The 56,640-nt window shown below is 65.5% G+C and carries 50 protein-coding genes and 1 other RNA gene (2 of these 51 only partly in view); 26 read left to right on the forward strand and 25 right to left on the reverse strand.

The window, feature by feature from the left end:
• The 4 genes from rplI to U5768_RS24880 all read left to right on the forward strand — a co-directional run.
• Positions 1–5, forward strand: partial view of a 50S ribosomal protein L9 gene (gene rplI / locus U5768_RS24865; RefSeq protein WP_322033039.1) — the end only. 448 nt of this gene lie to the left of the window's left edge; the window shows 5 of its 453 coding nt (coding positions 449–453); its start codon lies beyond the left edge, outside the window; its stop codon occupies positions 3–5.
• A 171-nt stretch (positions 6–176) separates the two neighbouring features.
• On the forward strand, positions 177–1,559 hold the full coding sequence (locus U5768_RS24870; RefSeq protein ID WP_028209950.1) for a replicative DNA helicase: 1,383 nt from the start codon (positions 177–179) through the stop codon (positions 1,557–1,559).
• A gap of 182 nt (positions 1,560–1,741) precedes the next feature.
• On the forward strand, positions 1,742–2,368 hold the full coding sequence (locus U5768_RS24875; protein WP_321914307.1) for a DUF47 domain-containing protein: 627 nt from the start codon (positions 1,742–1,744) through the stop codon (positions 2,366–2,368).
• Positions 2,369–2,378: 10 nt separating this feature from the next.
• The gene (locus U5768_RS24880) at positions 2,379–3,389 is read left to right on the forward strand and encodes an inorganic phosphate transporter (RefSeq protein WP_322033040.1); all 1,011 of its coding nucleotides are present in this window, start codon (positions 2,379–2,381) and stop codon (positions 3,387–3,389) included.
• 63 nt (positions 3,390–3,452) lie between these two features.
• Here the strand turns inward: U5768_RS24880 and U5768_RS24885 are convergent, their stop codons facing one another.
• From U5768_RS24885 to U5768_RS24940, 12 genes are all read right to left on the reverse strand, one after another.
• Positions 3,453–4,259, reverse strand: coding sequence for an SDR family oxidoreductase (locus tag U5768_RS24885; RefSeq protein ID WP_322033041.1), 807 nt, complete (start codon positions 4,257–4,259; stop codon positions 3,453–3,455).
• A 145-nt stretch (positions 4,260–4,404) separates the two neighbouring features.
• Positions 4,405–5,529, reverse strand: a complete 1,125-nt coding sequence (locus U5768_RS24890; RefSeq protein WP_322033042.1) for a C40 family peptidase — start codon at positions 5,527–5,529, stop codon at positions 4,405–4,407.
• A 231-nt stretch (positions 5,530–5,760) separates the two neighbouring features.
• Positions 5,761–7,599: a PhoH family protein gene (locus U5768_RS24895; protein ID WP_322033043.1), complete on the reverse strand. Its 1,839-nt coding sequence runs from the start codon at positions 7,597–7,599 to the stop codon at positions 5,761–5,763.
• Between the two features lie 399 nt (positions 7,600–7,998).
• Entirely contained in the window at positions 7,999–8,460 is a 462-nt protein-coding gene (locus U5768_RS24900) for a peroxiredoxin (RefSeq protein WP_322033094.1), read from the reverse strand.
• 122 nt (positions 8,461–8,582) lie between these two features.
• Complete coding sequence (locus tag U5768_RS24905; RefSeq protein ID WP_322033044.1) at positions 8,583–9,479, reverse strand: polysaccharide deacetylase family protein; 897 nt, start codon at positions 9,477–9,479, stop codon at positions 8,583–8,585.
• A 19-nt stretch (positions 9,480–9,498) separates the two neighbouring features.
• Positions 9,499–10,548: a bifunctional UDP-4-keto-pentose/UDP-xylose synthase gene (locus U5768_RS24910; RefSeq protein ID WP_254314089.1), complete on the reverse strand. Its 1,050-nt coding sequence runs from the start codon at positions 10,546–10,548 to the stop codon at positions 9,499–9,501.
• Positions 10,545–11,513 carry a formyltransferase gene (locus U5768_RS24915; protein ID WP_322033045.1) on the reverse strand — a complete coding sequence of 323 codons (969 nt, stop codon included), beginning with the start codon at positions 11,511–11,513 and terminating at the stop codon, positions 10,545–10,547. The genes U5768_RS24910 and U5768_RS24915 overlap by 4 nt, the downstream gene beginning before the upstream one ends.
• Positions 11,510–12,601, reverse strand: coding sequence for a glycosyltransferase (locus U5768_RS24920; protein WP_322033046.1), 1,092 nt, complete (start codon positions 12,599–12,601; stop codon positions 11,510–11,512). The genes U5768_RS24915 and U5768_RS24920 overlap by 4 nt, the downstream gene beginning before the upstream one ends.
• Before the next feature lie 137 nt (positions 12,602–12,738).
• A complete protein-coding gene (locus U5768_RS24925; protein ID WP_322033047.1) occupies positions 12,739–13,902 on the reverse strand; it encodes a DegT/DnrJ/EryC1/StrS aminotransferase family protein in 1,164 nt (387 codons plus the stop codon).
• A 94-nt stretch (positions 13,903–13,996) separates the two neighbouring features.
• Entirely contained in the window at positions 13,997–14,368 is a 372-nt protein-coding gene (locus tag U5768_RS24930) for an SMR family transporter (RefSeq protein WP_322033048.1), read from the reverse strand.
• 111 nt (positions 14,369–14,479) lie between these two features.
• Positions 14,480–16,171, reverse strand: coding sequence for a glycosyltransferase family 39 protein (locus tag U5768_RS24935; RefSeq protein ID WP_322033049.1), 1,692 nt, complete (start codon positions 16,169–16,171; stop codon positions 14,480–14,482).
• Positions 16,172–16,297: 126 nt separating this feature from the next.
• Positions 16,298–16,672 (reverse strand): Mth938-like domain-containing protein, encoded by a 375-nt coding sequence (locus U5768_RS24940; protein ID WP_322033050.1) that lies wholly within the window; start codon positions 16,670–16,672, stop codon positions 16,298–16,300.
• Positions 16,673–17,226: 554 nt separating this feature from the next.
• On the opposite strand from U5768_RS24940, the gene U5768_RS24945 reads away from it, so the two are divergent.
• The 6 genes from U5768_RS24945 to U5768_RS24970 all read left to right on the forward strand — a co-directional run bounded on the left by U5768_RS24945 (position 17,227) and on the right by U5768_RS24970 (position 23,520).
• A complete protein-coding gene (locus U5768_RS24945; protein WP_322033051.1) occupies positions 17,227–18,465 on the forward strand; it encodes a pyridoxal phosphate-dependent aminotransferase in 1,239 nt (412 codons plus the stop codon).
• Positions 18,466–18,515: 50 nt separating this feature from the next.
• Complete coding sequence (locus U5768_RS24950; protein WP_322033052.1) at positions 18,516–19,847, forward strand: homoserine dehydrogenase; 1,332 nt, start codon at positions 18,516–18,518, stop codon at positions 19,845–19,847.
• Between the two features lie 10 nt (positions 19,848–19,857).
• Positions 19,858–21,309, forward strand: a complete 1,452-nt coding sequence (thrC, locus tag U5768_RS24955; protein ID WP_322033053.1) for a threonine synthase — start codon at positions 19,858–19,860, stop codon at positions 21,307–21,309.
• A gap of 201 nt (positions 21,310–21,510) precedes the next feature.
• Complete coding sequence (gene glp / locus U5768_RS24960; RefSeq protein WP_415913971.1) at positions 21,511–22,737, forward strand: gephyrin-like molybdotransferase Glp; 1,227 nt, start codon at positions 21,511–21,513, stop codon at positions 22,735–22,737.
• Positions 22,738–22,762: 25 nt separating this feature from the next.
• Positions 22,763–23,020: a molybdopterin converting factor subunit 1 gene (gene moaD / locus U5768_RS24965; protein WP_158950258.1), complete on the forward strand. Its 258-nt coding sequence runs from the start codon at positions 22,763–22,765 to the stop codon at positions 23,018–23,020.
• A gap of 17 nt (positions 23,021–23,037) precedes the next feature.
• Complete coding sequence (locus U5768_RS24970) at positions 23,038–23,520, forward strand: molybdenum cofactor biosynthesis protein MoaE (protein WP_322033055.1); 483 nt, start codon at positions 23,038–23,040, stop codon at positions 23,518–23,520.
• Positions 23,521–23,623: 103 nt separating this feature from the next.
• Here U5768_RS24970 and U5768_RS24975 read toward each other — a convergent pair whose 3' ends face one another.
• Complete coding sequence (locus tag U5768_RS24975; RefSeq protein ID WP_322033056.1) at positions 23,624–24,181, reverse strand: group III truncated hemoglobin; 558 nt, start codon at positions 24,179–24,181, stop codon at positions 23,624–23,626.
• 206 nt (positions 24,182–24,387) lie between these two features.
• On the opposite strand from U5768_RS24975, the gene U5768_RS24980 reads away from it, so the two are divergent.
• Positions 24,388–24,888 (forward strand): Rrf2 family transcriptional regulator, encoded by a 501-nt coding sequence (locus U5768_RS24980; RefSeq protein ID WP_322033057.1) that lies wholly within the window; start codon positions 24,388–24,390, stop codon positions 24,886–24,888.
• A gap of 235 nt (positions 24,889–25,123) precedes the next feature.
• Positions 25,124–27,721: an ATP-dependent chaperone ClpB gene (gene clpB, locus U5768_RS24985; RefSeq protein WP_322033058.1), complete on the forward strand. Its 2,598-nt coding sequence runs from the start codon at positions 25,124–25,126 to the stop codon at positions 27,719–27,721.
• 106 nt (positions 27,722–27,827) lie between these two features.
• Here clpB and U5768_RS24990 read toward each other — a convergent pair whose 3' ends face one another.
• The 3 genes from U5768_RS24990 to U5768_RS25000 form a co-directional block, all read right to left on the reverse strand.
• Positions 27,828–28,505 (reverse strand): YidB family protein, encoded by a 678-nt coding sequence (locus U5768_RS24990; protein WP_415913967.1) that lies wholly within the window; start codon positions 28,503–28,505, stop codon positions 27,828–27,830.
• Positions 28,393–28,974, reverse strand: coding sequence for a helix-hairpin-helix domain-containing protein (locus tag U5768_RS24995; protein WP_322033060.1), 582 nt, complete (start codon positions 28,972–28,974; stop codon positions 28,393–28,395). Before U5768_RS24995 ends, U5768_RS24990 begins: the two co-directional genes overlap by 113 nt.
• A gap of 236 nt (positions 28,975–29,210) precedes the next feature.
• Complete coding sequence (locus U5768_RS25000; protein WP_322033061.1) at positions 29,211–31,232, reverse strand: sigma-54-dependent Fis family transcriptional regulator; 2,022 nt, start codon at positions 31,230–31,232, stop codon at positions 29,211–29,213.
• A 467-nt stretch (positions 31,233–31,699) separates the two neighbouring features.
• Here U5768_RS25000 and U5768_RS25005 point away from each other — a divergent pair, with 467 nt between their 5' ends.
• From U5768_RS25005 to U5768_RS25025, 5 genes are all read left to right on the forward strand, one after another.
• Positions 31,700–32,767 carry an ATP-NAD kinase family protein gene (locus U5768_RS25005; protein ID WP_322033062.1) on the forward strand — a complete coding sequence of 356 codons (1,068 nt, stop codon included), beginning with the start codon at positions 31,700–31,702 and terminating at the stop codon, positions 32,765–32,767.
• Positions 32,768–32,817: 50 nt separating this feature from the next.
• The gene (locus U5768_RS25010; protein WP_322033063.1) at positions 32,818–33,594 is read left to right on the forward strand and encodes an SDR family NAD(P)-dependent oxidoreductase; all 777 of its coding nucleotides are present in this window, start codon (positions 32,818–32,820) and stop codon (positions 33,592–33,594) included.
• Positions 33,595–33,659: 65 nt separating this feature from the next.
• A complete protein-coding gene (locus U5768_RS25015) occupies positions 33,660–34,637 on the forward strand; it encodes a thiamine pyrophosphate-dependent dehydrogenase E1 component subunit alpha (protein WP_322033064.1) in 978 nt (325 codons plus the stop codon).
• A 46-nt stretch (positions 34,638–34,683) separates the two neighbouring features.
• Positions 34,684–35,688 (forward strand): alpha-ketoacid dehydrogenase subunit beta, encoded by a 1,005-nt coding sequence (locus tag U5768_RS25020; protein ID WP_322033065.1) that lies wholly within the window; start codon positions 34,684–34,686, stop codon positions 35,686–35,688.
• 1 nt (position 35,689) lies between these two features.
• Entirely contained in the window at positions 35,690–36,811 is a 1,122-nt protein-coding gene (locus U5768_RS25025; protein ID WP_322033066.1) for an acetoin dehydrogenase dihydrolipoyllysine-residue acetyltransferase subunit, read from the forward strand.
• A 54-nt stretch (positions 36,812–36,865) separates the two neighbouring features.
• On the opposite strand, the gene U5768_RS25030 is transcribed toward U5768_RS25025, so the two are convergent.
• The 8 genes from U5768_RS25030 to trxA form a co-directional block, all read right to left on the reverse strand.
• Positions 36,866–38,230: an MATE family efflux transporter gene (locus tag U5768_RS25030; RefSeq protein WP_322033067.1), complete on the reverse strand. Its 1,365-nt coding sequence runs from the start codon at positions 38,228–38,230 to the stop codon at positions 36,866–36,868.
• A 7-nt stretch (positions 38,231–38,237) separates the two neighbouring features.
• A complete protein-coding gene (locus U5768_RS25035; protein ID WP_322033068.1) occupies positions 38,238–39,992 on the reverse strand; it encodes a glycosyltransferase family 39 protein in 1,755 nt (584 codons plus the stop codon).
• A gap of 330 nt (positions 39,993–40,322) precedes the next feature.
• Positions 40,323–40,586, reverse strand: coding sequence for a type B 50S ribosomal protein L31 (locus U5768_RS25040; protein WP_042268668.1), 264 nt, complete (start codon positions 40,584–40,586; stop codon positions 40,323–40,325).
• A 126-nt stretch (positions 40,587–40,712) separates the two neighbouring features.
• Positions 40,713–41,567, reverse strand: a complete 855-nt coding sequence (locus U5768_RS25045) for a M90 family metallopeptidase (RefSeq protein WP_322033069.1) — start codon at positions 41,565–41,567, stop codon at positions 40,713–40,715.
• A 34-nt stretch (positions 41,568–41,601) separates the two neighbouring features.
• Positions 41,602–43,158: an MFS transporter gene (locus U5768_RS25050; protein ID WP_322033070.1), complete on the reverse strand. Its 1,557-nt coding sequence runs from the start codon at positions 43,156–43,158 to the stop codon at positions 41,602–41,604.
• Positions 43,155–43,676 (reverse strand): MerR family transcriptional regulator, encoded by a 522-nt coding sequence (locus U5768_RS25055; RefSeq protein WP_322033071.1) that lies wholly within the window; start codon positions 43,674–43,676, stop codon positions 43,155–43,157. Before U5768_RS25055 ends, U5768_RS25050 begins: the two co-directional genes overlap by 4 nt.
• A 158-nt stretch (positions 43,677–43,834) precedes the next feature.
• Entirely contained in the window at positions 43,835–45,097 is a 1,263-nt protein-coding gene (gene rho, locus U5768_RS25060; RefSeq protein ID WP_027818379.1) for a transcription termination factor Rho, read from the reverse strand.
• Positions 45,098–45,419: 322 nt separating this feature from the next.
• On the reverse strand, positions 45,420–45,746 hold the full coding sequence (gene trxA / locus U5768_RS25065; protein ID WP_027818380.1) for a thioredoxin TrxA: 327 nt from the start codon (positions 45,744–45,746) through the stop codon (positions 45,420–45,422).
• Between the two features lie 469 nt (positions 45,747–46,215).
• Here trxA and ffs point away from each other — a divergent pair.
• From ffs to U5768_RS25090, 5 genes are all read left to right on the forward strand, one after another.
• Positions 46,216–46,314, forward strand: an RNA gene (gene ffs, locus U5768_RS25070) — signal recognition particle sRNA small type.
• A gap of 222 nt (positions 46,315–46,536) precedes the next feature.
• A complete protein-coding gene (gene dnaX / locus U5768_RS25075; RefSeq protein WP_322033072.1) occupies positions 46,537–48,891 on the forward strand; it encodes a DNA polymerase III subunit gamma/tau in 2,355 nt (784 codons plus the stop codon).
• An 82-nt stretch (positions 48,892–48,973) separates the two neighbouring features.
• On the forward strand, positions 48,974–49,300 hold the full coding sequence (locus U5768_RS25080) for a YbaB/EbfC family nucleoid-associated protein (protein ID WP_322033073.1): 327 nt from the start codon (positions 48,974–48,976) through the stop codon (positions 49,298–49,300).
• Between the two features lie 175 nt (positions 49,301–49,475).
• Positions 49,476–50,072, forward strand: a complete 597-nt coding sequence (recR, locus tag U5768_RS25085; RefSeq protein WP_133184310.1) for a recombination mediator RecR — start codon at positions 49,476–49,478, stop codon at positions 50,070–50,072.
• 61 nt (positions 50,073–50,133) lie between these two features.
• Positions 50,134–51,414 (forward strand): CaiB/BaiF CoA-transferase family protein, encoded by a 1,281-nt coding sequence (locus tag U5768_RS25090; protein ID WP_322033074.1) that lies wholly within the window; start codon positions 50,134–50,136, stop codon positions 51,412–51,414.
• Between the two features lie 75 nt (positions 51,415–51,489).
• Here U5768_RS25090 and U5768_RS25095 read toward each other — a convergent pair whose 3' ends face one another.
• On the reverse strand, positions 51,490–52,461 hold the full coding sequence (locus U5768_RS25095; RefSeq protein ID WP_322033075.1) for an NADPH:quinone oxidoreductase family protein: 972 nt from the start codon (positions 52,459–52,461) through the stop codon (positions 51,490–51,492).
• A 270-nt stretch (positions 52,462–52,731) separates the two neighbouring features.
• On the opposite strand from U5768_RS25095, the gene surE reads away from it, so the two are divergent.
• The 4 genes in view from surE to rpoS are tightly spaced (at most 13 nt apart) and all read left to right on the forward strand, a layout consistent with a single transcriptional unit that may run on beyond the window.
• Positions 52,732–53,493: a 5'/3'-nucleotidase SurE gene (surE, locus tag U5768_RS25100; RefSeq protein WP_322033076.1), complete on the forward strand. Its 762-nt coding sequence runs from the start codon at positions 52,732–52,734 to the stop codon at positions 53,491–53,493.
• A complete protein-coding gene (locus U5768_RS25105; RefSeq protein ID WP_322033077.1) occupies positions 53,490–54,593 on the forward strand; it encodes a protein-L-isoaspartate(D-aspartate) O-methyltransferase in 1,104 nt (367 codons plus the stop codon). Before surE ends, U5768_RS25105 begins: the two co-directional genes overlap by 4 nt.
• 5 nt (positions 54,594–54,598) lie before the next feature.
• A complete protein-coding gene (locus U5768_RS25110) occupies positions 54,599–55,519 on the forward strand; it encodes a peptidoglycan DD-metalloendopeptidase family protein (RefSeq protein ID WP_322033095.1) in 921 nt (306 codons plus the stop codon).
• A gap of 13 nt (positions 55,520–55,532) precedes the next feature.
• Positions 55,533–56,640: the 5' portion of an RNA polymerase sigma factor RpoS gene (gene rpoS, locus U5768_RS25115; RefSeq protein WP_322033078.1), read on the forward strand. The gene runs 2 nt beyond the window's last position; 1,108 of the gene's 1,110 nt are visible here — the first part of the coding sequence; its start codon is at positions 55,533–55,535; only part of the stop codon is in view: it crosses the right edge, with 1 base visible at position 56,640.

Here is a 56,640-nt window from a genome sequence, read left to right on the forward strand (position 1 = left end):
CCTAAGCACCATGCGCGGTCCTCAGGGGCCGCGCGGTTTGACGCCGCATTTGACGCAAGACCTCAGGAAGGGCAGGAGCCGCAGGGCTTCTGCCTTTTTTGTTGTGCGCTGTCTGGACGCTCGCTGCGAGTTTTCACGCTTGTTCGAGGCACCCCCTTGTCCGATAATTGCCCTCCATGAACGCTCCGAAAGATCCCCAACTCGACTCGCTGAAAGTCCCGCCGCATTCGATCGAAGCCGAGCAATCGGTGCTCGGCGGCCTGCTGCTGGATAACGGCGCCTGGGACCGGATCGCCGACTTCCTCTCGCAAAGCGACTTCTACCGCTACGATCACCGCATCATCTTCGAACACATTGGCCGGCTGATAGCGGCCACGCGTCCGGCTGACGTGGTGACGGTGTACGAGGCGCTCGGCACTTCGGGCAAGGCGGACGACGTGGGCGGCCTCGCGTATCTCAACGCGCTCGCGCAGAACACGCCGAGCGCCGCGAACATCCGCCGCTACGCGGAAATCGTGCGTGACCGCGCGGTGCTGCGCCGCCTTGTTTCCGTCGCCGACGAGATTTCCGCCGACGCCTTCAATCCGCAGGGCAAGGAAGTGCGTCAACTGCTCGACGAGGCAGAGTCGAAGGTTTTCTCGATCGCCGAAGACGGCGCGCGCGGCACTCAGGGCTTTCTCGAGATCGGACCGCTGCTCACGCAGGTCGTGGAGCGTATCGACACGCTCTATCACACGGCTAACCCGAGCGACGTGACGGGCACCCCCACGGGCTTCATGGACCTCGACCGCATGACCTCGGGCATGCACGGCGGCGAACTGATCATCGTGGCGGGGCGCCCGTCGATGGGTAAGACCGCGTTCTCGATGAATATCGGCGAGTATGTGGCCGTGGAGTACGGGCTGCCCGTGGCGGTGTTCTCCATGGAAATGCCAGGCACGCAGCTCATCATGCGTATGCTCGGCTCGGTGGGGCGCCTGGATCAGCACCGTATGCGTACGGGCCGCCTGACCGACGAGGATTGGCCGAAGCTCACGCACGCCGTGCAGAAAATGAGCGAGGCGCAGATTTTCATCGACGAGACGGGCGGCCTGAACCCGATGGAACTGCGCTCGCGCGCGCGGCGGCTGTCGCGCCAGTGCGGCAAGCTCGGGCTCATCATCATCGACTACCTGCAGCTCATGAGCGGCTCGTCCACGGGCGAGAACCGCGCGACCGAAATTTCGGAAATTTCGCGCTCGCTCAAGAGCCTGGCGAAGGAACTGGACGTGCCCGTGATCGCGCTCTCGCAGCTCAATCGCGGTCTGGAGCAGCGCCCGAACAAGCGGCCGGTGATGTCGGACCTGCGCGAATCGGGCGCTATCGAACAGGATGCCGACGTCATTCTATTCATCTATCGCGACGAAGTCTATAACCCCGACAGCCCCGACAAGGGCACCGCCGAAATCATCATCGGCAAGCAGCGTAATGGTCCGATCGGGCCCGTTCGGCTGACGTTCCACGGTCAATACACGAAGTTCGATAATTTTGCCGGGGCGCAGACCTTCTACGGCGAGTAATGCGAACGCATGCCGCTTGCGCCAAAATGGCGCAAGTGCCGCTGGGGCGTCTGCCGACGCATGCGGTCGCTCTCTCCTGACGATACAATATTGCCGTTTTATGACGGTTGGCTTTGTCGCTTATTTTGCCGCCTGATTTGCCGCTTACTGACGGCAATCCGAGACCAATTTCCGGGATACCAATGTTCGGTCGATTCATGCCCACCGAGGGCAAGTTCTTCGAAATTTTCAACGCGCATGCGAAATGCATCGTTTCCGCGAGCCGCGAACTCGAACTTCTGATCGATAACCTCGCCGACGCCGAGGTCCACAAGCAGAACGTGCAGTCCGCTGAAAAGGCCGCCGACAAGCTCACGCATGAGGCGATCGACCTGCTGCACAAGACCTTCATCACGCCGCTGGACCGCGACGAGATCCACAAGCTGATCACGACGATGGACGACTGCCTCGACCTCATGGAGGACGTCGCCACGGCCATTTCGCTCTACGACGTGCAAGCCGTGACCGCCGAGGCGAGCCAGCTCGCGCACGTGGTGACGGCCACGGCCGAGCGCGTGCAACTGGCGGTGGGGCTGCTCTCCGACATGAAGCAGGCGCGCGAAATCCTCAAGGCCTGCGAGGACATCGATCGCCTCGAATCCGACGCGGACCGCCTGTTGCGCTCCGCCATTTCGAAGCTTTTCCGCGAGGAAGACAACGTCAAGACGCTGATCAAGCTGAAGGCCATCTACGAGCTGCTCGAAGCGATCACGGACAAGTGCGAGGATGTCGCGAACATCATCGAAGGCATCGTGCTAGAGAACGCCTGAGCCCACAGCGATGCAATCGATACAACTCGCCCTCTGGGCGGTCGCGACGCTGGTCGCCATCGCCCTCATCTTCGACTTCATGAACGGCTTTCACGACGCGGCGAATTCCATCGCCACGGTCGTGTCGACCGGCGTTCTGAAGCCGCAGCAGGCAGTGGCGTTTGCCGCCATGTTCAACGTGATCGCCTATTTCGTGTTCCACCTGAAGGTGGCGCAGACGGTGGGCAAAGGCACGATCGACCCCGATATCGTCGACCACTACGTGGTATTCGGCGCGCTGATGGGCGCGATCGGCTGGAACGTGCTGACCTGGTACTACGGCATTCCGTCGAGTTCCTCGCACGCGCTGATCGGCGGTCTCGTGGGCGCGGCGCTCGCGAAGTCGGGCTGGACTTCGCTCAATTTCGACGGCCTCATGAAGACCGTGGCGTTTATCTTCATTTCGCCGCTGCTCGGTTTCATTCTGGGCTCGTTCTTCATGCTCACGGTGTCGTGGCTATACTTTCGCACGCCGCCAAGCAAGGTCGACCGGCGCTTCAGGCGCCTGCAGCTCATCTCCGCTAGCCTTTACAGCCTTGGCCACGGCGGCAACGACGCGCAGAAGACCATCGGCATCATCTGGATGCTGCTGATCGCAACGGGCTACTCGGCGATCGGCTCGGACGCGCCGCCCATCTGGGTGATCGGCGGCTGCTATCTGTCGATGGGTCTCGGCACGCTGTTCGGCGGCTGGCGCATCGTGCGCACGATGGGCCAGAAGATCACCAAGCTCAAGCCCGTGGGCGGTTTCTGCGCGGAGGCGGGCGGGGCGCTCACGCTCTTCACGGCTTCGTGGATGGGCATTCCTGTTTCGACCACGCACACGATCACCGGCGCGATTGTCGGCGTTGGCGCGACGCAAAAGCTCAGCGCGGTGCGCTGGGGCGTGGCCGGCAACATCGTCTGGGCCTGGGTGCTGACCATACCGGCCTCGGCCACGCTGGCCGCCGCCGCCTGGTGGCTCGGTCACCGCTTCATGTAAAACCTGCGGCGCCTTCGGGCGCCGCAGTGCTTTTCACGCATGGCCAGGGCGCTTGCTGGCACATCAGATTAGCGGGGTGCTCGCCCCGTCCATCGGAATGAGCGCGCCAGTGACGTAGCTCGCACGCCGGCTCGCGAGGAAGAGTGCGACATCGGCAATTTCCTCGGGCTTCGCATAGCGCCCGAGCGGTACCTTCGATTCGCCGCTCGCCAACGCTTCGTCCGCGCCGACGCCCGTGCGTTGCGCCTCTAGTTGAACCGCCTCCTGCAGCCGCTCCGTGAGCGTGGCGCCGGGATTGATGGCGTTGATGCGGATGCCGTAGCGCGCGTGGTAATGCGCAAGTCCCACCGTGGCGAGCATCAAGGCCGCGTTGGCCGCGCCCCCGGCGATATGAATGTCGCTTGCGAACTTGCCGCCCATGCCGATGATATTGACGATCGCCCCCGGCTCCATGCTCTCGCCCGACTTGATTCGCCGCACCATGCGCCGCAGCACCTCCTGCTGCGGGTAGATGTAGGGGAAATACTTCGCATCCATCGTGGCCCTGAACGCGTCCGCATCGAGCGTTTCCGGGTCGTAGCGGCGTGCCGCGCCCGCGCTGTTGATGAGGATGTCGATTGGGCCGACCGCCGTGGAGACTTCCTCGACTACGTCGGCCGCGCTATGGGCTTCGTGCAGGTCGGCGCGCGTGAGGTGCACGTGCAGGCCAACGCTTGCCAGTTGTTCGCGGGCGCGCGCGAGATTGGCGGGGTCGCGCGAGACGATCGCCACGCGGGCGCCTTCCTGCGCAAAGGCGCGCGCACAGGCAAGGCCAATGCCCTTGCTGCCGCCCGTCACGAGTACCACCTTCTTGCTGAGTCCAAGATCCATCGTCGCCTCGCTGCGCGAAAGTATGAAAACGGTCCCAAAACGATAGCAGAGGCGCGCGGCGCCGCAAACCCGCTGGAAGCGTAACTAGCCTTTCGGCCAGGGGCGATGTGCCGCCTGGCGCCGTGGCGCGATCTCTTCGGTCTCTTTATTCGCCGCTGTTGGCAAAGCGCGCGATGGGGTCGTCGCTGGACTGGGTTGGGGCGGCCGAGGCCGGGGCGGCCGTCGAGGCACGCACGATCTGCGCGCTGCCCGCCGGCGGGGCGACCGCCTGGATCGGCGTCGAGCCGACCTGGCCCGCCTGGCGCGCCGCCGCGTTGGCGGTGGGCGGCGGAGGCTCGAAGGCGTCGGCGGCGGCATCGATGGCGTCGCGCGGCGCGCTGGCGGCGGGGGCGCCACCGTAGGCAGGCGCATTGTTGCCGGACGCAACCGCCGGCGCGAGGGAGAGGGCGTCGCGCGCCTGCGTCTGCGCCGCGCCAGGCGACGCGGGGGGCGGTTCGAAGGCGTCGGCCGGGGCGGCCGCGGTTGTCGAAGTCATCGGCGCAGTTGCCGGCGCGGCGGTGTAGGCCGCTGGCGGACTAGAGACGATGCGATTCTGGCTCGCAGCGGCGCTTGGCGCGGGCTGCGCGGCCGCTGCAGGCGCGACGCTCGCCACCGCGGCGGCCGTTGGCGCGACACTCACGCCTGGCGTGCGTTCAGCAGGCGCGGACGCCTCCCACGTCGGCGTCTCGAACGGCGTGCGTTTGGGCGGCGCCATGCGGCGGATGCCGTCGAATCGCTTCGCCCAGTAAGGATTGGTCAGGTAATCGAGCCGCACCGTGCCGCCCGTGGAGGGCGCATTCACGAAACGCAGATTTCCCACGTAGATTCCGACGTGCGAATGCGGCCGCCCCGTCGTATTGAAGAAAACGAGGTCGCCGGATGCGATCTCGTCGGGCTCGACCGTTTCGCCGCGCGTGCTCATTTCGGCGGTGGTGCGCGGCAAGTCGACCGAGGCCGAGCGCGCCAGCACGTATTTCACGAGACCGCTGCAATCGAAGCCGCTATCGGGCGTATTGCCGCCCCAGCGGTACGGAGTGCCGACGAGCCCCATCGCCTGGATCGAGATTTCCTCGCGGCCCACGCTGTGGTCGACAAAGTGGGGAAAGCCAGGCGGCCTGGTGCGCCACACGTTTTCGCCGGAAGGCGAACCGCTGCGCGATACCTTTGGCGGCGTGCTGGAACACGCGGCAAGCAGGACTGCGATCAGTAGCGGAAGCCAGAGTCGGCGCATGAAGCGAAGATGGCGCGCGCGGCGCGTGCGTCATGGGAAAAACGGGTCATGGGCGGATGGTAGCCCGCCCCTCAGGGCTTTCGCAAGGTTTCTTCACAACTTACTTGAAGTTCGCGTGCCAACTGTTGCGCCTCGCGGACGTCAGTTCAATAAAAAAGGACCGTATCCCGTTTCCCGGATACGGTCCTCGCCATGCGCGCAGACGCCCGCAAAAGGGCGCCCGGCGAACAGTTACAGAATGTCCGACGCGTAATCGGCAAGCCGCGAGCGTTCGCCGCGAGCGAGCGTCACGTGGCCGCTATGCGCCCAGCCCTTGAAGCGGTCCACCACATAGGTGAGGCCCGAGCTGCCTTCGGTGAGATACGGCGTGTCGATCTGCGCGATGTTGCCGAGACACACGATCTTCGTGCCCGGACCCGCGCGCGTGACGAGCGTCTTCATCTGCTTGGGCGTGAGGTTCTGCGCCTCGTCGATGATCAGATACTTGTCGACGAACGTGCGGCCGCGCATGAAATTCATGCTCTTCACTTTCAGGCGCGAGCGGATCAGTTCCTGGGTCGCGGCGCGGCCCCATTCGCCGGCGGCGTCATCGGTTTTCTGGAGCACTTCGAGGTTGTCGTCGAAGGCGCCCATCCACGGCTGCATCTTTTCTTCTTCAGTGCCGGGCAGGAAGCCGATGTCCTCGCCAACAGGCACCGTCGCGCGCGTCACGATGATCTCGTTGTAGCGCTTTTCGTCGAGCACCTGCGCGAGGCCAGCCGCGAGCGCGACGAGTGTCTTGCCCGTGCCGGCCTGGCCGAGCAGCGTAACGAAGTCGATCTCCGGGTTCATCAGCAGGTTCAGCGCGAAATTTTGCTCGCGGTTGCGCGCCGTGATGCCCCACACGTTGTTCTTGTGGTGGCCGTAATCGCGCAGCGTCTGCAGAAGCGCCGTCTTGCCGTTGAGTTCGCGCACGATCGCATGGAACGCCGGTTCGCCGTTCTGCGGCTCGAGATACACGAACTCGTTCACAAGCATCGAGAGGCATTCGGGACCCGTCACGCGGTAGTAGGTCGTGCCGGTCTTGGTGTCCTGCCACGACTCCATGCCCTTCGCGTGCTTCGACCAGAAGTCCTGCTGGAGCGCACGCACGCCCGAGTACAGCAGGTCCTTGTCTTCGAGAACCTGGTCGTTGAAGTAGTCTTCGGCGGGCAGGCCGAGCGCATGGGCCTTGATGCGCATGTTGATGTCTTTCGACACCAGCACGACGAGGCGGTCCGGCCGGTCGCGCTGCAGCGCGCGCACGACACCGAGGATCTGGTTGTCGGCTTTGCCCTGGGGCAGGCCGTCGACCGGATCGATATGCGTGAGCGTGGTCTGGAAGTACAGACGCCCGCGCGCCTCGCGGCTGCCGAGGCGGCCAAGCGAAATGCCTTCGGAAATCGGGCCCGCGTTGGCGACGAGCTGGTCGAGCGTGCGGCTCACCTGGCGCGCGTTGCGTGCGACTTCCGACATGCCCTTCTTGTGGTTGTCGAGTTCCTCCAACGTCATCATCGGCAGATAAACGTCGTGCTCCTCGAAACGGAACAGGCAGGTCGGGTCGTGCATGAGCACGTTCGTGTCGAGCACGAAGAGCTTCTGGACTTCGGTGCTCTCTTCGGGATGTACGCGTTTTTTCGAGCCGGCGCGCGTGGCGGGCGCGGCGGCGCCGCCGGAGGCTTTGGCCGAGGCGGGCTTGCCGCCGCGCGCAACGGGCGTCGTATCGGCTTCGGTGCGGGCTTCGAGCGGCTGCAGCAACGCGGGCGTGACCTGCTTGTTGTTGCGCTTGTTGCGCGCGGGTGCCGGGGCGACCGGTTCGAGCGCGGCCAGTTCGGCGCTGGCGCTCGAAAGCGGTACGGTACGCAGCGTGGTCGCGGCGTTGGCGGCCTGCGTCATCGGCTCGGCGACGCTTGCGGGGCCGTATTCGGCCACGTCGGCCGCGTCGTTCTCGCTCGCGGCCTTGCGTGTGCTGCGCGTCGTGCGGGCACGCGCCTTGTATTCTTCGGGCGGCAGCAGGTTGCCGAGCTTGCTGGGGGGAGTAGGCAAAGGCATGGTGTCCCTCGAAAAAATCGGGTCGAGTGGTCGCGGGGTTACCCAGTAAGGCGCGCTTTCGGGCGGTGCGTGCGGGTGCCGGGTAGGCCTCCGCCGTTACTGCGCAAGGTGCGCGCTCAGGTCAGAAAATGCCGGTTCGCCTGGTTTTCGATCAGCTCCTTGACGTTTGCGCGCGCCGGGTCGCAAGGCCGGCGCGAACGGGGACAAAAACGGGGGAGAACAGCGTGGAACAAACAAAAAAGCCGCCGCCCCGGATGACGAGGCAAGCGGCTTCACTTCGGTGTTGTCCCGGTGCCTCGGATACGCAATTCCGGTCATTCCATGACCGGCTGCGAAACCGCCGCAACGCGACGTAAAAAGGGTTGGACAGGCACTCATTACAGCCCAATATAACGCTCCTCAAAGCGCTTGTACAGCCTCCAGAACTTCCTCGACATGGCCCGGCACCTTGATGCCGCGCCACTCCTGGCGCAGCACGCCGGCAGCGTCGATCAGGAAGGTCGAGCGTTCGATACCCCGTACCTCTTTGCCATACATTTTCTTCAATTTGATTACGTCGAAGCGCGCGCAGAGCGCTTCGTCGGCATCCGATACCAAGGTAAACGGCAGTTCGAGCTTAGCCTTGAAATTATCGTGCGAGCGCACGCTGTCGCGCGACACGCCGACGATCTGCGCGCCGGCCTTCTTGAACTTCGGATAGAGGTCGCGGAACTGCAGGCCTTCGGTCGTGCAGCCCGGCGTGTTGTCCTTCGGATAGAAGTACAGCACGATCTTGCTGCCCTTCAGGCTCGATAGCTTGAAGTCGCCGCCGGTGGCGGGGGCGGTAAAGTCCGGAACGGGGTGGTCGACTGCGATGGTCACGTCAGGCACGTGGCTCTCCCTTTGTTATTGGCTGGCATTGCCGCGGCGCGCGGGGCCGTTTCACCGGGACGGCGCGCCGCCCGAGGCGGGGGCGGCACGCGGGCAGCGCGCGGATGCCGGAATCAGTCGGGCTGAACGATCAACTGGCCGGAGCGGCCGGTGATCTCGCCCCAGGTGACAGGGTACGATGGCAGCGAATCCGGGTCCAGCGTCGCATGGTAGTCGCCCATCGTGGCAAACGTGTGGCCTTGCGCGCGCCAGCCCGCGAGCAACTGCTCGAACACCGGCGCGAGCTTCTGGCCTTCGAGTTCGGCGTGCAGCGTGAAGACCTGGTCGTGCGGATTGTTTTCGGTGCGCTTGAGCATCCACGCGGCGACCGTGCCGGTATCGACGCCATCCACGCCGAGCACTTCGTCGAGCGTGGGCAGCGTAGTGGGCATCTGCACGTGGTTCAGCGTGCGGCCCGCCACTACCGGACGGTAGGGCGAATGGCCGCGCCCGTCCGAGGCGTACTTCATGCCCCACGTGTCGATCTGCTCGAAGGCGGCCTCATTCATCTGCCAGCCCGCCGCGCCGTGCGTGACGGGCGGCGTGCCGAAAATGCGCGTGAAGCGGTCGTGGCTCTTCTGCATCTGGCGCGCGGTCCATTGCCCGTCGCGCTTGCGCACGTTGTCCTGCCAGTACACGTGATCCCACGTATGGATGCCGCACTCGAAGCCGGCTTCGTGAATCGCGCGCATTTCCGCCGCGGCTTCCACGCCGATGTCGGGGCCCGGCAAGAGCACGCCGTACATCAATTGCTTCACGCCGTAGTGCTCGACCACCGACGTGCGCGAGACCTTCTTGAGAAAGCCAGGCCGCAACACGCGGCGCAGCGCCCAGCCCGTGTGATCGGGGCCGAGGCTGAACAGGAACGTCGCGCGCGCCTTGTAGCGGTCGAAAATGCGCGCGAGATTCGGCACGCCTTCGCGCGTGCCGCGCAGCGTGTCGACGTCGATTTTCAGGACGATGCGGGCCACGTGGCGAGGTCCTTGACGCTTAGTGTTGCTCGACGAGCGCACGCGCCTCGGCCACATGGCCGCGGTACGCTTCGAAGATCTTGCGCAGCGCTTCGTCGAAGGTCGACTTCGGCGCCCAGCCGAGTTCCTGCTTGGTGTTGTCGATCTTCGGCACGCGGTTCTGGACGTCCTGGTAGCCCGCGCCGTAGTACGCGCCCGACGACGTTTCCACGAGCTGCACCTTTTTCGCCATTTCCGCGTATTCCGGGAATTCGGCGGCGAGCGCGAGCATCTTGTGCGCGAGTTCGCGCACCGAGAAGTTGTTGGTCGGGTTGCCGATGTTGTAGATCTTGCCCGTGGCGACGCCGTCCTTGTTCTCGATGATCTTCATCAGCGCTTCGATGCCGTCGTCGATGTCGGTGAACGCGCGCTTTTGCGCGCCGCCATCCACGAGGCTGATGTTCTCGCCGCGCACGATATGGCCGAGGAACTGCGTGACCACGCGCGACGAGCCTTCCTTCGGCGTGTAGATCGAGTCGAGGCCCGGGCCGATCCAGTTGAACGGACGGAACAGCGTGAAGTTCAGACCCTCCATGCCGTAGCCCCAGATCACGCGGTCCATGAGCTGCTTCGAGCACGCGTAGATCCAGCGCGGCTTGTTGATCGGGCCGTAGGTCAGCGCCGAGGCGTCCGGGTCGAACTGCTCGTCGCTGCACATGCCATAGACTTCCGACGTCGACGGGAAGACGAGGTGCTTGCGGTACTTCACGGCCGAACGCACGATCGGCAGGTTCGCCTCGAAGTCGAGTTCGAACACGCGCAGCGGCTGCTGCACGTAGGTAGCGGGCGTCGCGATGGCAACCAGCGGCAGGATCACGTCGCACTTTTTGACGTGATATTCGACCCACTCCTTGTTGATCGTGATGTCGCCTTCGAAGAAGTGCATACGCTCATGCTTGACGAGGTCGCCGAGGCGATCCGTCTGCATGTCCATGCCGAACACTTCCCAGTTCGTGGATTCGAGGATGCGCTTGGACAGGTGGTGGCCGATAAAGCCGTTCACACCCAGGATCAGAACTTTTTTGGTCATGGACGGGGGACAGATGAAATGAGTTCGGAGAACGCGGCGGGGCTGACGACGGTCTCCTGACCGCCCTGTTCGGGACCCGCTGCATGCCGCAGTTCGTGGATCGCGATGGCGCGCGCGTCGCCGCAGATGGCGAAAAGCGCATTATCGCTTACGTGGATGCCCACGGGCAATCCGGCGAGGGGGCGGACCCTTTCGGCGTCTTGCGAGCCGGGGCGCACAAGACGCGCGCGGGCAATCACGAAACGCTCGTTGCCGATGTCGGTGAACGCGCCCGGATAGGGCGGCGCGACGGCGCGGATAAGGTTGTACACCTGCTGCGCGCTCTGGCCGAAGTCGATGCGGCCGTCCTCCGGCTTGCGTCCGCCGTAGTAGCTGCCCCTCGCGAGATCGTTCGGCAGATGCGGCGCCTCGCCCGCGATCAGCGCGGGCAGCACGCGCCAGAGCGTCTGCTCGGCGGCGACCGTGACCTTGTCGAACACTTGCGCGGCGGTGTCGTCGGGCAGGATCGGCACCGGCGTTTGCGCGAGAATCGCGCCCGCGTCGGGCTTCGCGGCCATTTCGTGCAGCGTGGCGCCCGTTTCGGTCTCGCCGTTGAGCACGGCCCAGTTCGTGGGCACGCGGCCCCGGTATTTCGGCAGAAGCGAGCCGTGCACGTTGTACGCGCCGCGCCCGGCGAGGGCGAGCAGGTCCACAGGCAGCATGTGCCGGTAGTAGAACGAGAAGATGAAGTCCGGCTGCGCGGCGGAAACGGCCGCGCGCAGTTCGGCGCTCTTCGGATCGGCGGGCGTGACGACCTCGATGCCATGCTCCTGCGCCACCGATTTCACGCTGCCGAACCAGATGTTCTCCGTGGGGCTGTCTTCATGCGTGACGACGAGCGCAACGTCGACGCCACCCGCGAGCAGCACCTGGAGGCAGCGCACGCCCACGTTGTGATACGCGAAGACAACGGCGCGCGGCTTCATTGGCCGGCTCCTTCATTGGCCGCGTTCGTGGTGACGTTCGCGGGTTGTCCTGGTTGCGCCGGCTGCGCGAACGCGGCGGCCTGCACGAAATCCTGGCGCGGCGTATCGACGACGGCGCGGCCATTGCGCTCCTCGAGGATCGTCTGGATCAGATAACGCGGACGCGCACGCACCTGCTGATAGATGCGGCCGATGTACTCGCCGAGCAGACCGAGCGCGAAGATGATCACGCCGAGCAGGAAGAACGTGATGGCGAACAGCGTGAACACGCCTTGCACTTCCGCGCCGATGATGAAGCGGCGAATCAGCAGCAGCAGGAAGAGGCCCGCCGAGCCGAGCGAGAGAATCACGCCGATGAACGAGAGCCACTGCAGCGGCACGACGGAAAAGCCCGTCACGAGGTCGAAATTCAGGCGAATGAGGCTGTAGAGCGAGTACTTCGATTCGCCGGCGAAGCGCTCCTCGTGGGCGACCTCCACCTCGACCGGGTTCTGCGAGAACGTGTAGGCGAGCGCCGGAATGAAGGTGTTGATTTCGCCGCAGCGGTTGATGGTGTCGATGATGCGGCGGTTGTACGCGCGCAGCATGCAGCCCTGATCGGTCATCTTGATGCGCGTGATGCGCTCGCGCAGACGGTTCATCGCCAGCGAGGCCTTGCGCCGCCACAGACTGTCCTGGCGCTGCTTGCGGATCGTGCCGACGTAGTCGTAGCCCTCGCGCATCTTCTCGACGAGCTTGCCGATTTCCTCGGGCGGATTCTGCAGGTCGGCGTCGAGCGTGATGACGATCTCGCCGCGCGCCTGCTCGAAGCCCGCGAGAATCGCCATGTGCTGGCCGTAGTTGCCGTTGAGCAGGATCGCGCGCGTGGTGTCGGGCCGCGCGCGGAACTGCTCCGCGAGCATCGCGGCCGAGCGGTCGCGGCTGCCGTCGTTGATGAAGATCACTTCGTACGAGGTGCCGAGCTTGTCGAGCGCCGGATACAGGCGCGCGAACAGCGCGGGAAGGCCCGCTTCCTCGTTGTAGACCGGAATGATGACCGAGACTTCCGGCGTATCCGGGGTCAAGGTGCCGAGTTCCGTTTGACTCATGTGTGCGTCGATTCCGTTATTGGGTGCTTCGGTTTACTGCGAGCGCAACCGGCGGCGCAAGTGCCGCGCCGTCCGCATGCGTTTCCCCTGTTTCTTCCGACTTCTGCTACTGCCTGCTTTGCAAGCTACGTCGCGAACTACTTTGCAAACTTCGCGCAAATCTCGTTCACCGCGCCGCACACGCGCGCCACGTCGGCTTCGGTCATCTGCGTGAAGAGCGGCAGCGTGACCGTGGTCGCGCCAAAGCGCTCCGCGTGCGGGAACATGCCCGCCTTGAAACCTCGCTCGCGGTAGAGCGTGAAAAGGTGAATGGCCGGGTAGTGCACGCCCGAGCCGATGCCGCGTTCCTTGAGTTCGCCCATGAAACCGGCGCGGTCGATCGAGAGCTTCTCGAGCGGCAGCGTGATCTGGAACATGTGCCAGTTGCTGTTGGTGAAATCGGCGAGCGGCAGGCCCATGCCGAGCTTCACGGCCGCGCCGCCCTCGAAGCCGGCCAGGTAGGCCCGCGCGAGCGCGTGGCGCTGGCGGGTGAAACGCTCGATGTGCTTGAGCTGGCCGAGCCCGACGCGCGCCGCGACATCCGTGAGATTGTACTTGCCGCCGAGCACGTCGCAGTCCATGCCGTCGAAGCCCGTGCGCGTGATGCCCTGAAGGCGGTACTTCTGCGCGAGCAGGGCTTCCGCTTCGTCGTTGAGGACGAGCGCGCCGCCCTCGATCGACGTGAGATTCTTGTTCGGATGGAAGCTGAACGAAACGATGTCGCCGATCGCGCCGATGCGCTTGCCGTTCCACGTCGAGCCGAACGCCTGGGCGGCGTCCTCGATCACGCGCAGCTTGTGCTGGCGGGCGATCGCATAGAGCCGGTCCATGTCGACGGGCAAGCCCGAGAGAAACACGGGGATGATCGCTTTCGTCTTCGGCGTGATGGCGGCTTCGAGCTTGTCGAGGTCGATGTTGCGCGTGACGGGGTCGATGTCGGCGAACACGGGCGTCGCACCGACTTCATAAATCACATTGCTGGTCGCGACCCACGAGGCGGGCGTGGTGATGACCTCGTCGCCGGGACCCACGCCGGCAATGCGCAGTCCGATTTCGAGCGTCGCCGTGCCCGAGTTGAAGGCGCGCACGGGACGCCCGCCGCAATACTCCGAGAGCGCGGCCTCGAATGCCTGGTTCTGGGGGCCGGTCGTGATCCAGCCCGAGCGCAGCACGTCTGCTACGCCCTGGATGGTCTCTTCGTCGATTTCGGGGCGCACGAACGGCAGGAACGGAACGGTCGACTGCGTGGATGACTGGGTCATGAATGCTTTGCTCTTTGCTCGTCAGAAAATGGGGCCGGGCAGCGAGGCCGCCGCGGCGCATCTTACGAAATGCTTATAAGGCGCACGCCGCGCGTCAGCTACGCGCCAGCACGAACACGCCGATCAGGATGATGCCGATACCCACGAGCCGCTGCACGCTCAGCACCTCGCCGAACAGATACCACGCCGCGAACGCGTTGACCACGTAGCCGAGCGAGAGCATGGGGTAGGCGATCGAGACATCCACGCGCGAGAGCCCGACAATCCACACGACCACGCTGAACACGTAGCAGGTGAGGCCGCCGAGAATCGGCACTTGCGTCGCGAGCTTCATGCCAATGGGCAAGATGTTCGCACGGCTGAATTCGAAGTGTCCAACGGCATTGACACCGGCCTTCAGCAACAGTTGCGCGCATGCGTTGAGGCCGACGCCGGCGAGGATGCAGATCAGGGAAATCGGATTCATCGGAAAGGGTGGTTCAACGGGTTATAGGGGGGCGGCCCGCCGATTATCGCGCATGCGTCAATGGGGGCCGGGGTTGGACCAGGAAGGGGCCGGCTAGAGGCCCAAAAGCCTTCAGGGCTGCGGTTTCTCGACGATGACGCGCCGCGTGTCGCGGGCGACCACCTGCATCGGCAAGCCCTGGGCGGCCAGTTCCTCATAACGCTGCGTCGGAATCAGCGCGAGCGCGTGGCGATCGGCTTTCCAGCGCGCTTCCCAGTCTGCGATGGTCGGCACCCATTTTTGCGGCTCCTCGGAGATGCCGAAGGCGAGTTCGTCGGTGACTTCGACCATCGTCATGGAATGGCGCACGTAGAACGGCATGGTGTGGTCGAGCACTCCCACGGAGTAGAACGGCGTGCCGGGCGGCTGCTGCGCAATGGCGGCGCGCACCGCGGGCGCGAGCGGCGCGCCGGAACTCAGCGTGCCGAACACGTCGTGCCCCGTGCCCGCGAGCGTCGCCAGCAGCAGCCACGCGGTGCCGAGCGCGAGCGCCGGCGCGCGCGCGCCGGTTTCGGGCGTGCGCTTCGCACGGTTCAGGCGCAGGCCGACCATGGTGACGACGAAGGCCACGGCGGCCGCGGCGAACACCCATACCTGGAACTCGCGGTAGAGCGCGTTGGGATTGCGCGCGTCGCCGAGGCGCGTGAGCACGAACGAGGCGCCCATCAGCACGACGGCGAGGAGCGCATAGCCCGCGAGGTGCCTCGTCCACTGCGTGCGCGTCATGACCGGCAGATACATGCCGATGATGAGCGCGACCGGCGGCGCGATCGGCAGGACGTAGGAGACGAGCTTCGAGTGCGAGGCGCTGAAGAACAGGAAAATGAATACTGTCCAGACGAACATCAGCATGACGGGCGAGAAGCCGTTGGTCTGACGCGGCGCGCGCAGCGCATGGCGCACGCTCTGCACGCTCACCGAAAGCCACGGCAGGAAACCCACCAGCATGACCGGCACGAAGTAATAAAACGGGCCGGGGCGGTTCTGCGCGGGCGTGAGATAGCGCTGGAACTGCTGGACGACGAAAAAGAAGTTGAAGAATTCGGGATTGCGCTGCTGCACGAGAATGAACCACGGCGAAACGATCGCGAAGAACACGATCAGGCCGCTCACGAGATAGAGACGCTTCCAGAGCGCCCAGTCGCGCGAAATCGCCGTATACAGCACGAGCACCGCGCCCGGCAGGATCAGGCCGACGAGGCCCTTGGAAAGCACCGCCATCGCCATGGCCGCCCAGCACACCCACATCCACAGGCGCGCGTGGTTTTTGGGCAGGGTCGGGCGCTGTGCGAGCAGCAGCGCGCACAGCGTGAGCTGCATCCAGAACGACAGGCCCATGTCGAGCGTGTTGAAGTGGCCCATCAGGTTCCAGTACGGCGCGCAGGCGAGCACGACTGCGGCGAAGAAGCCCGTGGCGGCGTTGAACACGCGCGCGCCGGTGAAGCCGATCAGCAGCACGCCGGCGAAGCCGGTGAGCGCCGTATACAGGCGCGCCTGCCACTCGCCGAGGCCGAACCACGCGAACGTGAGCGCGTTCATCCAGGTTTGCAGCGGCGGCTTCTCGAAATACTTGTAGTCGTTGTAGCGCGGCGTGATCCAGTCGCCGGTCGCGAGCATTTCGCGCGCCATTTCGGCGTAACGGCCTTCGTCGCTCGGCAGCAGGTGGCGCCAGCCGAGCGGCAGGAACCAGATCACGGCGAGAGCGAGGATCAGGAGCAGGATCGCACTGCGGTTGAGCGGTAGCCGCGATGGCGTATCGTTCATGGGTTTCAGCCTGTTCTTGTTGCGGTCGTTGCGGTCGGGAAGCGGGGCGCGCGACGGGTGTGGCGCACGCGGCGCGCAAGTGTACTACGCCGTCGCGCGGCGACCTGAAGGCAAGCTTAAGGTGCGTCAGCTTTCGATCAGAAGCGCGGCCGCCACACGGCGGCCTTCGGCCATGAGGATGTTGTAGGTGCGGCAAGCGGCCTTGAAATCCATTGCCTCGACGCCGATGCGCCTGGCGGAGAGCGCGGCGGTCAGGCGCGGATGCGCAAAACGCAGCCGTTCGCCGCTGCCGAACACCACCACCTCGGGGTTCAGCGGCAGAAGCATTTCGAAGAGATCGGGCGTGAGGGCGTCGAACGACTGCACCGGCCACGGGATGACCGGCGTTTCGGGCATCACGATGATGCTGCCCGTGTGGCGTTCGAGGTTCACTTCGACGTAGTCGGCGCCGTAAGCGGTCACGGTATTGAGCGCGGCGCTGGAGTCCTGATGTAGTTTCAAAACGGGGTTCCGGGAATAAGGGCGAGTGAGGTGCGCAAGCGAGGGGCCGCCCTGTGCCGACGCCGTGTCGCGCGCGTCGCGCTCCGCTTCCTGGGCCGTCCTCCGGCCTGCCTTCTGGCCCGCCTCTTGACCCGCCTCTTGACCGATTGCGCATTGCGGAAGTTGGTCAAAATCCGCTAAATTATAGCTTTTTAGCCGCCGCAGCGGCGGCGCCCGCGGGTAGACCGCGCCGGCCGACCGCCAGCAGTCCACCAGGCGCGCCATCCGCGCATCGGGCAAGGGCAGCCACAAGCTGCCGGGGCAGCCGGAGGCGATCGGGCTCGCCCTGGCGGATGCTTCCCGCGACGCTGTGCGAGCGCCCGGCGCTCTGTTCGCAAAGGGTGCGCGGCTTGTATCCCGCCGGGAGCGCCCCTCGGCTTCCTTGCATGTCTTGTCCGTCGGGGCGCCATCCGCCCGGCCGGTCATCGGCATTCCAGCCTGTTCCAGCCCTTTTACCGCGTCTTACTTGCCTTCGACGCCCTGACCGACTAACCCCGACCACCCGATAGCCCGCCGTGAAACCGATTCTCAAATCCAACAAGCTGCAGAACGTTTGCTACGACATCCGCGGGCCGGTGCTCGAGCACGCGAAGCGCCTCGAAGAAGAAGGCCATCGCATCATCAAGCTGAACATCGGCAACCTCGCGCCGTTCGGGTTCGACGCGCCCGACGAGGTCATTCAGGACATGATCCTGAACCTGCCGGGCTCGTCGGGCTATTCGGATTCGAAGGGCGTGTTCGCCGCGCGCAAGGCGATCATGCATTACGCGCAGCAAAAGGGCGTGAAGGGCGTTGAACTCGACGACATCTATATCGGCAACGGCGCGTCCGAGCTGATCGTGATGGCCATGCAGGCCCTCCTCAACGACGGCGACGAAGTGCTGCTGCCCGCGCCCGACTATCCGCTGTGGACGGCGGCCGTGAGCCTCTCGGGCGGCACGCCTGTGCACTACATCTGCGACGAGTCGAACGCGTGGATGCCCGACCTCGACGACATCCGCTCGAAGATCACGCCGACCACGCGCGCGATCGTCGTCATCAACCCGAACAACCCGACCGGCGCGCTCTATTCGGACGACCTGCTGCGCGGCCTCGTGGCGATCGCGCGCGAGCACGGCCTGATCCTCTTCGCCGACGAGGTCTACGACAAGATCATCTACGACGGCAAGACGCACACCGCGCTCGGCTCGCTCTCGGAAGACGTGATCACCGTTACGCTCAACAGCCTCTCGAAGAGCTATCGCGCGTGCGGCTACCGCGCGGGCTGGATGTTCCTCTCGGGCATGACGGGCGAGAACCGCCGCCGCTCGAAGGATTACACGGAAGGTCTCGGCATTCTCGCTTCCATGCGCCTGTGCGCGAACGTGCCGGGCCAGTACGCGATCCAGACGGCGCTGGGCGGCTACCAGAGCATCAACGAGCTGATCCAGCCGGGCGGGCGCCTCTATCGTCAGCGCGAACTCGCGTACAACATGCTCACGGCCATTCCGGGCGTGACCTGCGTGAAGCCCGAGGCGGCGCTTTACATGTTCCCGCGCCTCGACCCCAAGCTTTACCCGATCGAGAACGACCAGCAGTTCATTCTCGATCTGCTCCTGCAGGAGCGCGTGCTGCTTGTGCAGGGCACGGGCTTCAACTGGAAGCAGCCGGACCACTTCCGCGTGGTGTTCCTGCCCAACGTCGACGACCTGACCGATTCGATCAACCGCATCGCGCGCTTCCTCGACGGCTATCGTCAGCGGCATGGCACCTGAGCTTCAGATACAACGCATTCCCTTTAAACACTTAGACGAACACACGCTGCATGGATCCGATCAAAGTAGGTCTCTTGGGCTTCGGCACGGTAGGCAGCGGCACCTTCACGGTACTGCGCCGCAACCAGGAAGAAATCAAACGCCGCGCGGGCCGCGGCATCGAGGTCGCGCGCATTGCCGTGCGCAACCCGGCCAAGGCCACGGCGGCGCTCGGCAATGAAGCCGGCAGCGTCGACCTGACGACCGACTTCAACGCCGTGGTCGACGATCCGTCGATTTCGATCGTCGCCGAAATGATCGGCGGCACGACGCTCGCGAAGGATCTCGTGCTGCGCGCCATTGCCAACGGCAAGCACGTGGTCACGGCGAACAAGGCGCTGCTGGCGGTGCACGGGACCGAGATCTTCGAAGCGGCGCGCGCCCGGGGCGTGATGGTCGCGTTCGAGGCGGCGGTGGCGGGCGGCATTCCCATCATCAAGGCGCTGCGCGAAGGCCTCACGGCCAACCGCATCCAGTACATCGCGGGCATCATCAACGGCACGACGAACTACATCCTTTCGGAAATGCGCGAGCGCGGCCTCGACTTCGCGACCGCACTGAAAGCCGCGCAGGAACTGGGCTACGCCGAAGCCGATCCGACCTTCGACATCGAAGGCGTGGACGCCGCGCACAAGGCCACGATCATGAGCGCGATCGCGTTCGGCGTGCCTGTGCAGTTCGACAAGGCCTACGTGGAAGGCATCAGCAAGCTCGACGCCATCGACATCAGGTACGCGGAAGAACTGGGCTATCGCATCAAGCTGCTCGGCATTGCGCGGCGCACCGATCGCGGTATCGAACTGCGCACGCATCCCACGCTGATCCCGGCCAAGCGCCTGCTCGCGAACGTGGAAGGCGCGATGAACGCCGTGGTTGTGCATGGCGACGCCGTGGGCACGACGCTCTACTACGGCAAGGGCGCGGGCGCGGAGCCTACGGCCTCCGCCGTCGTGGCCGATCTCGTCGATGTCACGCGCCTGCACACGGCCGACCCCGAGCACCGCGTGCCGCATCTGGCCTTCCAGCCGGAGAGCCTCTCGAACACGCCGATCCTGCCGATCGACGAAGTCACGAGCGGCTACTACCTGCGCCTGCGCGTGGCCGACCAGACCGGCGTGATGGCGGCCATTACGCGCATCCTGGCCGACAGCGGCATCTCGATCGACGCGCTGCTGCAAAAGGAAGCGGAGCAGGTCGACGCACAGGGCAAGGCGGAAACCGACATCATCCTGATCACGCACGAAACGCTCGAAAAGAGCGTCAACGCGGCGATCGCGCAGATCGAAAAGCTCGCGACGGTGAAGTCGCAGGTCACGAAGCTGCGCATGGAAGGACTGAACTAAGGCAAGGGCTATGAATTACGTATCTACGCGCGGCGCGGGCGCCGGCGAGCATCATTCGTTTTCCGACATCCTGCTGGGCGGTCTCGCGCGCGACGGCGGCCTCTATCTGCCGGCCGCGTATCCGCAGATCGGCAAGGAAGAACTCGCGCGCTGGCGCGGCCTTTCGTACGCGGATCTCGCGTTCGAAATCCTCTCGAAGTTCGCCGGCGACATTCCCGCCGACGACCTGCGCGATATCACGCGCCGCACCTACACCGCCGAAACGTATCGCAACGTGCGCCACGGCGAGGACGCGAGCAAGATCACGCCGCTCACCACGCTCGGCGAGGAAAACGGCGCGCGGCTTTCGCTGCTCGAACTCTCGAACGGCCCGACGCTCGCGTTCAAGGACATGGCAATGCAGTTGCTCGGCAACCTGTTCGAGTACGCGCTTGCCAGGGCCGGCCAGGAACTGAATATTCTCGGCGCGACCTCCGGCGACACCGGCAGCGCGGCGGAATACGCCATGCGCGGCAAGAAGGGCGTGCGCGTGTTCATGCTCTCGCCGCACAGGAAGATGAGCGCGTTCCAGACCGCGCAGATGTTCAGCCTGCAAGACCCGAACATCTTCAACCTCGCCGTGGAAGGCGTGTTCGACGACTGCCAGGACATCGTCAAGGCCGTGTCGAACGATCACGCGTTCAAGGCGCAGCGGAAGATCGGCACGGTCAACTCGATCAACTGGGCGCGCGTCGTGGCACAGGTCGTGTACTACTTCGCCGGTTACTTCGCGGCGACGCAGTCGAACGACGAGCGCGTGTCGTTCACGGTGCCGTCGGGCAACTTCGGCAACGTGTGCGCGGGCCATATCGCGCGCATGATGGGCCTGCCGATCGAAAAGCTCGTGGTCGCGACCAACGAGAACGACGTGCTCGACGAGTTCTTCCGCACGGGCATCTATCGCGTGCGCGCCTCGGCCGAGACGTATCACACGACGAGCCCGAGCATGGACATCTCGAAGGCGTCGAACTTCGAGCGTTTCGTGTACGACCTGCTCGGCCGCGATCCGGCGCGCGTGACGCAACTGTTCCGCGACGTGGAGGAGAAGGGCGGGTTCGATCTCGTGGCGAGCGGCGACTTCGTGCGCGTGAAGCAGTTCGGCTTCGTTTCGGGCCGCAGCAGCCATGACGACCGCATCGCCACCATTCGCGACATCTACTCGCGTTACAAGACGATGATCGACACCCATACGGCTGACGGCGTGAAGGTCGCCCGCGAACACCTGCAGCCGGGCGTACCGATGATCGTGCTCGAAACCGCGCAGCCGGTGAAGTTCGGCGAGACGATTCGCGAGGCGCTCGACCGCGAGCCGGAGCGTCCGTCTGCGTTCGAAGGACTGGAGGCGCTGCCGCAGCGCTTCGAAGTCGTGCCTGCCGACGTCAAGCGTGTGAAGGACTATATCGCCGCTCATACGTCGGATTGATTGTGGATTGATGGCGCATCCGGGGCCGCATCCGCTCGCGGTCCTGGCGCGTCGCCATTTCATAAGGCGCAGCGGGGCGGTCGCGCCGCTACAATAAGGGCAGACCAACCGCTGCTGGCGGCCTCGCCGCCCAAGTCCGAGACGATCCTGATGTCCACGCCCCCGTCTTCCGCCGCGCCGGCGCCCGCGCCGCGCGCGCCGATGCTCTCCACCGCCGACGCCCTCGCCACGCTGCTTGCCGCCGCGAAGCCGCTCGCCGGCACCGAAACGATTTCCACCTTCGACGCGCTGAACCGCGTGCTCGCCGTGGACGTCGTCTCGCCGCTCGACGTGCCGCCGATGAATACGAGCGCGATGGACGGCTATGCGGTGCGCGTGGCCGATCTCGCGCAAGGCAGCCGCCATCTGCCGGTTTCGCAGCGCATTCCCGCGGGCCACGCGCCGCAGCCGCTCGCGCAGGGCACGGCAGCGAGAATCTTCACGGGCGCGACCGTACCGCCGGGGGCGGATGCCGTGGTGATGCAGGAGCAGGCCGAGGCGGCGGAGGGCGCCGTCACTTTTCTGCACACGCCCAAGGCGGGCGAGTGGATCACGGCGCAGGGCGCGGACATCCGCAAGAACACGGTGATCCTGCCGGCGGGCACGCGTTTGACGCCGGCGGCGCTCGGGCTCGCGGCGTCGGTCGGGTGTGCGTCGCTGACCGTCGTGCGCCGCGTCAAAGTCGCGGTGTTTTTCACCGGCGACGAACTGACGATGCCGGGCGAGCCGCTCAAGCCCGGCGCGATCTACAACTCGAACCGTTTCACGCTCACGGGCCTGTTGCGCAACCTGGGCTGCGAAGTCACCGACTACGGCATCGTGCCGGACCAGTTGGACGTCACGCGCGCGACGCTGCGCGAGGCCGCCGCTGCCCACGACCTCATCCTCACTTCGGGCGGTGTCTCGGTGGGCGAGGAGGATCACGTGCGTCCCGCCGTGGAGGCCGAAGGCCGCATCAACTTATGGCAGATCGCCATGAAGCCGGGCAAGCCGCTCGCGTTCGGCGCGGTGCGCCGGGCGCAAGGCGCAATGGATGCGCAGGCGGGCGAGACATTCTTCATCGGGCTGCCGGGCAACCCGGTGTCAAGTTTCGTCACGTTCCTGTTGTTCGTGCGCCCGTTCCTGCTGCGTCTCGCGGGCGCCACGCAGGTCAGCCCGCGCGCGCTCTCGCTGCGCGCCGACTTCACGCAGACGAAGAGCGACCGCCGCAACGAGTTCCTGCGCGCGCGGGTGAATCCGGCTGGCGGTCTGGAGTTGTTCCCGAACCAGAGTTCGGCGGTGCTCACCTCAACGGTCTGGGGCGACGGCTTGATCGACAATCCGCCCAACCACGCGATCAGCGCAGGCGAGACGGTACGCTTCATTCCGTTCACCGAATTGCTGTACTGAAAAGCCTTATTTGAAACACTGAGCGATGAAGATCCAGTTGAAGTTTTTTGCGAGCGTGCGCGAGGCGCTGGGCGTGGCGGACGAAACGGTCACGCTGCCGGAGAGCATCGTGACGGTGGGCGACGTGCGCGGCTGGCTGCGCGCTCGCGGCGGCGTGTGGGCCGAAACGCTGGCGGAAGGCCGCGCGTTGCGTATGGCCTGCAATCACGTGATGACCGACCCGCGCACGCGTATTACCGAGGGCTGCGAAGTCGCGTTTTTTCCGCCTGTGACGGGCGGCTGAACGTCAGGAGACTCACGATGCCCGTGCGCGTTCAAACCGGAGATTTCGACCTTACCTCGGAGGTTGCGCAACTGCGCGCGCGCAATCCCGCTATTGGCGCGGTGGCGTGCTTCGTCGGCACGGTGCGCGATCTGAACGACGGCAGCACGATCGCTTCGCTTGAACTCGAGCACTATCCGGGTATGACCGAGAAAGCGCTGGAGGCGATTGTCGAGGAGGCGCAGCGGCGCTGGGCGGGCATCGAGGTGCTGATCGTGCACCGGGTGGGCAAGCTCGCGCCGCTCGACCAGATCGTGCTGGTCGCGACGACATCGAAGCATCGCGGCGACGCCTTCGCGTCCTGCGAGTTCGTGATGGACTATCTCAAGACCGAGGCGCCGTTCTGGAAGAAGGAAGAGACGGAGCAGGGCGCGCGTTGGGTCGATGCCCGCGAAAGCGACAATACGGCGCTGGAGCGCTGGGGCGTGGTCTCGGGGAATGCCGCGCGGGAATCCAGCTAGGCGCGGGTTTTCGTTGCGGCGGCCCTTCGGTTTGAGCCATCCAATGCGTTCGTATAACGCAACTAACCGCCTAATCCGGCATCTCGCTTAAGGCGAGCTAACCTCACTCTGCCGGCGTGCTCTCGTCGATATCCATCTGGCGGCCAACGAAACGGGCCGGAAACGGCTCGCCGCTCGCTCGCGTGGGCAAGTCGTGGCCGTGTCCGGCGGGGCGCCTGCGGGGCGCTACGCGATCGAGGATCGCCTGCTGCTCGGGAGGAATCGTGTAGTCCCAGCCAAAGCGGCTCAGTTGCAGGCTTTGCGCGATACGCAGTGCGGGTTCCATGAACTGCACCGCCGCCGCGGGCGCGTAGCGCGCCTGAACCGTATCGAGGAAGAGATAGAGCCAGCGGCTGAAATGCTGCGGCTCGACCCCCGGCACCGGATCGTGCGCCTGCTGCACATTGCCGCGGTAGGTTTTGGTGCCCAGCACGAGGCTCGACCAGAATCGGCACATCTTCGGCAAATGGTCGTCCCAGCGCCCGGCCAGCACGCCCTCGAATACCGGGCCGAGCAGAGCATCGTCGCGCACGCGGTTGTAGAACGCGTAGACGAGTTCGCGGATGTTCTCTTCGGTTGGCTGGGCGTGCAGGGCGCGAGTGGGGCTGTCAGGGGGATTCATCTGGAACCTGGGTCATACCTGGAGTGCCTGGAGTGCCTGGAGTGTAGCGGGCGGCGGCGCGCCGCTACGCTGCGGCCGCGAGTCGCACACACGGCGCCAGGCACTGCGACGCGACCATGATACTCAGTCCAGGCAAAACCTGCATGCTAACTGCATGTTATTGTACGGATACTTTCCCCTGCGTCGCCCCTGATATCGCCACCGCCATGAGACTGACCGACTACACCGACTACTCGTTGCGCGTGATGTTGTACCTCGCGCTGCGTCGCGACAGCCTGGCAACGATTCAGGAGATATCGGACGCCTATGGCGTGTCGAAAAATCATCTGATGAAAGTCGTGCAGCGCCTCGGCGAGCTGGGCTGGGTCGATACCATCCGTGGGCGCAACGGCGGGTTGCGACTCGCGCCGGCATCGCTCGATCTGACCGTGGGCGCGGTTGTCCGCGAGACGGAGAGCGATTTCGCGCTGGTGGGCTGCTTTCCCGACGAACATGGGGAACGGCGTAGCTGCGTCATTGACCCGCAATGCCGGCTCAAGCACGCACTGGCGGCGGCGCGCGACGCGTTCCTCGCCGAACTCGACGGCCATACCATCGGCGAACTGGCGCAGCCGGCGAGCGAACTGACAGGCCTCCTCGGTCTCGCGCCCATCCGGTTCATGCCGCGTGCGCAGGCGGCTCGCCCCGCGACTTCGCAGGAGCATTGAGGGGCGCCTCGGCGTCGCAGGTTCTTCCTGGCGCGCGAACCCCGCTGCGCGGCGACGCGCTGCCTCGCCCTTCTGGCGTTCTTTCCCCTTATCTCGCCCACAGCCAGCGGCCACGCCAGGCCGCCATCCGCGCTTCGATCGCAAAAATCGGAAAAAATGACGCCAGAGCGCTTGAAACCGGCGCGTCCCCCCTCAAATTTGGTGACAGTCTAGAAATCTGGAGGTCTCGCATCAAATGAGAATCGACAAACTCACCACCAAGTTCCAGGAAGCCATCGCCGACGCGCAAAGCCTCGCGGTTGGCCACGATAACCAGTACATCGAACCGGTCCACCTGCTGGCCGCGCTCGTCGCGCAGCAGGACGGCTCCGCGCGCTCGCTCATGTCGCGTGCGGGCGTGCAGGTTCAGGCGCTGCAGAACACGCTGAACGACGCCATCAACCGCTTGCCGCAGGTGCAGGGCACCGACGGCAACGTGCAGATCGGCCGCGAACTCACGGGTCTGCTCAATCAGGCCGACAAGGAAGCGCAAAAGCTCAACGACACGTATATCGCGAGCGAGATGTTCCTGCTCGCCGTTTCCGAAGACAAGGGCGAAGCGGGGCGCCTGGCGCGCCAGCACGGCTTGACGCGCAAGGCGCTCGAAGCCGCGATCGTCGCGGTGCGCGGCGGCGCGCAGGTGCACAGCCAGGACGCCGAAAGCCAGCGTGAAGCGCTCAAGAAGTACACCGTCGACCTGACCGAGCGCGCGTGTTCGGGCAAGCTCGACCCCGTGATCGGCCGCGACGACGAAATCCGCCGCTCGATCCAGATCCTCCAGCGCCGCACCAAGAACAACCCGGTGCTGATCGGCGAGCCGGGCGTGGGCAAGACGGCGATCGTCGAAGGGCTCGCGCAGCGTATCGTCAACGGCGAGGTGCCCGAGACGCTCAAGGGCAAGCGCGTGCTCTCGCTCGACATGGCCGCGCTGCTCGCGGGCGCGAAGTATCGCGGCGAGTTCGAAGAACGCCTGAAGGCCGTGCTCAACGACATCGCGAAGGACGAAGGCCAGACCATCGTCTTCATCGACGAGATTCACACGATGGTCGGCGCGGGCAAGGCCGAAGGCGCACTGGACGCGGGCAACATGCTCAAGCCGGCGCTTTCGCGCGGCGAGCTGCATTGCATCGGCGCGACCACGCTCGACGAGTATCGCAAGTACATCGAAAAGGATGCCGCGCTCGAGCGCCGCTTCCAGAAGGTGCTCGTGGACGAACCGTCGGTGGAGGCGACCATCGCGATCCTGCGCGGCCTGAAGGAGAAGTACGAGCTGCACCACGGCGTGGAAATTACCGATCCGGCGATCGTCGCGGCGGCGGAGCTTTCGCATCGCTACATTACCGACCGCTTCCTGCCGGACAAGGCCATCGACCTGATCGACGAAGCCGCGTCGAAGATCAAGATGGAAATCGATTCGAAGCCCGAAGCAATGGACAAGCTCGATCGCCGTCTGATCCAGTTGAAGATCGAGCGCGAGGCCGTCAAGAAGGAAAAGGACGAAGCATCGCAAAAGCGTCTGCAACTGATCGAGGAAGAGATCGATCGCCTGAGCCTCGAATATAAGGACCTCGAAGAGATCTGGACCACCGAGAAGGCGGCGGTGCAGGGCGGCGCGCAGATCAAGGAAGAGATCGACCGCGTGCGCGCGGATATCAACCGCTTCCAGCGCGAAGGCAAGCTCGAGAAGGTCGCGGAACTCCAGTACGGCAAGTTGCCGGAACTCGAGGCGCAGCTCAAGCAGGTCACGCTCGCCGAGGCGAACGAGCAGAGCAATCCCACGCGTTTGCGCTTGCTGCGCACGCTCGTGGGCGCCGAGGAAATCGCGGAAGTCGTGTCGCGTTCCACCGGTATTCCGGTTTCGCGCATGATGCAGGGCGAGCGCGAAAAGCTGCTGCAGATCGAAGCGAAGCTGCACGAGCGCGTGGTGGGCCAGGACGAAGCCATTACCGCCGTTGCCGATGCGATCCGCCGCTCGCGCGCCGGTCTCTCGGACCCGAACCGGCCGTACGGCTCGTTCCTGTTCCTCGGGCCCACGGGCGTGGGCAAGACCGAGCTTTGCAAGGCGCTGGCGGGCTTCCTGTTCGATTCGGAGGACCACCTTATCCGCATCGACATGAGCGAGTTCATGGAGAAGCACAGCGTCGCGCGTCTGATCGGCGCGCCGCCGGGATACGTGGGCTACGAAGAAGGCGGCTATCTGACCGAGGCCGTGCGCCGCAAGCCGTATAGCGTGATCCTGCTCGACGAAGTGGAAAAGGCGCACCCGGACGTGTTCAACGTGCTGCTCCAGGTGCTCGACGACGGTCGCATGACCGACGGCCAGGGCCGCACGGTCGACTTCAAGAACACCGTGATCGTGATGACGTCGAACCTCGGTTCGCACCTCATCCAGGCGATGGCGGGCGAGCCGCAGGAAGCCGTGAAGGACGCGGTGTGGAACGAGGTGAAGCAGCAGTTCCGCCCCGAGTTCCTGAACCGGATCGACGAGGTCGTGGTGTTCCATGCGCTCGATCGCTCGAATATCGAGTCGATTGCAAAGATCCAGTTGCAGCGTCTGCGTGAGCGTCTGGAGAAGCTCGACATGGAACTCATGGTGTCGGACGACGCGCTGGGCCAGATCGCGAAGGTCGGTTACGACCCGCTCTTTGGCGCGCGGCCGCTCAAGCGCGCGATTCAGCAGGAGATCGAAAATCCGGTCGCCAAGCTGATTCTCGCGGGCAAGTTCGGACCGAAGGACGTGATTCCAGTCGGCGTGCACGACGGCAAGTTCGTGTTCGAACGCGTCGTGCACTAAGGCGCGCGGCGTTACCCGGCGAAGGTGCGTGCCGCGAGGCGCGCGCCGGGCCGAAACGAAAAGGGCAGCTCAGCGAGTTGCCCTTTTTTAAGCCTGCGAGAAATGCTTAGGCCTGCTTGTTGCCGCCGCCAAGCAGCGACGCCAGGCCGCCAAGCGTACCGAGCACGCTTTCGGCGTTGATCTGGCCGCCATGCGGCACTTCGCCGTTCGGCGTGCCCGCGTTGATCACGTGCGGCAGCACCTGGGCCAGCAGTCCGCTCACCTGGTCGGGCTGCATGCCGACTTTCTGCGCGAGACCCGAGACGACGTCCGAGCCGAGCACGTTGTGCATTTGATCCGCTGAAACAGGCTGGTTCTCGCCGTTGCCGACCCACGACTGCACGACGTCGCCGAGGCCGCCTTGCTCGAACTTCTGGATAAGGCCGTTCAGGCCGCCGGGCTGGTTGTTGACGAATTCCATCGCCGCGGCGAGGAGCTGTGCCTGGCCGCCGCCTCGCTGTTGCGATTGCGAACCGAGCAGGGAACCGAGGGTATCTAGCAGACTCATGACGATCTCTCTGAGTGATGGCCGCGACGGGGGACGCGGCCGGTAGTTCGGACGGCGCACGCGAAGGCGGCGCCGCGTTTTGAAGCCCGGCGCGCGTCTTGCGCGCGCCGGACGATCGCGGGTATCAGGCGCCCGAAGCGGCCGCGGCTGAAGCGGCCTTGTCTTTCTTCGACTTCCGGGGCTTTTTCGCCTTCGTTTCGGATGCCGCGGGCGGCGCAGCGGCGGCCGAGCCCGCATCGGGCGCACTCGCGGCGGCAGCCGCCTTGTCCTTTTTGCTCTTGTGCTTCGCCTTGCCCGCCGCCGTGTCGGAGGCGGCTGGCGCCGGGGTCGCGGCCGCCGGCGTCTGCGCCGTCATCGGATTGGCCGTGGTGGCAGCCGGCGCGGCGGTCGTGGCAGCGCCGCTCTTGCCGCTGGCCGCCTTGCCCGCCGGCGGCGCCGAGGAACCATTGATCGTGAGCCCTGCCGCCTCGAGGTTCTGCACCGACTTCGGACCAATGCCCTTGACGCGGCTCACGAGGTCGTCGGCGTCCTTGAACGGGCCGTTCTTCGTGCGCTCGTCGATGATCGCCTTGGCGTGGACCGGGCCGATGCCCTTGACCGATTCGAGCGCGGTTTCGTCGGCGGTGTTCACTTCCACGGCTGCGGCGAGCGCCGCGGACAGCGACAGGCCGATGGCGAGGAACAGCATCAGCAGCTTCTTGAGCATGGCAATCACTCCATTGAGGGCATTTCAGTTAGCCGGGAACGGACGACGCATCCAGCGGAGGGGGCTGCGATACAAGAATAGGCCAGATGACGTATCCGTGGATCGCGCGCGCTCGATTTATACCGGTCGATGTGTGGCAAGTAAATCGCGCCGCACAATATTTAATACTTCTGTGCAATTTGGCGACGCGAAATGCGTGGGGCTGTCGGCGTAATCGGACTCAAACGCACACCGCCTCAAACGCGATGCGGCCCGACGATGCCGAGCTTTGCGATGCGGCGGTAGAGCGTCGCGCGCGAAATGCCGAGCGCCTGCGCGGCGGCGTTCGGACGCCAGCGATATGCCGCGAGCGCCGCGACGATGCGTGCGCGCTCATCTTCGTCGGATAGGGGCGAGGCTGGCGGCATGCCGGCGGCGCGAGACGGGGTAGGGGCGGCGGGTGCGGCGAGTTCCGCCAGGCTCGCCGCGAGGTCGGCGCTCAGGTGCCGCGCTTCGACCCGCACGGTGTCGCATACGGCGCACGCGTAGCGCATCGCATTGCGTAGCTGCCGCAGGTTGCCCGGCCATGCGAACGCCGCGAGTCGCATCGCGAGCGTGGCGTCGAGCGCGAGCGGGCGCCCGGCGGCCTGCGCTTCCTCAGCAAATATCGTGTCGATGAGCGTCGCGATGTCGCGCCGCTCGCGCAGCGGCGGCAACGTGAGCACCGCGCCGCACAGGCGATAGTAGAGATCGTCGCGGAATGCGCCCGCGCTGGCCATTTGCGCGAGATCCCGGTGCGTTGCGCAGATCACGTCGAGATCGACCCGCACCGGTGTTTCGCTACCGAGCGGCAGCACTTCGCCTTCGGCGAGCACGCGCAGAAGGCGTGTCTGCAGCGCGAGCGGCATGTCGCCGATCTCGTCGAGAAAGAGCGTGCCGCCGTCGGCCATCGCGATCTTGCCGCGCGCGCCGTGACGACGCGCGCCCGTGAACGCGCCCGGCGCATAGCCGAACAGTTCGCTCTCGATCAGCGATTCGGGCAGCGCGCCGCAGTTCACCGCGATGAACGGCCGGTTGCGACGCGCGCCGGCGTCGTGAATGGCGCGTGCGAACACTTCCTTGCCGGCGCCCGTTTCGCCGAGCAGCAGGATGGGCAGGCGCTTGCCCGCTATGCGTTGCGCGATGCGCGCGTTTCCGGCCACGCGCGCGTCGGCGCTGCGCAGGAAGGGGCCGAGCGCGCTGCGGTCGTATTCGTGCGCGTCGGCGGCGGTATCGCGCCGCAGCGGCAATGCGCCATGCGTCGCGCTGTTCGCGCCGGCGTGGCCGCCACGTGCGTGGTGCGCGCCGTATCCGTTAGCCCCGAGCGGTGCGCGAATGCGCGCATGGAGCATCGAGCCGTTCGCGCGCAGGCGCAGCGCCGCGATGGTTTCGATGCGGCCGATGTCGCGCAACTGCACGTGCGACGAATCGAATATCTCGTCGATATGACGCGGGCCGTCGAGGCACGGCATGCATTCGCGCGCGCGCCGGTTCGCGGCGACCACGTTGCCGTGCTCGTCGAACGCGATCAGCAGTTCGGGCTGCGCCTCGACGTAGTTGCGGTTCTGATGGCCGAACAGGATCCAGCACGAGGCGAGGCGATGCAGGAAATAGCCGTCCTCGATGAGCGTCGCGCTCTGGCGCACGAGCTGGTTGACGATGCGCTGGCTCTCGCGATTGTCGGGCGACTGCACGGCCGAGGCGTCGAGCACGCCGATCAACTCGCCGCCCGGCGCGAAAATCGGCGCGGCGCTGCACGTGAGCGTGGTGAACGCCGCGCGGAAATGATCGGTCTTGTGCACCGTGATGGGCGCGAGATCGGTGAGCACGTTCGCGATGCCGCAGGTGCCTTCCTCGCTCTCCGACCAGCATGAGCCGATATGAAGCCCCGCGTGCTTGAAGTCGTTGCGGCGCTCGCGGTCGATGCGGTAGTCGATGGTCACGCCGTGCGCGTCGGTGAGCATCACGCAGTAATCGGCTTCGCGCACCATGTCGTGCAGCCGCGTGAGGCATTGGCCGGACGCACGTAGAAAGGACTCCTCGCGATCGCGGATCTCGCGCAGCTCGGCGGCGCTCAGCACGCGCGGGCCGATCACGGAGCCGGGGTCCAGTTGATAGCGCTCGAACGAGCGCTGCCACGACGAGACGAGGCGCGGCGAATCGGACGGCGCGGGCAGCCGGCCTTCCACGGCGCCGCGCACGCGCTCGGCGTGCCGGGTAGACGCAAGGGCGTAGGGCATGAGCGGTTCCAGACGGTGGCTCGCGGTGAGCGTCGGGGTTAAACGTCGGACCGGAAAGCATTCGGCGGAGTCTTTTGTAGCACATCCTTTGCGCGCGATCACACCGCAGCGCAGCATGCGAGACGGTTGAGACGATTGTCTCAGCGGGTCGTCTTCCGCATTCCGGCGCGAGAGAAAGGGAGGCTTGGGGTGCCTCAGGCGCGCCGCACGGGGCCGTGCGCGTTTTCATTCGCGTGGCTGGCTCGCGTTGCGAGCCGATGCGCGCCGCGCGCGAGACGGCGTTGAGACGCCGCGCGCGACGCAAACAGCGATGGCAATACGGCACGCACTTGCCGTAGAGCGCCGTCGCGCGGCCTTCTGCGCGGATACGTCGTGCCGGCGGCGTGATTGGCATGACGCTTGCAGAGTCTGCGGGCAAAAGCGGCGCACGCCAGTCCACGGTGCGACGCGATCCGGAGACAAGCCCCGTGACGACGCCCGTAACCGTAGGCGTGATCGCGAATCCCGCATCGGGCCGCGACATCCGCCGTCTGACTTCGCATGCATCCGTCTTTCCCACGGCCGAAAAGGCGAATATGGTCGTGCGCCTGCTCGCGGGCCTGGGAGCGCTCGGCGTCGCGCGGGTGCTGACGTTGCGCGACAACACCGGCGTGGCCGCGCTCCTGCTGCGCGCGATCGAAACACACGCGGCCATTGCCGCGCACGAGCGCTGGCCCGAGGTCGTGTTCGTCGATTTGCCGGTAAGCGAAAGCGTCGCCGATACGCACGCCGGCGTCGATCACATGGTGCGCGAGGAAGTCGCGCTGATCGCGGTGCTGGGCGGCGACGGCACCCATCGCGCCGTGGCGGCGCATTGCGGCGCCACGCCGCTGCTCGCGCTCTCCACCGGCACCAACAACGCCTTTCCGGAATTGCGCGAGGCCACTGTCGCGGGCCTCGCGGGTGCGCTCGTCGCGACCGGCGCGGTGCCCGCCGCGTCGGCGCTCACGCGCAACAAGCGGCTCGTCGCGCGCTGCGTGGACGGGCCGTCGCGCGGGCGCGAGGAAATCGCGCTTGTCGACGTTTGCGTGGCGCGCCAGCCATTCATCGGCGCGCGCGCGATTTCGGAAAGTTCGGATATCGAATCACTTTTTCTGACCTTCGCGGCGCCCGACGGCATCGGTCTCTCGTCGATTGGCGGAGCGTGGGCGCCTGTCGGGCGCGATGCGGCGCACGGTCTGCACATGACCTTCGGGCCGCCCGGCGCGCCCGAAGGCAGCGGCGCGGGCGTGCCGCTGCTCGCGCCGATCGCGCCGGGCCGCGTGGAGCGGTTGACCATGCGCACCTGCCAGCGCCTCGAAGTGGGCGTGGCGCTGCCGCTCGAAGCGGGCCACGGCACGCTTGCGTTCGACGGCGAGCGTGAGATCGAACCGGCGCGCGGCGATCGATACGAGGTGACGCTCGACTGGCACGGCCCGCTGACCGTCGACGTCGCGCGCACGCTGCGTTACGCGGCGTCGCATCAGTTGTTGCGCGAGGCCGCGGCGCGCGTGTAGCGATTTCGGATTGCTTCCCCCGCGCCTAACCGAAAGAAGGAGACATCGGTATGGACACACCCTTGAAAGGCCAGGTCGCGGTCGTGACCGGCGGCGCGCGCGGCATCGGCCGCGGCATTGCGCTCACGCTCGCGCAGGCGGGCGCGGACGTCCTGCTCGCGGATCTGCTCGAAGAACCGCTTGCGGCGACTGTGGAAGAGATACAGGCGCTCGGTCGCCGCGCCGCCTTCGCCAAGGTCGACGTCACCCAGGCGGCTCAACTCGAAGGCATGGTATCGCAGGCGATTTCTGCGTTCGGCGGCTTCGACATTCTCGTGAACTGCGCCGGCGTGATTTCGATTAGTCCGGTATCCGAATTAACGGAGCGGGACTGGGACTTCGTCATGGGCGTCAATGCCAAGGGCGTATTTCTCGGCTGCAAGGCGGCGTTGCCGCATTTTCTTACGCAAAAGCGCGGGCGAATCATCAACGTCGCGTCGATCGCGGGCAAGGAAGGATTTCCGAATCTCGCACACTACAGCGCCTCGAAATTCGCCGTGGTCGGCTTCACCAATGCGCTCGCGAAGGAGGTTGCGCGCGAGGGCATCACCGTGAATGCGATTTGTCCCGGCATCGTGCGCACGTATATGTGGGACCGGCTATCCGACGAATGGAAGACGGAAGGCGAGAGCGTCGAAGAGTCCTGGCAGCGCCATCAGCTCACGCTCATTCCGCAAGGCCGCGCGCAAACGCCGGAGGACATGGGCAGGCTCGCGCTGTTCTTCGCGACGATGGCCAACGTCACGGGCCAGTCGGTGAACGTGGACGGCGGCTTCACTTTTCACTAGCGCATTGCCTTTCCCGCAGCAGGCGAATCCAGAGCGGTACGGCGTCGTACATCCAGGAGACAACCATGTCACTTCAGTTGAACAAGGAGCAGTTGCTCACCGCGTATCGCTCGATGCGCACGATCCGCGAGTTCGAGGAACGACTGCACGTCGAGTTTGCGACCGGCGAGATTCCCGGCTTCGTGCATTTGTACGCGGGCGAGGAGGCATCCGCGGTCGGCACGATGAGCCATCTGAACGACACGGATTACGTCGCCACCACGCACCGCGGCCACGGCCACTGCATCGCCAAGGGCGTGGATGTGCGCGAGATGATGGCCGAGATCTATGGGCGGCACACGGGTTCGTGCCGCGGCAAGGGCGGCTCGATGCATATCGCCGATTTGTCCAAGGGCATGCTGGGCGCAAATGGCATCGTGGGCGCGGGCGGTCCGCTCACCTGCGGCGCGGCGCTCGCCGCGAAGCAGAAGAAGACGAGCGGCGTGGGCGTGTGCTTCTTCGGCGACGGCGCATCGAACCAGGGCGTGATCTTCGAGTCGATGAATCTCGCCTCGGTGTGGCGCTTGCCGGTAATCTTCGTTGCGGAAAACAACGGCTATGCCGAGGCGACGTCGTCCACCTGGTCGGTCGCGGCCGACAATATCGCCGACCGCGCGAACGGCTTCGGCATGCCGGGCGTGATCGTCGACGGCTTCGACTTTTTTGCCGTGTACGAGGCGCTGGGCGAAGCCATTGCACGCGCGCGCAGCGGCGGCGGTCCGACGCTTGTGGAGATGAAACTCTCGCGCTATTTCGGCCACTTCGAAGGCGACGCGCAAACCTATCGCGCGCCGGGCGAAGTGCAGAAGCTGCGCGAAGAAAAGGACTGTCTCAAGCGTTTCGAGGAGCGCGTGGTGCGCGCCGAACTCGCGACGAACGACGATCTGCGCAAGGTGGACGCCGAAGTGAAGCAACTGATCGACGACGCCGTGACGCAGGCGAAGGCCGCGCCGCTGCCGCCCGCCGAGGCGCTGCTCACCGACGTGTACGTGTCCTATCCTTAAACGCCGCGCGCGCAGTTAATCAGGATTCCAGATCAAGGAGACAAAAATGGCACGGAAAATCACCTATTCGCAGGCCATCAACGAAGCGCTCGCACAGGAGATGGGGCGCGACGAGAGCGTGATCGTCATGGGCGAGGACAACGCGGGCGGCGCGGGCGCGCCGGGCGAGCAGGACGCGTGGGGCGGCGTGCTCGGCGTGACGAAGGGCCTTTACGGCAAGTTTCCCGGGCGTGTGCTCGACACGCCGCTCTCGGAAGGCGGCTTCATCGGCACGGCGGTGGGCGCGGCGGCGTGCGGCTTGCGGCCGGTGGCGGAGCTGATGTTCATCGATTTCATGGGCGTGTGCTTCGACCAGATCTTCAACCAGGCCGCCAAATTCCGCTACATGTTCGGCGGCAAGGCGGTCACGCCGGTCGTGATTCGCACCATGTACGGCGCGGGGTTGCGCGCGGCGGCGCAGCACTCGCAGATGCTTACCTCGCTTTTCACGCATATTCCGGGGCTCAAGGTCGTGTGTCCGGCCACGCCCTACGACGCGAAGGGGCTCATGATCGAAGCGATTCGCGACAACGACCCCGTGATTTTTTGCGAACACAAGCTGCTCTACACGATGGAAGGCGACGTTCCAGAGGAATCCTATTCGATTCCGTTTGGCGAGGCGAATATCGTGCGCGATGGCGACGACGTCACGATCGTCACCTACGGGCGCATGGTGCATTACGCGCTCGACGCCGCGCAGAAGCTCGCAAAAGACGGCATCGAATCGGACGTGATCGATCTGCGCACGACGTCCCCGCTCGACGAGGAAACGATCCTCGAAAGCGCGCGCCGTACGGGCCGCGTCGTGGTCGTGGACGAAGCGAATCCGCGCTGCTCGATTGCAACGGACATCGCCGCGCTCGTCGGCCAGAAAGCGTTCAGGGACCTGAAAGCCCCGGTCGGCATGGTGACCGCGCCGCATACGCCGGTGCCGTTCGCGGCGTCGCTCGAGGACCTCTATATCCCGTCGGCGGAAAAGATCGCCGAAGCCGCGCGCGCAGCAAGGAGCTGAAATGCCGATTCACATGATCACGATGCCCAAATGGGGTCTCTCGATGGAGCAGGGCCAGGTGAACGGCTGGCTCAAGTCGCTCGGCGACAAGGTCGCCAAGGGCGATGAATTGCTCGACGTGGAGTCCGACAAGATCGCGTCGGGCGTCGAATGTGCGTTCGAAGGCGTGTTGCGGCGGCAGATCGCGCAGGCAGGCGACACGCTGCCCGTGGGCGCGCTGCTCGGCGTCGTTGCCGACGCCGAAGCCGCCGACGCGGATATCGACGCCGCCGTGGCCGAATTCGAGCGCGGCTTCGTGCCCGCGAAGGCGGGCGACGTGGACGCGGGGCCGCAGCCGGAAAAGTCGCAAATCGGCGGGAGGACCGTGCGCTACCTGAAGCAGGGCGGAGGCGAGGGCATTCCCGTCGTGCTGATTCACGGTTTTGGCGGCGATCTCAACAACTGGCTCTTCAACCACACCGATCTCGCGGCACAGCGCACCGTCTGGGCGCTCGATTTGCCGGGGCACGGCGAGTCGGGTAAGGCGGTCGAGAGCGGCAGCCTCGACGAGCTTGCGCAAAGCGTAATCGCGTTTCTCGACGCGCAGAAAATCGACAAGGCGCATCTCGTCGGGCATTCGCTGGGTGGGGCGGTTGCCATGGCCGTGGCCGAGCAAGCACCCGGGCGTGTGGCTTCGCTTTCGCTGATTTCGAGCGCGGGACTCGGTAGCGAGATCGATGGCGCGTATATCGAGGGCTTCGTCGCGGCGGCGAATCGCAACGCGCTCAAGCCGCACGTGACGAAGCTGTTCGCCGATCCCGCGCTGGTTACGCGTCAGCTCGTCGAAGACCTCGTGAAGTACAAACGGCTCGAAGGCGTGCAGGCCGCGCTCGGCAAGATCGCCGCGCAGGCGTTCGAGGGAGGCGCCCAGCGGCGCGTGTTCCGCGAGCGTGTCGCCACGCTCGCGCCGCGCACGCTCGTGATCTGGGGCGAGGCCGACCAGATCATTCCGGCGCGCCATGCGCAGGGGTTGCCGTCGCAGGTGCGCGTGGAGGTGATGGCGGGCAAAGGCCACATGGTGCAGATGGAGGCGGCGCAGGAGGTCAATCGCCTGCTCAAGGCCTTTTTCGACGAAGGAGCGTGAGCGTGGAGGCCGCTAGGTCCCGTACGTCTTACGTGTCGAACACGGCGCCGCCCGCTAGGCAGCGCCTCGCAAATACCGCGTGCTCACGCGCGAGAGATAAAACACGAGTCCAGCACCGGCAATCAGGAGGCTCGCCATGTTGGCGAGCCAGAAACCGCGTGCGCCCGTCGCCCAGGCGGGTATCGCGCCGGTCACGTCGAAGCCCAGCGCGTAACCGCCGCCCAGCCCCACGCCCCAGAGCGCGATGGCGTAGATGATGGTCGGCACGACCGCGACCTTGTACGCGCGCAAGGCGAAGGCCGTGGTGATCTGCAACGCGTCGAACACGTGATAGCAGGTGACGATGGCAACGAGCGGCATGGCCGCAAGAGCCACGGCGGGGTCCGGCGTGTAGCCGCCGATGATGAGCGGGCGCAGCACGAACACGATCGCGCCGTAGCAGCAGGCAATCGCCACGGCCGTCGCCACGCCGTGCCGCGCGAGCGTGCGCGCCTGGGCCGGGCGATTGCCGCCCAGCGCCTGGGCGACGAGCGTCGAGGTCGCCACGCCGATCGAAAGCGGCGTCATGTAGAGCACCGCGCCGAGGTTGCCGGCGATCTGATGTCCGGCGAGCGTGGTCGTGCCCATGCGCGCGATGAAAATCGCCATGAACGTGTACGACGTCACCTCGATGAGATAAGACAGCCCCATCGGAATACCGAGCTTGAGCAGTTCCGCCTGACGCTTCCACTCGGGCCAGCAGAAGTGCCTGAAGATTTCGAACGGCGCGAACACGTCCACACGCGTGAGCGCGACGGCCGCGCACACCGCGAGCGCCCAGTTGATCGAAGTGCTCGCGAGCGCGCAGCCCGGGCCGCCGAGCGCCGGCACGCCGAGCCCGCCGAAGATGAGCCACGTGTTGAGCGGCACCTTCAGCACGAGCGCGCCGACTTGCAGGAACATCACGAGGCGCGGCCGCCCCACGGCATTGGCGAGCGAGCTGTAGATGCGAAAGACGAGCGCCGCGGGCAGCCCGAACGAAAGCAGCCGCAGATAGCCGACGGTGCGCGCGCGCAGCGCTTCGGGCGCGCGCGCAAGGTCGAGCAGCGGGCCGGGAAAATAGAGAACCGCGACGCCGAGCACCGTCAGCACGAGCGCGAGCCAGAACGCCTGGCGCACTTCGAGGCCGATCTCCGTGTCCTTGCGCGCGCCATAGAGCTGTGCCGCGACGGGCTGCAGCGCGCTGAGAATGCCTGTGAGGGCGATATAGACAGAGACGTAGATCGACGAGCCCAGGCCGAGCGCGGCGAGATCGAGCGCCGAGTAGCGGCCGACCATCGCGGTGTCGATCACGCCGAACGCGATGATCGCGAGCTGGCCGATCAGCACCGGCCACGCCAGCGCGGCGATGCGTCGGACGTCGCCGGCGAAAGTCGTCACCGCGGCCTCAGTCCGGACGCTTGCGCCAGACATGCCTCTTGATGGGCGGCGTCGGGCGGTCGATGCGCACGTACAGGCGGAAGCGCTCGTCGCGGTCGGCGGCGCGGCGGCCTTCCCACACGAGCTTCCACACATAGTCCGGCATCGCGCTTGGCTCGCCGTAGTCCTGCGTGTCCTGGCGCAGGATCACGTCGCAATCTTCGTTGAACGCGAAATGCATCTTGCCGAAGTACGCGAAGGTGGCGATCTGCGCGTCGCCGAGGCGTACGGGCGAGATGCACTGATAGTCGGCGGGCAGGTGCGCGGCGATCTGTTCGGCGACGTCCTTGTAGGTCCGGCTGTAGTTGACGACCGGGAGCCAGAGCGTCATGAGCAGCACCCACATGAGCGTGGTGCCGCCGCTCGAAAGCACGACGCTGCGCCATAGCACCTTCGGATGCCGCGCCACGCGCCACTGCACGAGCGCCATCCAGCACAAGGTGACGGCCACGGCGCACACGAACGAGAGAATCTTGAACTGCGGCACGAAGCCCGGCGCGAGGCGCGCGAGGTTGCGCGCGAGCGGCGCCGGGAAGCCGGTTATGCCCGCGAGCCACACGAGCCAAACGAAGGTGCCGAGAATCGTGAAGCTGAGCACCGCGAACCAGTCGATTGCGTTGATCGCGCCGCGCTTGAGCGTGGGCAGCGCGAAGGTCGCGAGCACCGAAAGCGCGGGCAGCACGAGCATGAAGAGCCGGTTCGATTCGTGGCTCTGCACGATCACGAGAATGATGAGCGGCACGATCACCGACAGCGGAATCGCGATGTGCGGCTTGCGGCGCAGCCCGGCCCAGCTCACGAAGGCCCAGATCGCGAGCGGCCACGCGGGCCAGGTGAAGAGCGGCAGGTTTTTGGCGGCATAGCGCAGCACATAGCCCGGCGGCCCCGCGAAGGCGTTGGCGTTGGTGTGCGCCCACTGGTTGAGGAACCAGACGGCGTCGTCGGGATACAGATGCAGCGCCAGCAGCGGCCAGGAGGCCGAAACCACGAGCGCCACGGGCAGGCCCGCCACGAGCAGCCAGCGCGAGCGCGTTTCGGGGGCGATGGCGAGCATGGCCAGGGTGCCGATGAGGAGCGCGCCCACGAGCACGGGGCCGCTCGACAGCATCACGATGCCGAGCGCGAGGCCCCACCAGAGGGCGCCCTGAACCGGCTTGTCGATGGCGCGCACGATGCCGTACACGACCATGGCGATGCCCACGAACTGCATGAGCTGCGGCGTGGTTTCATGACCGCGCTCGGCGAGCCCGAAGCAGGCAAGCAGAATGAGGAGTGCGCCGTCGCCGAGGGTGCGGCCGTAATCGCGCGGCTCGGGCTCGCCGCCGAACGCATACTTGAACGGCTGCACTTCGGGCCGGCGGCCCAGTAGATACGCGCTGTACCAGACGAATGCGCACGCCAGACAGAACAGCACGCCCGTCGCGACGCGCGAGGCGTTGCTGGCGTCGACCCATGGCGCGAAAAGACGGATGGACAGGGCGCCCAGCCAGTAGCCGAGCGGACCATTCTCGGTCACGTACTTGCCCACGAGATTGGGCAGCAGCCAGTCGTGCGAGGTGCCGCCCGCCATCGTCCACATCACGCCGAAGCCCGCCGCATCCTCGTTCTTCCACGGGTCGCGGCCAAACAGGCCGAACGCCGCGAACACGATACAGATGGTCAGCAGCAGCCAGCGCGGCAGGGCGCTGGTGGCGGAGGCGGTCAGTCGAATGGCTGGCTTCATGCAGTACGAAGGAGACGGATAAACCGGGCGTGGTCGAGCGGGTGGCTCGCACGCGCGGGCCAGACGGGCGTGCGCGACAGGCGGTATGCCCGGCCGCGCGCCGCGGAGCAATCCGGCATTCTAGCCGGGCCGGCGACCGTGCGTCACGGCGTTAGCCGCGTGTCGATCCACGGAAACGTCTGAAAGGGGCAGTAAGCCGCATCGCCCCGACTGCCCGGGCTGCGCCATAGTGGCGCAGGCAACAAAAAAGGGCAGCGTATGCTGCCCTTTTTATGCGCGTTCGATGTGTGAACGGCTCGGAACCGGCGCGAAGCCGGTGCGGCGTGGCGCTTACTTGCCGGCCTTGCCCGAGGCGCGTGCGCCGAACTTCTTGTTGAACTTCTCGACACGGCCTGCCGTGTCCATGATCTTTTGCGTGCCCGTGTAGAACGGATGCGATTCCGACGACACTTCGATCTTGGCGAGCGGGTAGGTCTTGCCGTTGAACTCGGCGGTTTCGCGCGTCTGGATGGTCGAGCGGGTCACGAAGCGGAAGTCGTTCGACACGTCGATGAACAGGACTTCGCGGTAATCCGGGTGAATGCCTTCTTTCATGGTTATTCCTTAAATCTGGCGGTAGCCAACCCGCGGGCTTGCAACACCGGCCTGCAACAACTTTGCCGGCTTTGCTCGCGCGAGCCACTTACCCAAGGGTCGAAAAACGGCGATTATGCCAGATAATCAGCCGCTTGGCGAATTTTTAAGGCTTTGGCTGCGCAGCGCGCCCACGCGCGCCGGATCCTGCCGATAGTAGCGCGCGAGCAGCCGGTAAAGCTCGGGATATTCCGTCTCGAACGCCTTCGGCTTGACGAACAGGGCCTCGCTGCACACCGCGAAGAACTCCGAGGGATGGTCCGCGGCATACGGATCGATCAGCGAATCGCGTTCGAAGCGCGCCCAGCGGCGCTCGGGCACGGCGTCCACCTTGTCGCAGAACTGGTCGTAGGCGTTGTCGAACACGTCGGCCCACGCCTGCGCGTCGAGCGGCGCATGCCAGCGTCGATAAAGGGGCGGATGGCCATCGGCCTCGCCGCCCAGCATGTCGATCTTGTGCGCGAACTCGTGGATCACGACGTTGTACGCGTCGCTGCCGTCGGTCATCTGCGCGTCTTCCCACGAGAGGATCACCGGGCCGCCTTCCCACGCTTCGCCGCTCGCATCGTGTTCCACCTCGTGTACCACGCCGTCCTCGTCCTCGACGGTCTTGCGGATCACGAATTCGCCGGGGTAGACGACCACGCCCACCCAGCCCTTGTAGAGATCGAGCGAAAGATTGAGGACCGGCAGCGACGCCTGCGCGGCGATCGCCACCGTCATCGCGTCGGTCAATTCGAGATCGTGCGCCGTCGAGAACTCCTTCTGCGCGATGAAAAGACTCGTCAGTTCGCGCAGGCGCACGAGGTCGGCGGCGTCGAGGTGCTGGAGAAACGGCAGGCCCGCGAGCGTGGCCTGCCAGAGCGCGTCGTCGATCGCGTAGGTGCGTAGCGCCTTTTCGCGGCGGCGCGCGTCGAACCAGTGGGAGAGTTTCGAAAGCATCGCTGGGTGGGTTTCCCGTGCGTCTGGTTATCGTTCAGTCGATCTGTCTTTGCCACGCGGCGAAAATTCCGCCGCACACCGCCACGCCGATCAGGAAGTAAAACCCGTCGAGCGAACTCAGAAAGCTCGCCTGCTGCGCGACCATGCGGCTCACCTGCGCGAGCGCGAGTCCGTGCGCTTCGCCCGCGGAGCGGCCCATGAGTTCGAATGAATGCGTCAGCGCGGCGTACGTATTCTGGAACGCGGGGTTGAACGGATTCACGAACTCGGCGAGCCGCGTCTGGTGCAGCGCGAGCCGGTGCTGCTCGACGATGATAACCGTGGCCGTGGCGAACGATATCGTCAACTGCCGGACGATGTTCTTCAAACGATACCCGTGCGTGAATTCCTCGAGCGCGAAGATGCGGAACGTGAGATTCGCGACGGGCAGCACGATGAAAAGCAATAAAAGCCCGCGCAGCAGCAGCGGCGGGATGAGCCACGCTTCGCTTGCCTGCGGCGTGAGCTGCGTCATCCAGAACGAAATGAACGCCGCAAGCACGAAGCCCGGCACGATGATCCACTTCTTGTGCGTAATGAACTTCGCATAGCGAAAATAGAAGAAGAGCGCGCAGGCCGAGATGAGCGAGGTGACGCCGGTGAGGCGGCCCGCATTTTCGACGGGATAGTTGAACCCCCCTTCGAGCAGCCGCGAAACCAGGTAACTGAGCGCCGTGCTCAGGTAGTAGTAGACCATGTAGAGCAGCAACCCGACCTGGAACGGCTTTTCGCGCAGCGCGTGCAGGCGCATGAGCGGTTTCGGATGATGCCATTGGTGCCAGCCGAACCAGGCGAGCGCGATGATCCCGACGAGCGTGAGCAGGATGATTTCCGGCGAGGCGCTAAAGAGTTCGAAGCGCACCTGCTGCATGGCGATCTGCAGCGCGCCCTGCGCGAACGCGAAGATGATGTATGGCCAGAAGTGCGCTTCGCCGCGTTCCTCGGGCAGTACGTGGCCCGTGTCGGGCAGCGCGAGCAGGGCAAGCACGGCATAGAGCACGCCCGCGGGCGCGGAAAAAGCGAACAGGGCGCGCCAGTCGAAATGCGCGACGAGCTGGCCGCCCGCGAGCGGCGCAAGCGCGCTGGAGAGCACGATCAGGATGAGAAACGCGCGCGTCGCGACCGGACGTTGCTGCGGCGTGAAGCTGATCTGGATGAGGATGCGGCAGGTGCCCATCATCGGGCCGATGAAGTAGCCCTGGAAGCCGCGCGCGAAGGCGAGTTCGATCGACGATTCGCAGAGCGCCGCCGCGATCGCGCCGGCGGAATAGAGCAGCAGGCAGCTTCCCACGTAGCGCCGGTAGCCCATGCGCTCCACCCACCATTGCTGCTGCAGGATGCCGAGAACGGCGCACACGGCGTAGGCGCTCGACGACCAGACGAGTTCGTCCGGCGACGCGTTGATGCCGCCCGCGATATGGCTGGTGAAGAACGAGAAGATCGCGTTGTCGTAGTAGTCGAGACCGGTCGCGAGGGCGAGCACCCACGGGAAAAAGTCGCCGCGTAAGCGCGCCGTGCTGAAAATCGGCTCGCGTGACTGGGCCTTGCTCATGCCGGTTCGTCGTCGCGGGTCTTGTCCATGGGCTTCGCAGCCTTGAGGCGGCGCGTGGCGGCGAGGCGCTGCTCGATCAGTTTATCGGACGGCTCGCCTGCGAGACGGCGCTGGAGATAGTCGAGGTCGTCGGCAAGCTCGGCGCGCACCGTCTGCGCTTCCTTCAACTCGCGACGCACGGCGGCAATGCGCGTGTCGAGCGTTTCGATCTGCTGCGCGAGCGCATCGGCAATCTGCTGGAGCGACTCCTGCGAATAGCGCCTGCGGCCTTCGCCGGCTTGTTCGAGCGGCCGCTTGAGCATTTCAGTGATGCCGTGCAGCGAAAAGCCGAGCGCGCGTAGCCGCAGGATGCGCGAGAACTGCTCGAGGTCGCGCTCGTCGTAAAGCCGGTAGCGGCCCTCGCTGCGCGACGGACTAACGAGCCCGCGTTCTTCGTAATATTTGAGCGTGCGCGGCGTGACATTCAGGCGCTCGGCGGCGTCGCGCACCGTGAGCAGCGCAGGGGAATCCTTGGGCATGGGAACTCTGTTTCCGCCATGGGGCGATCAAGACCTGCCGCGCATTATAGTTCAACGTGAACGTTCACGTACAGGTTGCGGCCCGGTGCGATCCGGTGCAGAAAGCAAAACGCCCGCTATTCGCGGGCGTTTTGCGGTGAATCAAGCGGTGCGCGGGGTTAGCCGCCGCGGCGCATCATGTCGAAGAACTCGGAGTTGTTCTTCGTCTGGCGAATCTTGTCGAGCAGGAATTCCATGGCCTCGACTTCGTCCATGTCGTGGATGAACTTGCGCAGCACCCAGATCTTCTGAAGGATGTCCGGCTTGATCAGCAGTTCTTCGCGACGGGTGCCCGACTTGTTCAGGTTGATCGACGGGTAGACGCGCTTTTCCGCGAGACGGCGTTCGAGGTGCACTTCCATGTTGCCCGTGCCCTTGAACTCTTCGTAGATCACGTCGTCCATGCGGCTGCCCGTTTCGATCAGCGCCGTGCCGATGATGGTGAGCGAACCGCCTTCTTCGATATTGCGCGCCGCGCCGAAGAAGCGCTTCGGGCGCTGGAGCGCGTTGGCATCCACACCGCCCGTGAGCACCTTGCCCGACGCGGGCACGACCGTGTTGTAGGCGCGCGCGAGACGCGTGATCGAGTCGAGCAGAATCACGACGTCGTGCTTCATTTCGACGAGGCGCTTGGCCTTTTCGATCACCATTTCGGCGACCTGCACGTGACGCGCGGCCGGTTCGTCGAACGTCGAGGCGATCACTTCGCCCGCCACCGAGCGCTGCATTTCCGTCACTTCTTCCGGACGCTCGTCGATCAGCAGCACGAACAGCACCACGTCGGGGTGGTTCTGCTTGATCGCGTGCGCGATGTGCTGAAGCATGACCGTCTTGCCCGACTTGGGCGAGGCGACCAGCAGGCCGCGCTGACCCTTGCCGATAGGCGCGATCATGTCGATGATGCGGCCCGTGACGTTTTCTTCGCCGCGCATCTCACGCTCGAGCAGCAGCACCTTGTTCGGGTGCAGCGGCGTGAGATTCTCGAACATGATCTTGTGCTTCGAGGCCTCGGGCGGCTGGCCGTTGACCTTGTCCACCTTCACGAGCGCGAAGTAGCGTTCGCCGTCCTTCGGCGTGCGCACTTCGCCTTCGATCGTGTCGCCGGTGTGCAGGTTGAAGCGGCGGATCTGCGACGGGCTGATATAGATATCATCCGTGCTGGCGAGATAGGAGGTTTCCGGCGAGCGCAGGAAGCCGAAGCCGTCGGGGAGCACTTCGAGCGTGCCGTCACCGAAGATCGTTTCGCCCGTCTTGGCGCGCTTTTTGAGAATCGCGAACATGAGTTCCTGCTTGCGCAGGCGGTTCGCATTTTCGATCTCGAGGCCATTGGCCATCTCGATCAATTCGGACACGTGCAGAGACTTGAGCTCGGAAAGATGCATACGGAGAACCCGTCGGGGAGGAGTGCGACGAAAAGAATGGGGGAAAAGAAGCGAGCGGAACCGCTCAAGGACTTTTGCTTGATGCTGCCTGGTGCTTTGCTTGACGCTTGCTTGCTGCTTTGCTTAATGCTTTATAAGGGCGCCGGTAGACGCTTTATGAATTCTAGCATAGCACACGCCAGAAACCGTCAGTGGAGGCCGACAGCAAGTTTCGACGTGTTTTTATGGTGCGTGTTGTCGCATGACAACACGCACCTTTGCCCGGCTCGTCACTTTGCTGGCAGGCGATGCGCCTGCGCGGAAGGGGCGGCCGGCGAAGCCGTTACAGGTGGCTGTCGAGGAATGCGGTGAGCTGCGACTTCGAGAGCGCGCCGACCTTTTGCGCTGCCACGGCGCCGTTCTTGAAGAGGATCAGCGTGGGGATGCCGCGCACGCCGAACTTCACTGGCGTCGACTGGTGCTCGTCGACGTTGATCTTCGCGACCTGAAGGCGATCGCCATAATCCTTCGCGACTTCATCGAGAATCGGCGCGATCATCTTGCACGGACCACACCACTCGGCCCAGAAGTCCAGCAGTACGGGCTTGTCGGATTTCACGACGTCCTGTTCGAACGATGCGTCGCTGATATGCTTGATTTGTTCGCTCATTGTAGGAATACCTCTTTCGATTCGAGGCTGAGTAAAGTGCTCGCCACGATACACCAAAACTGAAAATTCATCCGGGGCCGCCACGGCGGCCAGACCGAACCCGCGTCATACATCCGAATTGCACGTCCACATCACACGTCATTCGCACGAAAACCACGTGGCCCAGCCAAATGCCGACGCCAGTGTAGCCTAAATCCCTATGCGTTGCCGACGGTGATAGTACTCATACCATAAGCAGGGTTTCCGTCCCGCAAACCGCCTTCGGCGGGACATTCGGCCCGCGGTTCGTGCCTTTTCGCTGGAACTTTCAATGCGATACCTCGTGTTCCATCACGCTATCTGGAGACGGCGCGCGTCGTTGCAAGAGAATGTCGCTCCGGTCCGTACAGAGTCTGCGCGGAGTGGTCGGGCGCGTTTTTTTGCATCGCAGCAGTCGCATTGCCGCGCGACCGATGTTAGAATGCGCCGTGACGGGCCTCCTCGCATGGAGGGGCGGTCAACCTGGTCAGGTCGGGAACGAAGCAGCCACAGCCGTTTTCCGCCAGTGCCGAGGGTCAGGCTCGTCACCTTCCTCTTTTTTCTTCGCATCCTTCCCCCAGATACGACGTTGATGCCGCGCAATCGAGTGCGCGACGCCAATCTTCGTTTGTCGTATTTGTCACGCCTTCATCGCGGCTCTTTTCTTCGTTCGTAAATCGCCCGGCGGCCCCGTTGCGCGGCGGCCGCGAGGCGAGCGTCAGGCGTCTTTCGATTCATCTGGACGCGCGGGCGTTGCTGATACAATTTCCCGATGACCTATCAAGTTCTCGCACGCAAATGGCGACCGAAGGATTTCGCTTCGCTCGTCGGACAGGAGCACGTGGTGCGCGCGCTCACGCATGCACTCGACGGCGGCCGCCTGCACCACGCGTATCTCTTCACGGGCACGCGCGGCGTGGGCAAGACGACGCTGTCGCGTATCTTCGCCAAGGCGCTCAACTGTGAGACGGGCGTGACGTCGAAGCCGTGCGGCGTGTGTCGCGCGTGCCGGGAAATCGACGAAGGGCGCTTCGTCGACTACGTCGAGATGGATGCGGCGAGCAATCGCGGCGTGGACGAAATGGCCGCGCTGCTCGAGCGCGCGGTGTACGCGCCGGTGGATGCGCGCTTCAAGGTCTACATGATCGACGAAGTGCACATGCTCACGAACCACGCCTTCAACGCCATGCTGAAGACGCTGGAAGAGCCGCCGCCGCATGTGAAATTCATCCTCGCGACCACCGATCCGCAAAAGATTCCGGTCACGGTGCTCTCGCGCTGTCTGCAATTCAATTTGAAGCAGATGCCGGCGGGCAACATCGTCGAGCATCTCACGCACATTCTCGGTGAGGAGAAGGTCGAGTTCGAGCCGCAGGCGCTGCGCCTGCTCGCGCGCGCCGCCGACGGCTCGATGCGCGACGCGCTTTCGCTCACCGACCAGGCTATCGCTTATTCGGCGAACCAGGTCACAGAGGAAGCGGTGCGCGGGATGCTCGGCGCGCTGGACCAGAGCTATCTGATTCGCCTGATCGACGCGCTCGTGGCCGGCGACGGTGCGAACGTGCTCGCCATCGCCGACGAAATGGCGCTGCGCAGCTTGTCGTTCTCCACGGCGCTGCAGGACCTCGCGAGCCTGTTCCATCGCATCGGCTGGGCGCAATTCGCGCCGTCGTCGGTGCTCGACGAATGGCCCGAGGCCGACGACATCCGGCGCTTCGCCGAAGCGTTGAGCCCGGAGCAGGTCCAGCTTTTCTATCAGATCGCGACGCTCGGACGCAGCGAACTCGGTCTTGCGCCCGACGAATACGCGGGCTTCACGATGACGCTCCTGCGCATGCTCGCATTCGAGCCTTCGGTGAGCGCGGGGAGCGTGGGCAGTGCGCCAGCCTCGAAGCCGACCGCGGTCGGCGCGAGCGCGCGTGCGGCGGCTTCGGCCGCGGTGTCGGCGTCGGCGCCCGTCGTCGCGCAGCCGGTCGTGACGAAGCCGGAAGCAGTGGTAACGCCAGCGGTGGAGGCTGCCCCGGTCAAGGCGGCCGTTGTCGAGCCGGAAGCGAGCGCGCCCGCGCCGGTCGCGAGAGCCGCCGTGGAAGCGCGCGTCGTGCCTCCATGGGAAGACGAGGGCGAGTCCGCGCCGCGAGCTGCGCCTGTCGCCCCGGTTGAGCCGGCCGCAGCCGCTTCTGTTCCAGCATTAGCAGAACAACCACAGCCTGTTCAAAGCGCGTCGCCCGCGCCGCAGACCGAATCGCCTGAGGAATCCGCCGCTGCGGCGTCCGCGCGTAGTGGGGCAAGCGCCGCGCTCGACGTGCTGCGCAGCAAAGGCATGCGTCTTGCCCCGGGCCGTGGTCCCGCTGCCGCAACCGGCGCGGCCGCTCCGGCGCCTGCACCGAAGGCCGCGCCGCGCATGGAAGTGAAGGTGCCCACGCCCGATCCGGCTCGCCGCTCCGCTGCCGCGCAGGAAGCGCGGGCGCGTCAGCCGGCGCGCAACGCGAACGCGCAGCACGACGCCTCCGGCGCGCCGCCGTGGGACGATATCCCGCCCGACGACTACGTGCCGCTCGGCGCCGACGACGCGTACTTCGCGCCGCCCGACGACGGTTTCGTGCCCGCCTACGACAGCGAGCCGTCCGCGCCTCGCGCCGCCGCTTCCGCGCCGCCGCCGTCTGCGGCCGTGGTCGACGTGAGCAAGCTGCCGCCGGGCATCCCGCTCGATCCGATCGGCTTCACGGGCGACTGGCCGGCGCTGGCCGCCACGCTGACGCTGAAGGGCATTGCGTACCAGCTCGCCTTCAACAGCGAACTCACGGCGCTCGAAGGCACGTTGCTCAAATTGAGCGTGCCGGTGCCGCAGTACGCCGAAGCCTCGCAGGTCGCGAAGCTCAAGACGGCGCTCGCCGAGCGTCTTGGCAAGACCGTTGACGTGAGCGTGGACGTGGGTCCCGCGCGCCGCACGGCGGCCGCGCTCGACGCCGCCGATCGCGCCCAGCGTCAACGCGAAGCCGAGCGCGAGATCGGCGCCGATCCCTTCGTGCAACAACTGATTCGCGACTTTGGCGCGAGCATCGTGCCGGGCTCGATCCGGCCGGTCGCGCCGGAAGCCGCATCGGGCGGCAGTCAGGCCGCCCACTGATTTGCGCCGCGCGGCGCGCCAGGCGTTGCGCGCTTTTGAGCGCATCAATTCGAACGACTACGATCCAGAAGGAGCAGTGACTATGTTGAAAGGCCAACTCGGCGGGCTCATGAAGCAAGCCCAGCAGATGCAGGAAAACATGAAGAAGATGCAGGAGCAGCTCGCCCTGATCGAAGTCGAGGGCCAGGCTGGCGCCGGTCTCGTCAAGGTCACGATGACCTGCCGCAACGACGTGCGCCGCGTGTCGATCGATCCGAGCCTGCTCGCGGACGACAAGGACATGCTCGAAGACCTCGTGGCCGCGGCGTTCAACGACGCGGTGCGCAAGGCCGAAGCCACGTCGCAGGAAAAGATGAGCGGCATGACCGCCGGCCTGCCGCTGCCGCCGGGCTTCAAGATGCCGTTCTAAGGAATGTGGCGGGCGCCGTGTCTGCTTCAGGCCGGCGTTCGCGCGCCTCGCGTGCGTTGCCGCAGCCATTGAGGCTGCGCAGACGCTGGCGTCGAGCCGTCAAGCACCTGCAGCAAACCGCACCGGGAAGCAAGATCCGCTTCAAACCCCGTCGCGCATTTCGCGCTGAATCCGCATGAAACAACCTTCCGCTCTCGCCGCTCTCGTCGAGGCGCTGCGTGTGTTGCCCGGTGTCGGGCCGAAGTCGGCGCAACGCATGGCTTATCACCTGATGCAGCACGACCGCGACGGCGCCGAAAAGCTCGGCAACGCGCTTTTGTTCGCGACCGAAAATCTGAAACATTGCGAGAAGTGCAATACGTTCACCGAAGCTCAGGTGTGCGAAACGTGCCTCGACGAGGAGCGTGACCCGACGCTCCTGTGCGTGGTCGAAACGCCGGCGGATCAGATCATGCTCGAACAGACCATGACATACCGCGGGCTGTATTTCGTGCTGATGGGCCATTTGAGCCCGCTCGACGGCATTGGTCCGAAAGAGATCCATTTCGACCGGCTCGTGAAGCGCGCGTCGGACGGCGTTGTCAAGGAAGTGGTGCTCGCAACCAATTTCACGAACGAAGGCGAGGCCACGGCCCATTACCTCGGCCAGACGCTCAAGGCGCGCGGACTCGCCGTCACGCGCCTCGCGCGCGGCGTGCCGGTGGGCGGCGAACTCGAATACGTGGACGCCGGCACCATCGCGCGGGCCATGCTCGACCGGCGCTCGATGTAGCGTCGTTGCGGGCGCAACCAAGGCGCGCCGCCGCAAGCCGAACAGAACGAAAGGAGACACCATGAGCGCTTCCCCCGATTCCACTGCTTCCACTGCTTCGAAATCGAACGCATCCGCGGCCAAAGGCGCGGGGCCGCTCGCGGGCGTCAAGGTCCTCGAACTCGGCACGCTGATCGCGGGCCCGTTCGCCGCGCGCTTTCTTGGCGAGTTCGGCGCCGAGGTCATCAAGATCGAGGATCCCAAGGGCGGCGACCCGCTGCGCAAATGGCGCAAGCTCTACCCGGAAGCGGGTGGCACGTCGCTCTGGTGGGCCGTGCAGGCGCGCAACAAGAAGTCGGTCACGGTGAATCTCAAGGCCGAAGAGGGCAAGGAGATCGTGCGGCGCCTCGCGAAGGAAGCCGATATCGTCATCGAAAACTTCCGGCCAGGTTTGCTCGAAAAGCTCGGGCTCGGCTACGACGTGCTCTCGAAGGAAAATCCCGGTCTCGTGATGGTGCGCCTTTCGGGCTACGGCCAGACCGGCCCGTATCGCGACCGTCCGGGTTTCGGCGCGATCGCCGAATCGATGGGCGGCCTGCGCCACATTACCGGCTATCCAGACTTGCCGCCGCCTCGCATCGGCATTTCGATCGGCGATTCGATCGCGGCGCTGCATGGCGTGATCGGCGCGATGATGGCGCTCCATCATCGCAACATGAACGGCGGCAGCGGCCAGATCGTCGACGTCGCGCTCTATGAAGCCGTGTTCAACATGATGGAGAGCGTCGTGCCTGAGTACGGCGTGTACGGCATGGTGCGCGAGCGCACTGGCGCGTCGCTGCCCGGCATCGTGCCGTCGAACACGTATCCGTGCCGCGACGGCAGCATCGTGATCGGCGGCAACAGCGATCCGATCTTCAAGCGCCTGATGCTGGCAATCGAGCGCGCGGATCTCGCGAACGATCCGCAGCTCGCGCACAACGACGGCCGCGTGCCGCGCACGGCGGAAATCGACGGCGCCATCGCGGCGTGGCTCGCCACGCGCACCATCGACGAAGCGCTCGATGTGCTCAATGCTGCCGACGTGCCCGTGGGCCGCATCTACAGCGTGGCCGACATGTTCGCCGATCCGCAGTTCGCGGCGCGCCAGATGATCCAGCAGTTCCGCTGGCAGGCGCCGGGCGCAAAGGAAGGCGAGGGCGTGGATATCGCGCTGCCCTCGGTCACGCCCAAGCTTTCGGCAACGCCTGGCGACACGCGCTGGCTCGGTCCCGCGCTGGGCGAACATACCGACGAAGTCCTGCGGTCGCTGGGCTATGACGCGGACCGCATCGCACGGTTGCGCGAGCAACAAATCGTCTAAGGCAGCGCGCATCATGCAAAACGGCTCGCGCATCGCGAGCCGTTGTCGTTTTGCTTTCCGCGTCGCAGGCAGCGTTCAGGGCTCGATGACGATCTTGCCCGTCACCTTGCGCGAAGCCATGTCCTTGAGCGCCTGCGCGGTATCGGCGAGCTTGTAGCGCTTCGAGACATACGGCTTGAGCTTGCCTTCGCCGATCCAGCCCACCATCTGCGCGAACGCTGCCGCGTTGTGCTGCGGCTCGCGGCGCGCGAAGTCGCCCCAGAACACGCCGACGAGGCTCGCGCCCTTGAGCAGCGCCAGGTTGAGCGGCAGCCTGGGAATCTCGCCATTCGCGAAGCCCACCACGAGATAGCGTCCGCGCCAGCCGATGCTGCGAAACGCGGGCTCCGCATACTCGCCGCCCACGGGGTCGTAGATCACGTCGGGACCTTTGCCGTCGGTGAGTGCCTTGACGCGCTCGCGCAGGTCCTCGGTGCTGTAGTTGATGGTGGCGTCCGCGCCAAAGCGGCGGCAGACTTCGAGCTTCTCGTCGCTCGAGGCCGCCGCGATCACGCGCGCGCCGAGCACCTTGCCGATCTCCACCGCCGCAAGGCCCACGCCGCCCGCCGCGCCGAGCACGAGCATCGTTTCGCCGGCGCGCAGCGCGGCGCGATCGACCACGGCGTGATGGGACGTGCCGTACGCGAGCGTGAAGGCAGCGGCCGTCGCGAAATCGGCGCCCTCGGGCAGCGCCACGCACGCCGAGGCGTCCGCGAGCGCCTGCTCGGCGAATGCGCCGGTGCCCACGTAGGCCACCACGCGCGTGCCCGGCGCGAGTTTCACGCCTTCGCCCGCCGCGCGCACCACGCCCGCGAGTTCGGCGCCGGGCGTGAAAGGCAGCGGCGGCTTCATCTGATACTTGTTCTCGATGATCAGCACGTCGGGGAAGTTGACGGCCGCGGCCTTCACGTCGATCACCACCTGGCCCGGGCCCGGCACGAGGTCGGGCGAGTCTTCGAGCGTGAGCGAGTCGGGCGGCCCGTACTGGTTGCAGCGGATTGCGCGCATCGTGTCTCCTGTTTTATCCGGTTCGGTTGCTTTCAGTTTGCCTCGGTCGTGGATTCGCTACAGCGGAACAGTGTACGGCAATCCGCGTCGATGCGAACGATCGTGCGATTTATTTTGGGTCGATGACAAACGCCTTTCTGGAGGCCCCGCCAATGCGAATGCATCCCGGGCCGGCGAGCGATATCGACATGCGACGCAGGGCTTAACGCACGCCGCCGTAAGGGCCGCGCTGTCGTTCGCGTGCCTTCTTTCCTCGGTTACAATCGCCCGATGCGAATACTACTCAGCAACGACGACGGTTATCTCGCCCCCGGCCTCGCAGCGCTGTATGAAGCGCTCAAGCCGCTCGGCGAAGTCACGGTCATGGCGCCCGAGCAGAACTGCAGCGCCGCATCGAACTCGCTTACGCTGTGGCGCCCGCTGTCGGTGTTGCGATCCGCGAGCACCGGTTTCTACTATGTGAATGGCACGCCTACCGATTCCGTGCACATCGCGCTCACGGGCATGCTCGACGAGCGGCCCGACCTCGTGGTCTCCGGCATCAACAACGGCCAGAACATGGGCGACGACACGCTCTACTCGGGCACGGTAGCCGCGGCGACCGAAGGCATCATGTTCGGCATACCGGCCATTGCGTTTTCGCTCGTCGACAAGGACTGGGTGCATCTCGATTCCGCTGCACGCGTCGCGGCCGAGATCGTGGCGCATTACCTCGCCAACCCGTTGCCGGGTCATCCGCTGCTGAACGTCAACATCCCGAACCGGCCGTACGAGGAACTCGGCGATTGGCGCGTCACGCGCCTCGGCAAGCGTCATCCTTCGCAGCCAGTGATCCGCGAAACCAACCCGCGCGGCGAGCCGATCTACTGGATCGGGCCGTCGGGCAGCGCGCGCGACGCGAGCGAGGGCACGGACTTTCACGCCGTATCGAACGGCCACGTGTCGATCACGCCGCTGCAACTCGATCTCACTCATACGCAGATGCTGTCCGCCACGCACGACTGGGCGCGCAAAGGCGGCAGCGCTTCATGACGGGCGAGCGCACGAAGCGTTTCCCGCTCGGGCTTGCGGATCTCGTGCGCGAGCCGCGCCGGCGCGACACGCGCCCGGGCGACGCGCGCGCGCCGCTCGCGGGCGCCGGCAACGGCAGCCCCGCGAAACCGGGCGCCGGCGCGCTCGACAAGCCTGGCGCGAAGTTGGGTGCGCACGCGGTTAATCCGGCCGTTGCGAAGTCCACTGCAAACGCGCCGTTCAAGGGCTCGCCTGCAAAGCCCGTCAATGCGAAGCCGGTCAATGCAAAGCCGGCCTACGCCAAACCGGTGAGCGCCAGGGCGGCGAATCCGGTCAAGCCCGCGCATCCGGCGGGCGCCGCCGCCGCGCCGCGCGCTGCGATGCCGGTCGGCGCGAGCGCGCCGCGTGTTCCCGTCGCCGTCACGGGTGCGCCCGCCGTTGCGCTCAATGGCGCGCACGCGCTGACATCGGAACGCGTACGCGAGCGCATGGTCGAACGCCTGCGTGCAAACGGCATTGCCGATGCGCGCGTGCTCCAGGCGCTCGCGGCCGTGCCGCGCCACATGTTCATCGACCCCGGTCTCGCGACCCAGGCCTACGAAGATGCGGCGCTGCCGATCGGCCATCACCAGACCATCTCGAAGCCTTCCGTGGTGGCGCGCATGCTCGAACTCGCAGGCGCGGGCCGCGTGCTGGAGCGCGTACTGGAAATCGGCACCGGCTGCGGCTATCAGGCCGCCGTGCTGAGCCAGATTGCGCGCGACGTGTATTCCATTGAACGCATCAAGCCGTTATACGAGCGCGCGAAGACGAATCTTCGCCCGCTGCGTATCCCGAATATCCGCTTGCACTACGGCGACGGACGGCTCGGTTTGCCGTCGGCGGCGCCGTTCGACGCGATCGTGATCGCCGCCGCCGGCTTCGACGTGCCGCAGGCGCTGCTCGAGCAACTCGCCATCGGCGGGCGGCTCGTGGCGCCCGTGGCGGTGTCCGGCGCCCAGAGCGCCGCCGGCGAAGCGACGCAGGTTCTCACGCTCGTCGAGCGCACGGGGCCGGCTCAGTGGCGGGAGTCACGCCTCGATCGCGTTTTCTTTGTCCCCTTAAAATCTGGAGTGATCTGAATCCGATGAGTATGTTGCGTGCGATCAAAAGAAACCGCCCGAATGTCGACCTGCCCGCATCCACGCTGATCGCCGCGCAGCGCGGCGCCGCGGCCGTCGCGCTCTGCCTTCTGGCCGCCTGCGCCACGCGACTCGATCAGGCACCCGTGGTGGACCGCACCGCGCCGCTCGGCACGGCGGCCGCGCAGCCGCCGGTGCCGCTCGGGCCGCCGCCTCCGGGATACTACCGGGTGAAGCCGGGCGACACTCTCTATAGGATTGCGCTCGAAAACGGCCAGAATTATCGCGACATCGCGACGTGGAACAATCTCACCAATCCGAACCAGATCGAAGTGGATCAGTTGTTGCGCGTGGTGCCGCCGGGTGCGAATGCCTCGGCTTATACGCCGGGCGTCGTGACCGCGCCGGTTCCGGGCGTGGCGGCGTCGCCGGCCGCCCCGGCAGCGGGCTCGCCCGCGCAGCCGCCGATCTACGGTTCGGGTGCGAACGCATCGGCGCCCATGGTCGCCGTGCCGCCGCAGCCAGGTGCCAGCGGCGGCGATATGGCCGCGGCCCCGGGCAGCATCGCGCTCGCGTGGCCGGTGCGTGGTCCGGTGCTCAACGGCTTCGACGATACGAAGAACAAGGGCATCAATATCGGCGGCGCGACGGGCGATCCTGTCAAGGCGGCCGGTGACGGCCGCGTGGTTTATGCCGGAAATGGGCTGCGCGGTTACGGCAATCTCATTATCATCAAGCATGACGCCACGTTTTTGACCGCGTATGCACACAACCGGGCTTTGATGGTAAAAGAAGGGGATGCGGTCACCAAAGGTCAGCAGATCGCGGAAATGGGCAATACCGACTCGGACCGGGTGATGCTGCATTTCGAAGTACGCCGTCAGGGTAAGCCCGTCGACCCACTGAAGTACTTGCCGCCGCAATAAAAGCGAGCCGACCATGCCGAAATCGAAGCGCCGTCTGCAGCAATCCGAGTCTGACAGCCAAGCCGCCCAGGTTTCGGTGGAGGACGGCGCGCAGGCGGGCGACGACGACGCGTCGGCCGCCCTCGACAGCGGCCGCGACTATGAAGAGCGCGAGGAACGCGAAGAGCGTGAAGAACGCGATTCTGCGGCCGAGGAAGGCGGCTCGGGCGAGAGCGCCGAGCCGGCCGCACCCGATGCCGACGATTTCCGCGCCATGCTGCAGGCCGAACTCACGGCCGACACCATCCAGCATTATCTGAACCGGATCAGCGTGAAGCCGCTCCTCACCGTCGAGGAGGAGCAGCGCTACTCGCGCCTCGCCAAGGCCGGCGAGTTCGAGGCGCGGCAAGTCATGATCGAGCGCAATCTGCGTCTCGTCGTCAGCATTGCCAAGGGTTATCTCAATCGCGGCGTGCCGCTGCTCGACCTGATCGAGGAGGGCAACCTCGGCCTCATGCACGCGATCGAAAAATTCGACCCCACGCGTGGCTTCCGTTTTTCGACTTATGCGACCTGGTGGATTCGCCAGAGCATCGAGCGCGCCATCATGAATCAGGCGCGCACCGTGCGCCTGCCGGTGCACGTGATCCGCGAACTCAACCAGGTGCTGCGCGCGAAGCGGCATCTGGAGAAGAATTCGCTCAACGCCGACTCGGCCTCCGAGCGGCGCGACGCGAGCATCGACGACATCGCGTATCTCACCGGCAAGACCACCGAGGAAGTCACCGACATTCTCGCGCTCAACGAACACACGGCATCGCTCGACGCGCCGCTCGACCTCGACCCGGCCAGCAGCCTGCTCGACCTGCTTTCGGACGATCAGAGCCAGTCGCCGGATGCCGAAGTGCAGCACCGCGAACTGGAAACGCTGACGCGCGCGTGGCTGGGGCGATTATCCGATAAGCATCGCCACGTCATCGAACGGCGCTTCGGGCTGAACCATATCGAGCCCGCCACGCTCGAAGAACTGGCCGACGAAATGGGCCTCACCCGCGAGCGCGTGCGGCAGATCCAGCAGGAAGCGCTGGTGCGCCTCAAGCGCTTTTTCGCTTCGAACGGCGTGCGCAAGGACGCCGTTCTCT

The sequence above is a fragment of the Paraburkholderia sp. J76 genome, assembly GCF_905220295.1.
Classification (GTDB): domain Bacteria; phylum Pseudomonadota; class Gammaproteobacteria; order Burkholderiales; family Burkholderiaceae; genus Paraburkholderia.

What these genes read in the sequence shown, in the direction of transcription:
- U5768_RS24870 (WP_028209950.1), top strand. Translation starts at nt 177, where the DNA reads ATGAACGCTCCGAAAGATCCCCAACTCGACTCGCTGAAAGTCCCGCCG.
- U5768_RS24875 (WP_321914307.1), top strand. Translation starts at nt 1,742, where the DNA reads ATGTTCGGTCGATTCATGCCCACCGAGGGCAAGTTCTTCGAAATTTTC.
- U5768_RS24880 (WP_322033040.1), top strand. Translation starts at nt 2,379, where the DNA reads ATGCAATCGATACAACTCGCCCTCTGGGCGGTCGCGACGCTGGTCGCC.
- U5768_RS24885 (WP_322033041.1), bottom strand. Translation starts at nt 4,259, where the DNA reads ATGGATCTTGGACTCAGCAAGAAGGTGGTACTCGTGACGGGCGGCAGC.
- U5768_RS24890 (WP_322033042.1), bottom strand. Translation starts at nt 5,529, where the DNA reads ATGCGCCGACTCTGGCTTCCGCTACTGATCGCAGTCCTGCTTGCCGCG.
- U5768_RS24895 (WP_322033043.1), bottom strand. Translation starts at nt 7,599, where the DNA reads ATGCCTTTGCCTACTCCCCCCAGCAAGCTCGGCAACCTGCTGCCGCCC.
- U5768_RS24910 (WP_254314089.1), bottom strand. Translation starts at nt 10,548, where the DNA reads ATGACCAAAAAAGTTCTGATCCTGGGTGTGAACGGCTTTATCGGCCAC.
- U5768_RS24915 (WP_322033045.1), bottom strand. Translation starts at nt 11,513, where the DNA reads ATGAAGCCGCGCGCCGTTGTCTTCGCGTATCACAACGTGGGCGTGCGC.
- U5768_RS24920 (WP_322033046.1), bottom strand. Translation starts at nt 12,601, where the DNA reads ATGAGTCAAACGGAACTCGGCACCTTGACCCCGGATACGCCGGAAGTC.
- U5768_RS24925 (WP_322033047.1), bottom strand. Translation starts at nt 13,902, where the DNA reads ATGACCCAGTCATCCACGCAGTCGACCGTTCCGTTCCTGCCGTTCGTG.
- U5768_RS24930 (WP_322033048.1), bottom strand. Translation starts at nt 14,368, where the DNA reads ATGAATCCGATTTCCCTGATCTGCATCCTCGCCGGCGTCGGCCTCAAC.
- U5768_RS24935 (WP_322033049.1), bottom strand. Translation starts at nt 16,171, where the DNA reads ATGAACGATACGCCATCGCGGCTACCGCTCAACCGCAGTGCGATCCTG.
- U5768_RS24950 (WP_322033052.1), top strand. Translation starts at nt 18,516, where the DNA reads ATGGATCCGATCAAAGTAGGTCTCTTGGGCTTCGGCACGGTAGGCAGC.
- thrC (WP_322033053.1), top strand. Translation starts at nt 19,858, where the DNA reads ATGAATTACGTATCTACGCGCGGCGCGGGCGCCGGCGAGCATCATTCG.
- glp (WP_415913971.1), top strand. Translation starts at nt 21,511, where the DNA reads ATGCTCTCCACCGCCGACGCCCTCGCCACGCTGCTTGCCGCCGCGAAG.
- moaD (WP_158950258.1), top strand. Translation starts at nt 22,763, where the DNA reads ATGAAGATCCAGTTGAAGTTTTTTGCGAGCGTGCGCGAGGCGCTGGGC.
- U5768_RS24970 (WP_322033055.1), top strand. Translation starts at nt 23,038, where the DNA reads ATGCCCGTGCGCGTTCAAACCGGAGATTTCGACCTTACCTCGGAGGTT.
- U5768_RS24975 (WP_322033056.1), bottom strand. Translation starts at nt 24,181, where the DNA reads ATGAATCCCCCTGACAGCCCCACTCGCGCCCTGCACGCCCAGCCAACC.
- U5768_RS24980 (WP_322033057.1), top strand. Translation starts at nt 24,388, where the DNA reads ATGAGACTGACCGACTACACCGACTACTCGTTGCGCGTGATGTTGTAC.
- clpB (WP_322033058.1), top strand. Translation starts at nt 25,124, where the DNA reads ATGAGAATCGACAAACTCACCACCAAGTTCCAGGAAGCCATCGCCGAC.
- U5768_RS24990 (WP_415913967.1), bottom strand. Translation starts at nt 28,505, where the DNA reads ATGCGGGCTCGGCCGCCGCTGCGCCGCCCGCGGCATCCGAAACGAAGG.
- U5768_RS24995 (WP_322033060.1), bottom strand. Translation starts at nt 28,974, where the DNA reads ATGCTCAAGAAGCTGCTGATGCTGTTCCTCGCCATCGGCCTGTCGCTG.
- U5768_RS25000 (WP_322033061.1), bottom strand. Translation starts at nt 31,232, where the DNA reads ATGCCCTACGCCCTTGCGTCTACCCGGCACGCCGAGCGCGTGCGCGGC.
- U5768_RS25010 (WP_322033063.1), top strand. Translation starts at nt 32,818, where the DNA reads ATGGACACACCCTTGAAAGGCCAGGTCGCGGTCGTGACCGGCGGCGCG.
- U5768_RS25015 (WP_322033064.1), top strand. Translation starts at nt 33,660, where the DNA reads ATGTCACTTCAGTTGAACAAGGAGCAGTTGCTCACCGCGTATCGCTCG.
- U5768_RS25020 (WP_322033065.1), top strand. Translation starts at nt 34,684, where the DNA reads ATGGCACGGAAAATCACCTATTCGCAGGCCATCAACGAAGCGCTCGCA.
- U5768_RS25025 (WP_322033066.1), top strand. Translation starts at nt 35,690, where the DNA reads ATGCCGATTCACATGATCACGATGCCCAAATGGGGTCTCTCGATGGAG.
- U5768_RS25035 (WP_322033068.1), bottom strand. Translation starts at nt 39,992, where the DNA reads ATGAAGCCAGCCATTCGACTGACCGCCTCCGCCACCAGCGCCCTGCCG.
- U5768_RS25040 (WP_042268668.1), bottom strand. Translation starts at nt 40,586, where the DNA reads ATGAAAGAAGGCATTCACCCGGATTACCGCGAAGTCCTGTTCATCGAC.
- U5768_RS25045 (WP_322033069.1), bottom strand. Translation starts at nt 41,567, where the DNA reads ATGCTTTCGAAACTCTCCCACTGGTTCGACGCGCGCCGCCGCGAAAAG.
- U5768_RS25050 (WP_322033070.1), bottom strand. Translation starts at nt 43,158, where the DNA reads ATGAGCAAGGCCCAGTCACGCGAGCCGATTTTCAGCACGGCGCGCTTA.
- U5768_RS25055 (WP_322033071.1), bottom strand. Translation starts at nt 43,676, where the DNA reads ATGCCCAAGGATTCCCCTGCGCTGCTCACGGTGCGCGACGCCGCCGAG.
- rho (WP_027818379.1), bottom strand. Translation starts at nt 45,097, where the DNA reads ATGCATCTTTCCGAGCTCAAGTCTCTGCACGTGTCCGAATTGATCGAG.
- trxA (WP_027818380.1), bottom strand. Translation starts at nt 45,746, where the DNA reads ATGAGCGAACAAATCAAGCATATCAGCGACGCATCGTTCGAACAGGAC.
- dnaX (WP_322033072.1), top strand. Translation starts at nt 46,537, where the DNA reads ATGACCTATCAAGTTCTCGCACGCAAATGGCGACCGAAGGATTTCGCT.
- U5768_RS25080 (WP_322033073.1), top strand. Translation starts at nt 48,974, where the DNA reads ATGTTGAAAGGCCAACTCGGCGGGCTCATGAAGCAAGCCCAGCAGATG.
- recR (WP_133184310.1), top strand. Translation starts at nt 49,476, where the DNA reads ATGAAACAACCTTCCGCTCTCGCCGCTCTCGTCGAGGCGCTGCGTGTG.
- U5768_RS25090 (WP_322033074.1), top strand. Translation starts at nt 50,134, where the DNA reads ATGAGCGCTTCCCCCGATTCCACTGCTTCCACTGCTTCGAAATCGAAC.
- U5768_RS25095 (WP_322033075.1), bottom strand. Translation starts at nt 52,461, where the DNA reads ATGCGCGCAATCCGCTGCAACCAGTACGGGCCGCCCGACTCGCTCACG.
- surE (WP_322033076.1), top strand. Translation starts at nt 52,732, where the DNA reads ATGCGAATACTACTCAGCAACGACGACGGTTATCTCGCCCCCGGCCTC.
- U5768_RS25105 (WP_322033077.1), top strand. Translation starts at nt 53,490, where the DNA reads ATGACGGGCGAGCGCACGAAGCGTTTCCCGCTCGGGCTTGCGGATCTC.
- U5768_RS25110 (WP_322033095.1), top strand. Translation starts at nt 54,599, where the DNA reads ATGAGTATGTTGCGTGCGATCAAAAGAAACCGCCCGAATGTCGACCTG.